This window comes from Stenotrophomonas sp. PS02289 (assembly GCF_029960115.1).
In the GTDB taxonomy this organism is placed as follows: Bacteria; Pseudomonadota; Gammaproteobacteria; order Xanthomonadales; family Xanthomonadaceae; genus Stenotrophomonas.
Genome location: NZ_JASCOZ010000004.1, coordinates 1 through 55173, shown reverse-complemented (window position 1 = coordinate 55173; position 55173 = coordinate 1). Strand labels below are relative to the sequence as shown.

General features: G+C 61.9%; 58 protein-coding genes and 3 pseudogenes (1 of these 61 only partly in view). 26 read left to right on the top strand and 35 right to left on the bottom strand.

The annotated features are described in order from the left end of the window. The 3 genes in view from pnp to nudE are tightly spaced (each overlapping or abutting the next) and all read left to right on the top strand, a layout consistent with a single transcriptional unit that may run on beyond the window. On the top strand, positions 1-894 hold the final stretch of the coding sequence (gene pnp, locus QMX83_RS01300) for a polyribonucleotide nucleotidyltransferase (protein WP_282294874.1). It extends 1302 nt beyond the left edge of the window; only the last 894 of its 2196 coding nucleotides appear in the window; the start codon falls outside the window, past its left edge; it ends in the stop codon at positions 892-894. Continuing rightward, positions 891-2498 (top strand): chaperonin GroEL, encoded by a 1608-nt coding sequence (gene groL / locus QMX83_RS01295; protein ID WP_282294869.1) that lies wholly within the window; start codon positions 891-893, stop codon positions 2496-2498. The genes pnp and groL overlap by 4 nt, the downstream gene beginning before the upstream one ends. After that, positions 2498-3064 carry an ADP compounds hydrolase NudE gene (gene nudE / locus QMX83_RS01290; protein WP_032966771.1) on the top strand — a complete coding sequence of 189 codons (567 nt, stop codon included), beginning with the start codon at positions 2498-2500 and terminating at the stop codon, positions 3062-3064. The genes groL and nudE overlap by 1 nt, the downstream gene beginning before the upstream one ends. A gap of 139 nt (positions 3065-3203) precedes the next feature. Here the strand turns inward: nudE and QMX83_RS01285 are convergent. After that, positions 3204-3339: pseudogene (locus QMX83_RS01285) on the bottom strand (ISL3 family transposase); the annotation flags it as partial. Between the two features lie 100 nt (positions 3340-3439). Then, positions 3440-5047, bottom strand: coding sequence for a peptide chain release factor 3 (locus QMX83_RS01280; protein WP_282294868.1), 1608 nt, complete (start codon positions 5045-5047; stop codon positions 3440-3442). Positions 5048-5467: 420 nt separating this feature from the next. Here QMX83_RS01280 and QMX83_RS21670 point away from each other — a divergent pair. After that, positions 5468-5650 (top strand): annotated as a pseudogene (locus QMX83_RS21670) (hypothetical protein); the annotation flags it as partial. Positions 5651-6226: 576 nt separating this feature from the next. Here the strand turns inward: QMX83_RS21670 and QMX83_RS01275 are convergent. Next, positions 6227-7003, bottom strand: a complete 777-nt coding sequence (locus QMX83_RS01275; RefSeq protein ID WP_032966761.1) for a hypothetical protein — start codon at positions 7001-7003, stop codon at positions 6227-6229. A 538-nt stretch (positions 7004-7541) separates the two neighbouring features. On the opposite strand from QMX83_RS01275, the gene QMX83_RS01270 reads away from it, so the two are divergent. Beyond that, positions 7542-7991 carry a hypothetical protein gene (locus QMX83_RS01270; RefSeq protein WP_282294867.1) on the top strand — a complete coding sequence of 150 codons (450 nt, stop codon included), beginning with the start codon at positions 7542-7544 and terminating at the stop codon, positions 7989-7991. Positions 7992-8887: 896 nt separating this feature from the next. Here the strand turns inward: QMX83_RS01270 and QMX83_RS01265 are convergent. After that, on the bottom strand, positions 8888-9259 hold the full coding sequence (locus QMX83_RS01265) for a hypothetical protein (protein ID WP_021201824.1): 372 nt from the start codon (positions 9257-9259) through the stop codon (positions 8888-8890). A gap of 197 nt (positions 9260-9456) precedes the next feature. Further along, a complete protein-coding gene (merR, locus tag QMX83_RS01260) occupies positions 9457-9891 on the bottom strand; it encodes an Hg(II)-responsive transcriptional regulator (RefSeq protein WP_005413387.1) in 435 nt (144 codons plus the stop codon). A gap of 71 nt (positions 9892-9962) precedes the next feature. Here merR (QMX83_RS01260) and merT (QMX83_RS01255) point away from each other — a divergent pair, with 71 nt between their 5' ends. From merT (QMX83_RS01255) to QMX83_RS01205, 10 genes are all read left to right on the top strand, one after another. Then, positions 9963-10313: a mercuric ion transporter MerT gene (gene merT, locus QMX83_RS01255; RefSeq protein ID WP_003131974.1), complete on the top strand. Its 351-nt coding sequence runs from the start codon at positions 9963-9965 to the stop codon at positions 10311-10313. Positions 10314-10325: 12 nt separating this feature from the next. Further along, positions 10326-10601, top strand: coding sequence for a mercury resistance system periplasmic binding protein MerP (gene merP / locus QMX83_RS01250; protein WP_003131987.1), 276 nt, complete (start codon positions 10326-10328; stop codon positions 10599-10601). A gap of 71 nt (positions 10602-10672) precedes the next feature. Beyond that, positions 10673-12358: a mercury(II) reductase gene (gene merA / locus QMX83_RS01245; RefSeq protein WP_003156770.1), complete on the top strand. Its 1686-nt coding sequence runs from the start codon at positions 10673-10675 to the stop codon at positions 12356-12358. A gap of 17 nt (positions 12359-12375) precedes the next feature. Then, positions 12376-12741: a mercury resistance co-regulator MerD gene (merD, locus tag QMX83_RS01240; RefSeq protein WP_000995360.1), complete on the top strand. Its 366-nt coding sequence runs from the start codon at positions 12376-12378 to the stop codon at positions 12739-12741. After that, positions 12738-12974: a broad-spectrum mercury transporter MerE gene (gene merE / locus QMX83_RS01235; protein ID WP_003132004.1), complete on the top strand. Its 237-nt coding sequence runs from the start codon at positions 12738-12740 to the stop codon at positions 12972-12974. The genes merD (QMX83_RS01240) and merE (QMX83_RS01235) overlap by 4 nt, the downstream gene beginning before the upstream one ends. Continuing rightward, positions 12971-13960: a DUF3330 domain-containing protein gene (locus QMX83_RS01230; RefSeq protein WP_003132006.1), complete on the top strand. Its 990-nt coding sequence runs from the start codon at positions 12971-12973 to the stop codon at positions 13958-13960. The genes merE (QMX83_RS01235) and QMX83_RS01230 overlap by 4 nt, the downstream gene beginning before the upstream one ends. Before the next feature lie 182 nt (positions 13961-14142). After that, on the top strand, positions 14143-15822 hold the full coding sequence (locus QMX83_RS01220; RefSeq protein ID WP_003830788.1) for a DDE-type integrase/transposase/recombinase: 1680 nt from the start codon (positions 14143-14145) through the stop codon (positions 15820-15822). Positions 15823-15824: 2 nt separating this feature from the next. Further along, a complete protein-coding gene (locus QMX83_RS01215) occupies positions 15825-16733 on the top strand; it encodes a TniB family NTP-binding protein (protein ID WP_003830789.1) in 909 nt (302 codons plus the stop codon). Next, entirely contained in the window at positions 16730-17947 is a 1218-nt protein-coding gene (locus QMX83_RS01210) for a TniQ family protein (RefSeq protein WP_282294866.1), read from the top strand. The genes QMX83_RS01215 and QMX83_RS01210 overlap by 4 nt, the downstream gene beginning before the upstream one ends. Positions 17948-18007: 60 nt before the next feature. Continuing rightward, positions 18008-18622 carry a recombinase family protein gene (locus QMX83_RS01205; protein WP_010981357.1) on the top strand — a complete coding sequence of 205 codons (615 nt, stop codon included), beginning with the start codon at positions 18008-18010 and terminating at the stop codon, positions 18620-18622. A 38-nt stretch (positions 18623-18660) separates the two neighbouring features. Here the strand turns inward: QMX83_RS01205 and QMX83_RS01200 are convergent. From QMX83_RS01200 to merT (QMX83_RS01160), 9 genes and pseudogenes are all read right to left on the bottom strand, one after another. Next, positions 18661-18942: pseudogene (locus tag QMX83_RS01200) on the bottom strand (DUF3330 domain-containing protein); the annotation flags it as partial. Between the two features lie 54 nt (positions 18943-18996). Beyond that, positions 18997-19233 carry a broad-spectrum mercury transporter MerE gene (merE, locus tag QMX83_RS01195; protein ID WP_005413392.1) on the bottom strand — a complete coding sequence of 79 codons (237 nt, stop codon included), beginning with the start codon at positions 19231-19233 and terminating at the stop codon, positions 18997-18999. Further along, positions 19230-19595: a mercury resistance co-regulator MerD gene (merD, locus tag QMX83_RS01190; protein WP_000995361.1), complete on the bottom strand. Its 366-nt coding sequence runs from the start codon at positions 19593-19595 to the stop codon at positions 19230-19232. Before merD (QMX83_RS01190) ends, merE (QMX83_RS01195) begins: the two co-directional genes overlap by 4 nt. Positions 19596-19706: 111 nt before the next feature. Next, entirely contained in the window at positions 19707-20345 is a 639-nt protein-coding gene (merB, locus tag QMX83_RS01185) for an organomercurial lyase MerB (RefSeq protein WP_000761850.1), read from the bottom strand. Between the two features lie 14 nt (positions 20346-20359). Next, positions 20360-22045, bottom strand: a complete 1686-nt coding sequence (merA, locus tag QMX83_RS01180) for a mercury(II) reductase (protein WP_005413393.1) — start codon at positions 22043-22045, stop codon at positions 20360-20362. Between the two features lie 38 nt (positions 22046-22083). Further along, the gene (gene merC, locus QMX83_RS01175) at positions 22084-22506 is read right to left on the bottom strand and encodes an organomercurial transporter MerC (RefSeq protein WP_005413394.1); all 423 of its coding nucleotides are present in this window, start codon (positions 22504-22506) and stop codon (positions 22084-22086) included. A gap of 8 nt (positions 22507-22514) precedes the next feature. After that, entirely contained in the window at positions 22515-23150 is a 636-nt protein-coding gene (locus QMX83_RS01170) for a tetratricopeptide repeat protein (protein WP_020833620.1), read from the bottom strand. A gap of 19 nt (positions 23151-23169) precedes the next feature. Next, positions 23170-23445 (bottom strand): mercury resistance system periplasmic binding protein MerP, encoded by a 276-nt coding sequence (gene merP / locus QMX83_RS01165; protein ID WP_005413396.1) that lies wholly within the window; start codon positions 23443-23445, stop codon positions 23170-23172. 15 nt (positions 23446-23460) lie between these two features. Then, positions 23461-23811, bottom strand: a complete 351-nt coding sequence (gene merT, locus QMX83_RS01160) for a mercuric ion transporter MerT (RefSeq protein WP_031623830.1) — start codon at positions 23809-23811, stop codon at positions 23461-23463. Positions 23812-23882: 71 nt separating this feature from the next. Between merT (QMX83_RS01160) and merR (QMX83_RS01155) the strand changes: the two genes are divergently transcribed. The 3 genes from merR (QMX83_RS01155) (at position 23883) to QMX83_RS01145 (ending at position 28085) form a co-directional block, all read left to right on the top strand. After that, positions 23883-24317, top strand: a complete 435-nt coding sequence (gene merR / locus QMX83_RS01155; RefSeq protein ID WP_005413398.1) for an Hg(II)-responsive transcriptional regulator — start codon at positions 23883-23885, stop codon at positions 24315-24317. Positions 24318-24554: 237 nt separating this feature from the next. Continuing rightward, on the top strand, positions 24555-25115 hold the full coding sequence (locus QMX83_RS01150; protein ID WP_282294865.1) for a recombinase family protein: 561 nt from the start codon (positions 24555-24557) through the stop codon (positions 25113-25115). 3 nt (positions 25116-25118) lie between these two features. Continuing rightward, positions 25119-28085 carry a Tn3-like element TnAs1 family transposase gene (locus QMX83_RS01145; RefSeq protein WP_282294864.1) on the top strand — a complete coding sequence of 989 codons (2967 nt, stop codon included), beginning with the start codon at positions 25119-25121 and terminating at the stop codon, positions 28083-28085. Here QMX83_RS01145 and QMX83_RS01140 read toward each other — a convergent pair. Further along, positions 28082-28282 (bottom strand): hypothetical protein, encoded by a 201-nt coding sequence (locus QMX83_RS01140; RefSeq protein WP_032966765.1) that lies wholly within the window; start codon positions 28280-28282, stop codon positions 28082-28084. The genes QMX83_RS01145 and QMX83_RS01140 overlap by 4 nt on opposite strands. Before the next feature lie 61 nt (positions 28283-28343). Between QMX83_RS01140 and QMX83_RS01135 the strand changes: the two genes are divergently transcribed. Then, positions 28344-28604 (top strand): hypothetical protein, encoded by a 261-nt coding sequence (locus QMX83_RS01135; protein ID WP_049401600.1) that lies wholly within the window; start codon positions 28344-28346, stop codon positions 28602-28604. A 1206-nt stretch (positions 28605-29810) separates the two neighbouring features. Beyond that, positions 29811-30485, top strand: a complete 675-nt coding sequence (locus QMX83_RS01130; RefSeq protein ID WP_005413401.1) for a helix-turn-helix transcriptional regulator — start codon at positions 29811-29813, stop codon at positions 30483-30485. A 314-nt stretch (positions 30486-30799) separates the two neighbouring features. Here the strand turns inward: QMX83_RS01130 and QMX83_RS01125 are convergent, their stop codons facing one another. The 5 genes from QMX83_RS01125 to QMX83_RS01105 form a co-directional block, all read right to left on the bottom strand. Further along, positions 30800-31258 (bottom strand): cyclin-dependent kinase inhibitor 3 family protein, encoded by a 459-nt coding sequence (locus tag QMX83_RS01125; protein ID WP_021201830.1) that lies wholly within the window; start codon positions 31256-31258, stop codon positions 30800-30802. Between the two features lie 1269 nt (positions 31259-32527). Next, entirely contained in the window at positions 32528-32959 is a 432-nt protein-coding gene (locus QMX83_RS01120) for an NIF family HAD-type phosphatase (RefSeq protein WP_282294863.1), read from the bottom strand. A gap of 88 nt (positions 32960-33047) precedes the next feature. Continuing rightward, a complete protein-coding gene (locus QMX83_RS01115; RefSeq protein ID WP_136191796.1) occupies positions 33048-33677 on the bottom strand; it encodes a hypothetical protein in 630 nt (209 codons plus the stop codon). A 175-nt stretch (positions 33678-33852) separates the two neighbouring features. After that, a complete protein-coding gene (locus tag QMX83_RS01110) occupies positions 33853-34794 on the bottom strand; it encodes an SseB family protein (protein ID WP_049401588.1) in 942 nt (313 codons plus the stop codon). A gap of 2 nt (positions 34795-34796) precedes the next feature. After that, on the bottom strand, positions 34797-35069 hold the full coding sequence (locus tag QMX83_RS01105) for a BPSL0761 family protein (protein ID WP_019184714.1): 273 nt from the start codon (positions 35067-35069) through the stop codon (positions 34797-34799). Positions 35070-35384: 315 nt separating this feature from the next. On the opposite strand from QMX83_RS01105, the gene QMX83_RS01100 reads away from it, so the two are divergent. The 5 genes from QMX83_RS01100 (at position 35385) to QMX83_RS01075 (ending at position 42207) form a co-directional block, all read left to right on the top strand. Beyond that, complete coding sequence (locus tag QMX83_RS01100; RefSeq protein WP_021201833.1) at positions 35385-35648, top strand: cation transporter; 264 nt, start codon at positions 35385-35387, stop codon at positions 35646-35648. A 137-nt stretch (positions 35649-35785) separates the two neighbouring features. Next, a complete protein-coding gene (locus QMX83_RS01095) occupies positions 35786-36181 on the top strand; it encodes a hypothetical protein (protein ID WP_005413404.1) in 396 nt (131 codons plus the stop codon). Positions 36182-36254: 73 nt separating this feature from the next. Then, positions 36255-37559 (top strand): TolC family protein, encoded by a 1305-nt coding sequence (locus QMX83_RS01090; RefSeq protein ID WP_170935783.1) that lies wholly within the window; start codon positions 36255-36257, stop codon positions 37557-37559. Next, positions 37556-39070: an efflux RND transporter periplasmic adaptor subunit gene (locus QMX83_RS01085; RefSeq protein WP_005413406.1), complete on the top strand. Its 1515-nt coding sequence runs from the start codon at positions 37556-37558 to the stop codon at positions 39068-39070. Before QMX83_RS01090 ends, QMX83_RS01085 begins: the two co-directional genes overlap by 4 nt. Beyond that, positions 39067-42207 (top strand): CusA/CzcA family heavy metal efflux RND transporter, encoded by a 3141-nt coding sequence (locus tag QMX83_RS01075; RefSeq protein WP_005413407.1) that lies wholly within the window; start codon positions 39067-39069, stop codon positions 42205-42207. Before QMX83_RS01085 ends, QMX83_RS01075 begins: the two co-directional genes overlap by 4 nt. A 104-nt stretch (positions 42208-42311) precedes the next feature. Here QMX83_RS01075 and QMX83_RS01070 read toward each other — a convergent pair whose 3' ends face one another. Both QMX83_RS01070 and QMX83_RS01065 read right to left on the bottom strand, forming a co-directional pair. Continuing rightward, complete coding sequence (locus tag QMX83_RS01070) at positions 42312-43142, bottom strand: DUF4198 domain-containing protein (protein ID WP_005413408.1); 831 nt, start codon at positions 43140-43142, stop codon at positions 42312-42314. A gap of 26 nt (positions 43143-43168) precedes the next feature. After that, the gene (locus QMX83_RS01065) at positions 43169-43456 is read right to left on the bottom strand and encodes a TonB-dependent receptor (protein ID WP_005413409.1); all 288 of its coding nucleotides are present in this window, start codon (positions 43454-43456) and stop codon (positions 43169-43171) included. An 88-nt stretch (positions 43457-43544) separates the two neighbouring features. Here QMX83_RS01065 and QMX83_RS01060 point away from each other — a divergent pair, with 88 nt between their 5' ends. After that, positions 43545-43733, top strand: a complete 189-nt coding sequence (locus QMX83_RS01060; protein WP_187756563.1) for an arginase family protein — start codon at positions 43545-43547, stop codon at positions 43731-43733. A 29-nt stretch (positions 43734-43762) separates the two neighbouring features. On the opposite strand, the gene QMX83_RS01055 is transcribed toward QMX83_RS01060, so the two are convergent. From QMX83_RS01055 to QMX83_RS00995, 13 genes are all read right to left on the bottom strand, one after another. After that, complete coding sequence (locus tag QMX83_RS01055) at positions 43763-44314, bottom strand: DUF305 domain-containing protein (RefSeq protein WP_282294862.1); 552 nt, start codon at positions 44312-44314, stop codon at positions 43763-43765. 74 nt (positions 44315-44388) lie between these two features. Continuing rightward, positions 44389-44664, bottom strand: coding sequence for an EF-hand domain-containing protein (locus QMX83_RS01050; protein ID WP_282294861.1), 276 nt, complete (start codon positions 44662-44664; stop codon positions 44389-44391). A gap of 28 nt (positions 44665-44692) precedes the next feature. Then, positions 44693-47014 carry a copper-translocating P-type ATPase gene (locus QMX83_RS01045; protein WP_219625521.1) on the bottom strand — a complete coding sequence of 774 codons (2322 nt, stop codon included), beginning with the start codon at positions 47012-47014 and terminating at the stop codon, positions 44693-44695. A 61-nt stretch (positions 47015-47075) separates the two neighbouring features. Next, positions 47076-48005, bottom strand: coding sequence for a copper homeostasis membrane protein CopD (gene copD, locus QMX83_RS01040; RefSeq protein ID WP_017354978.1), 930 nt, complete (start codon positions 48003-48005; stop codon positions 47076-47078). Between the two features lie 10 nt (positions 48006-48015). Continuing rightward, on the bottom strand, positions 48016-48399 hold the full coding sequence (gene copC / locus QMX83_RS01035; RefSeq protein WP_005413416.1) for a copper homeostasis periplasmic binding protein CopC: 384 nt from the start codon (positions 48397-48399) through the stop codon (positions 48016-48018). A 178-nt stretch (positions 48400-48577) separates the two neighbouring features. Further along, positions 48578-48928 carry a four-helix bundle copper-binding protein gene (locus QMX83_RS01030; protein ID WP_012480213.1) on the bottom strand — a complete coding sequence of 117 codons (351 nt, stop codon included), beginning with the start codon at positions 48926-48928 and terminating at the stop codon, positions 48578-48580. A 70-nt stretch (positions 48929-48998) separates the two neighbouring features. Next, positions 48999-49364, bottom strand: a complete 366-nt coding sequence (locus tag QMX83_RS01025) for a DUF411 domain-containing protein (RefSeq protein WP_019184727.1) — start codon at positions 49362-49364, stop codon at positions 48999-49001. Positions 49365-49537: 173 nt separating this feature from the next. Next, complete coding sequence (locus QMX83_RS01020) at positions 49538-50083, bottom strand: nuclear transport factor 2 family protein (protein WP_223224792.1); 546 nt, start codon at positions 50081-50083, stop codon at positions 49538-49540. After that, positions 50067-50837 (bottom strand): cytochrome c, encoded by a 771-nt coding sequence (locus QMX83_RS01015; protein WP_005413420.1) that lies wholly within the window; start codon positions 50835-50837, stop codon positions 50067-50069. Before QMX83_RS01015 ends, QMX83_RS01020 begins: the two co-directional genes overlap by 17 nt. Before the next feature lie 12 nt (positions 50838-50849). Next, entirely contained in the window at positions 50850-52118 is a 1269-nt protein-coding gene (locus tag QMX83_RS01010; protein ID WP_005413421.1) for a copper-binding protein CopB, read from the bottom strand. Continuing rightward, the gene (locus QMX83_RS01005; protein WP_012480217.1) at positions 52115-53983 is read right to left on the bottom strand and encodes a copper resistance system multicopper oxidase; all 1869 of its coding nucleotides are present in this window, start codon (positions 53981-53983) and stop codon (positions 52115-52117) included. The genes QMX83_RS01010 and QMX83_RS01005 overlap by 4 nt, the downstream gene beginning before the upstream one ends. A 113-nt stretch (positions 53984-54096) precedes the next feature. Continuing rightward, a complete protein-coding gene (gene copL, locus QMX83_RS01000; RefSeq protein ID WP_012480218.1) occupies positions 54097-54516 on the bottom strand; it encodes a transcriptional regulator CopL in 420 nt (139 codons plus the stop codon). Positions 54517-54690: 174 nt separating this feature from the next. Next, positions 54691-55041, bottom strand: a complete 351-nt coding sequence (locus QMX83_RS00995) for a helix-turn-helix transcriptional regulator (RefSeq protein ID WP_049432857.1) — start codon at positions 55039-55041, stop codon at positions 54691-54693. Positions 55042-55173 lie beyond the last annotated feature (132 nt).

Genomic DNA, 55173 nt, shown 5'->3' with positions numbered 1-55173 from the left:
ATAGTGTCGGAGATCACCGAGTCCAATGGTTCTTCCTCGATGGCTTCAGTGTGCGGCAGCTCGCTGGCCCTGATGGCTGCGGGCGTTCCGGTCAAGGGGCCTGTGGCAGGCATCGCCATGGGCCTGGTCAAGGAAGGCGATCGGTTCGCGGTGCTGTCCGACATCCTGGGTGACGAGGACCACCTGGGCGATATGGATTTCAAGGTCGCCGGCACTATCGACGGTATCTCGGCCCTGCAGATGGACATCAAGATCGACGGCGTGACCGCCGAGATCATGAAGGTGGCATTGGCGCAGGCGCGAGAAGGGCGACTGCACATCCTTCGGGAGATGGCCAAGGCCATCCAGGCCCCGCGCGAGCAGATGTCGGAGTTCGCACCGCGCCTGCTGACGATCAAGATCCATCCGGACAAGATCCGCGAGGTGATCGGCAAGGGCGGGGCCACCATCCAGGCGCTCACCAAGGAAACTGGCACGCAGATCGATATCCGGGACGACGGCACGATCGTGATCGCTTCGACCAGCGGCAGAGCCGCCGACACGGCGCGCAGGCGTATCGAACAGATCACGGCCGAAATCGAACCGGGTCGGGTCTACGAAGGTAAGGTGGCAAAGGTGCTTGACTTCGGCGCGTTCATCACCATCGCGCCGGGCAAGGACGGACTGGTGCACGTCTCGCAGATTTCTGACGAGCGAGTGGAAAACCCGAATTCCGTTCTGTCGGAAGGGGATGTGGTGAAGGTCAAGGTCCTGGAAGTGGACATGCAGGGTCGGGTTCGGCTTTCGATGAAGGCGGTGGACGGAACGAAAGTGTTGCTGCCTGAGTCGGCGTATGCCGGGGGTTCTGGCGGCTCCCCTCCGGCATGCGTTTTTATTGCGGAGGAACGGTCATGACGCACAGAGAGATCCTTTTCGATAATGATGCGCGGCTGCGCCTGCTGCGCGGCGTCAACATTCTCGCCAATGCCGTCAAGGCCACCCTGGGCCCGAAGGGCCGCAACGTCGTGCTCGAAAAGAGCTTCGGCGCGCCGACCATCACCAAGGATGGCGTCTCCGTCGCCAAGGAAATCGAACTGGCTGACAAGTTCGAGAACATGGGCGCGCAGATGGTGAAGGAAGTCGCGTCGCGCACCAACGACAACGCCGGCGACGGCACCACCACCGCCACCGTGCTGGCCCAGGCCCTGATCCGCGAAGGCGCCAAGGCCGTCGCGGCCGGCATGAACCCGATGGACCTCAAGCGCGGTATCGACAAGGCGGTCATCGCCGCCGTCGCCGAGCTGAAGAACATCTCCAAGCCGACCGCTGACGACAAGGCGATCGCCCAGGTCGGTACGATCTCGGCCAACTCGGACGAGTCGATCGGCAACATCATCGCCGAAGCGATGCGCCGCGTGACCAAGGAAGGCGTCATCACCGTTGAAGAAGGCTCGGGCCTGGACAACGAGCTGGACGTCGTCGAAGGCATGCAGTTCGACCGTGGCTACCTGTCCCCGTACTTCATCAACAACCAGCAGTCGCAGACCGCTGACCTGGACGATCCGTACGTGCTGCTGCACGACAAGAGGATCTCCAACGTGCGCGACCTGCTGCCCGTGCTGGAAGGCGTCGCCAAGGCCGGCAAGCCGCTGCTGATCATCGCTGAAGACATCGAAGGCGAAGCACTGGCGACCCTGGTGGTCAACACCATCCGTGGCATCGTGAAGGTCGTGGCCGTCAAGGCTCCGGGCTTCGGCGATCGTCGCAAGGCGATGCTGGAAGACATGGCCGTGCTGACCGGCGGGACCGTGATCTCCGAGGAAATCGGTCTGTCGCTGGAAAAGGCGACGATCAAGGACCTGGGCCGCGCCAAGAAGGTGCAGGTCTCCAAGGAAAACACCACGATCATCGATGGCGCCGGCGAGAAGGCCAACATCGAAGCGCGTGTCACCCAGATCAAGACCCAGATCGAGGACACCTCGTCGGATTACGACCGCGAGAAGCTGCAGGAGCGCGTTGCCAAGCTGGCCGGCGGCGTGGCGGTGATCAAGGTCGGTGCATCGACAGAGATCGAGATGAAGGCAAAGAAGGCCCGCGTCGAAGACGCCCTGCACGCCACGCGTGCGGCGGTGGAAGAAGGCATCGTCCCGGGCGGCGGCGTCGCGCTGCTGCGCGCCAAGGCCGCGATTGCAGGCCTGAAGGGCGCCAACGAAGACCAGAACCACGGCATCCAGATCGCCCTGCGCGCGATGGAAGCACCGCTGCGCGAGATCGTCGCCAACGCCGGTGAAGAGCCATCGGTCGTGGTCAACAAAGTCAAGGAAGGCAGCGGCAATTTCGGCTACAACGCCCAGACCGGCGAATACGGCGACATGGTCGCGTTCGGCATCCTCGATCCGACCAAGGTCACCCGCTTGGCCCTGGAGAATGCGGCCGCTGCTGCCCGCATGTTCCTCAGCAGCGGCGTCGCGATTGCCGAAGCAGAACCGCCGGGCGCGGTGCAATCGGAAGACGGCTGATGTCCCGCCTCAACACGATCCTGCGCCTACCGGTCATCCATCGGGCTGATGCGACCGAGCTCGGCCCGTATTGCCTGGAACAGGTGCATCTCGAATTCGCGAACGGGGAGCGACGGCTCTACGAGCGGCTCCACACCCGCTCACCTGGAAGCGTCATCATCGCCGCGATGCCCGATCCGCACACGGTACTTTTGATTCGCGAGTACGCGGTGGGCACCCATCGATACGAACTTGGCCTGCCCAAGGGACGTATGGACCCCGGCGAGTCGATTCTCGAGGCCGCCAATCGCGAGCTGAAGGAAGAGGTCGGAATGGGCGCCAAGGTGATGCGCTATCTGCGGCCACTGACCTTGGCCCCCACCTACATGAGCAACGCCATCCATCTGGTACTGGCGGAGGACCTGTACCCGGAGCGCTTGCCGGGGGACGAACCCGAAGAGCTCGAGGTGGTCCCTTGGCAGCTCGATCGCCTCCACGAATTGGCCCTGCGCGAGGACTGCTCTGAAGCGTGCTCGATCGCGTCGCTGTTCATCGTGCGCGAGGTGATGCGGGAGCGTGGGGGTTAGACGTCCGGCATCAATGCCTATCGAACACGCGGTCGACGTCCGAGCCGATCAATTGCCGATTCGACCGGAGGTGAGGGGTTCATGAACGTGATGGTTTCCCCTGCGCACTTGTCCGCGCGACCCACGGCTTGGGAGTGTCGCAGTGCTCGCAGTACATCGTCCGCGCCGATGGCTTGAGGTAGATCGTGACGGTCCGGCTGTCATCCTCAGGCCACGCGCTCTACCCGATAGCCTTCCCGGCCATCCAGCTTTTCGATCGTCTTCCGGTCCAGCATGGCTGCATCCTCGAACCTAGGAAATCAGGCCTCAAGGGCACCGTTGGTCAGCCGAGGCTCCACGGTAATCCGCGAAGAACCATTTTTACACGGACAACCCCTAGTCCGCGCGACCCACGGCTTGGGAGTGCTCGCGTGTGGCTGTGAAGCAAATCTTCGGTGCACGTTCCTGCGCCATCTGCAGGTTGACGCGACTGGGTGCCAGGTAGACCAGCGCTCCGGAAGCATCGAGCGCAAGATGGGTTGCCGCCTTCTCACGGAACTCTTCGAGATCGGAATCGCTCTCAGCCTGGATCCAGCGCGCAGTGTGGATCTGGACCGGTTCGAAACTCGCTTCCACGCCGTACTCGTCCTTTAACCGATAGGCCACCACCTCGAACTGCAGGGTTCCGATTGCCCCGAGGATCAGGTCGTTGGACAACAGTGGCCGGAAAAACTGCGTGGCTCCCTCTTCAGACAACTGGGTCAGACCCTTTTGCAAATGCTTGAGACGCAACGGGTCCCGCAGGCGGATGCGCCGGAACAGCTCGGGGGCAAAGCTAGGTATGCCGGTGAACTGCAACGGATCGCCGACGGTGAACGTGTCGGCGATGGCGATCGTGCCGTGGTTATGAATGCCAATGACGTCGCCCGGGTAGGCGTGCTCGGCCAACTCACGCTCGGACGCCATGAACGTCAAGGCATCGCCAAGCCGCATCTCCTTGCCCGTGCGGACATGGAGTGCCTTGATGCCGTGCTGATAGCTGCCGGAGCACACGCGCAGGAAGGCGACGCGGTCGCGATGCAATGGATCCATATTGGCCTGGATCTTGAACACGAAGCCACTGAAAGCCGGCTCCTCTGGCGAAACCTTCCTCAGGGATGCGTCCCGTGGCTTGGGTGCCGGCGCATGCGTGACGAAGAAGTCGAGCAGCAACTGGACACCAAAGTTGTTCACCGCCGAGCCGAAGAATACCGGAGTCTGCAGACCTGCCAAATACAGTTCGCGATCGAAGGGATGAGACGCGCCCTGAACCAGGGCCAGCTCCTCCCGGACCTCATCGAGGAGCTGCGCTCCGACGCGCTTGACCACCGCAGGATCCTCTATGGATGGGAAGATCGTCGAATCCTGTCGCGTGAAGTTCTTGCCAGTTTCGAACAGGTGGACCTCGCCGGTCATCAGATGGATCACCCCCTTGAGTCTCGATCCCATGCCGATCGGCCAGGTGATCGGTGCGCAGGGGATGTCGAGGACGCGCTCGACCTCGTCCAGCAGTTCGACCGGCGACTTGCCTTCGCGGTCGAGCTTATTGATGAAGGTCATGATCGGCGTGTACCGCAGCCGACAGACCTCCATCAGCTTGATCGTGCGCTCTTCCACGCCCTTGGCGCAGTCGATGACCATCAGCGCCGAATCGACCGCGGTCAGCACACGGTAGGTGTCCTCGGAGAAGTCGGCATGCCCCGGCGTATCGAGCAGGTTGACGATGCGGCCCTCGTAGGGGAACTGCATCACCGACGAGGTGACCGAAATGCCGCGTTCCTTCTCCAGCGTCATCCAGTCGGACGTGGCGTGCTTGGCTGACTTCCGGGACTTGACGCTACCGGCCTGGCGAATGGCGCCGCCAAACAACAGGAGCTTCTCGGTCAGGGTGGTTTTCCCGGCATCCGGGTGCGAAATGATGGCAAACGTGCGGCGGCGCGCGGCCTCCGCGGTATGGGTCGGCATAAGACTCCCTCAAGCGCTGTGCGCTGTAACCACGTCTTGACGATCTAGGCCCAGGCTGGGTCTAGGGCGGCATTGGTGTGGTCGTGGGAGAAGAATGGGCCATTCGCGCTCAATTTTAACCCAGCACGAGGCCCCTCTGGATGGCCTGGTCGATAGAGGTGCCATAGGCGTCTGCAGGAGGCGTCTCCTCTCGGACCGTTGACTGCCACAACGGAAACGCCCCAGATCCCACAGCTGTCCGCCCGTATTTCCCCACAAGGACGCCCGCGATTTCCAGATCTCCCCCAAAGATGCCCTTGATTCCTGGATCCGCACCTAAGACGCCCTCGATTTCTGGCTCCACATCCAGCTCGCCCTTGAGTTCCCAACTGCGCACCTGATCGGTCAGAGCTTGTCGCCTGCACTTCCCAGTTCCGCCAGTCGCGACATTGGTCGCAAGAACAATTAGACGAGATCTCGGGCCTGAACGTGCGAACAGTTCAGCGGGTTGAGCAGGACTACAACACCGCGACTTCCCTGGGTGACGCGCCACGCCCCGCTCCACCTGCTCAAGCGCGTCGCTCGCCCCCTGACCAAGCTTTGACCTTAACTGGGCGTCGGTGACTCCCTCCCGTTCTGGTCGGCATCTGGGCCTTGTAGCGGCTCAAGCGCTGAGCTATAACGCCTTAGCCAGTCGCTATAAAGCGCCGGTGTTGTGCCCGCATAGCCAATAGGCTCCGGGTGCCCGAGGTCCACCCAATGGGGGCACGGGAATCCTTCGATTCCGGAGCCATCCATGACCGCCAAACGCCGCAGATCCCTTCGCACTTCTGCCTTCTACGCCCAATCGGGCCGTTGCTTCTATTGCGGCCTGCCGATGTGGCTCACTGCACCCTCAGAGCTCGGGCTGAAGGCCAGTAAGGCCCGAGCCTTTCAATGCACCGCCGAGCACCTGGTGGCCCAACAGGACGGGGGCAGAGACGTGTCCGGGAACGTGGTGGCCGCGCATAGCCGGTGCAACCAGGGCAGGCACCAGCGGAAGGGACCAGCCCCTTCCGCTGAAGCGTTCCGGGCGCTGGTTCAGACGCGGCTGGCAATGGGGAGATGGTGGTCCCGACTGCCATCAGGGATTGCACGTGCTTCCGTATGGCCAATTGAATTGAATCTTTGCAAGGAATCGGCAGCTGCTTGCCTGATTCGCTAGTCCACACTAGTGGCGCCCGGTTGCGGTGCTAGAACGGCGAGTCTGCTGCGAAATGGTCGCGCATTGGGCCTAACAAGGTCTGCGACCCTGTCAACACGTCCGAGAATTCCACCTGTCGCCACCTTCTCGTTCCAATATCGTTCCATCCACTCGGCTTTATCCAGGATCTTACCCGGAGCGCCTAGCAGCCTCTTGGCGATGAAATGCCGGATGAGAGCGGCCTGGCTATCGAGAATCACGACGCCCGCCCTTGGATTAGAGTCATAAGCGCTGTACGAGATCAGATAGTGGACATAGTGGCGGTCTGGCTCTTCGTCATCCCACGTCAACAGGTTGCTTAACCCCGCAGCGCGAGCATCCGATCGCACCTCTTCGCTCACGAGCACCATGGGATTGCGTGCTTCCTTACATTCCATGCGATAGGCGTCCAGCATCGCCGGTCCGAAGATCATCTGAGAATCATGATGAATGCTTCCAACTGTGAGCCCTCCACGTATCAATATATCAACCACTAGCAGGTTCTCGGCCAACATTCTGATGCAGCTCAGGATGTCGGCAAGGCCAGCAGGAGAGCGGCTGCTTGATATGACGATGCAGTCGCTGAAGTAAGTGAACAAAAGTCCTGTTGCTGGGTTGCAGCACGCTGTGTTCTTTAGTCTGTCGATGGCCTCTGCTATTTCATCAAGCTTGCTCATGTCGGCTGCCGACTCTTGGACAAGTGCGGAGAACCCGAGCATGTCGATGAAGGCGACGTACTTATCTTGGTAGAGCATGAAGAACTCCTTAGATGGTCGTGCCCATGGTGCCGAGGGCGGTTCCATTTGACCAGCGGGTGCGGGGCACGTCATAGGCCATGGAGCAATGTCAGCGACCTGGCTCGCGCACTAGTCTCGCAGAGGCTTGTTACGGCGCATCTTCGCATCGGATAGAAGCGAGCGAACGAGAGAGTTGAAGTCCATCCTGGCCCTAAAAGTTTCCTTCACCCTTGGTTAAACGAATGTCCGCTTTCGGTCAGAAGCGGACCAAAGTAGCCGGTGCTCTTCGCAGCCCGTACGCGACTTGGAGTCATATCATCAATCTGTATCAGGGCTCAGACCTAAGTGCCTGATGGTCCAATTCAGCGACACTATCCAGCTTCGGCGTCATCGCACACTTCGGGATACAGCCAGCGCGATCCGCTTATGGAACCAAACCGCACTGTGCCTTACTCTTAAGGAACATTGCCAACGGCAACCTTCGGCAATTGAATTTAGAGAATCCGGGCGGTTCATCCCGCGCGGCCCGTTAATGTCTACAGCTGTGGAGTTGTGAATGGCAGAAGATCAAGGTGGTGAAGAGGTAATTAGGGAGATAGGGAAGGCGCTAGCCCTTGCGTCTGAGCTTGATCCACAAATTGTTAGATCGCTTCGCTCCGCGATTGTTCAGGCGATGTCTGATTACGAGGACGACACGAATGCACAAGCTGCAGCCGCACTTGCGGCGGTTCTCGATTTTAGACCTGTGACGACCCAAGACGCCCTCTCGCAAACCTTGGGTGAGATCGGGAAGCTGGTCCAAGGTCTCACCGGACTGGAGGACGTTCATTACACTGTTGAGACACCAGAAGGTCGCCGAGTTCGCTCAATCCGGTCACATCTACCAACTGTATCACCCCAGCGTTTGACGGATCACGAGCAGGCAGATCTTGAGGCCTATATCGCTCGATATCTGCCACCGGACGACCCTCGCGAGGAACACGCGCCACGAGGACCGCGACTGTGACGATCAGTAAGTTAGCAATCCTCAACGCTGTGAAAGCAGCCATTTCGCGTGCTAAGGCGAGCGGGTCTCCCTACGCGCAAGGAAAGGCTTACGAACTTCGGGTGCTGCTTAGGCTTCTGCGAATCATCGATAGTGCGGGCTACAAGCTCACGTGTACCCCCAAGATGGCAGGCGTCCTGACGTTTGGAGGATCTCCATGCAAAGCAAACCATCCGGATCACGATTACATCAGTGGATCTACGTCTACTGAGAAGCTCGAGATTAGGATTTCAGTGCAGGTCACCACACTAAGCCATAGCTGGAAAGGCACGACGGTGGTCAAAGCGGCTGACCGTCACGAGATTGACGTCGGTGTATATCGTCCGATTAAGACCCGTCGCTATCCCGCATTTACGGAGTTACTTCTTGGGGTCTCGTGCAAGACTGGCGGCTGGAACAAGGCGTACGTCCGCGAGGCGCTAGGTATGCGTAGGGAGCTAGGATTCCTCACATCACCTAGGACGAGCTTGACGAGCTCAGCTCCGTGGTTCATCGCAACAGTTCCCTGCGATCCTCCGGTTCCCTTTGCCTTGTACGCGACCAACGCTGGGTCCGCCGTGTATGCGTCGTTGGCAGCTTTGGGGCTCTACGTCGAGCACTACAAGGGGTAGCGGAAACAGGCTTTGGAGTACGGATCAACTCAGGTGTGTCGAGAACGATGCCCGCTTTGGGTCGAAGGCGGATGCCATCACCCGGCCGGTCGCCGCCCAATGTCCGCTTCCGGCCAGAAGCGGACATCCACCCTGCCCTCGATAAACATCCCAAATCCACGGACGACCTTGGTCTGCTTTGGCCTTCTGCCTTAGGGCCAGACCTGAACTTCGATTTCAGCCCCTAGCGTATTTGACTCCCGCGACCTAGATCTCTCCTAGATCCTTGAGCAGGGCTTGCCCCTTCTGCAGAAACCCAACTAGCAGTCGACCTCCTGCTACTTTCCGGCCCAGTTGCCCATTGAGGTAGCTGACCTGGAGACGCGCATGGGCCAGCAGATCCACCTGGGCCATGCTAGGGGTCGCGGCCTGGAGCGGTTCGCCCGGCGACGCCATCTGCCCCCCGATCGGCTGGACAACGCAAGGGCGCCGGCTGTCACTCTTCGCATACGCCGTGGCCATCATCCGGCCGTTCTTCAACGACCATCCACCAAGCACCAACTCGGTCCCGAGTTGCTCGATCGGCAATCCCGCTTCGCTAACCGCTTTCTCAAAGTTCGGCCAGAGTTGGTCCACCACCAGCCCTAGCTCGGCAGATAGCTGTTCTATTGTGAAATCTGCGCGGAAGCTGGCCTGCAGTGCAAGCTCGTAGATGCGGAGGAAGGGGGAACCGCAGAATTCGGAAAAAATCGTACGCTAAGCTAACGGTGTTCTCGTGACAGCTCTTTGACTAGGCTTTCTAAGGGGTCGTCTCAGAAAACGGAAAATAAAGCACGCTAAGGCATAGCCGAACCTGCCAAGCTTGCTCCACCCTGTAGTGACGCGATCAGCGGGCAGGAAACGTTCCCCCTTCGCGCATGGCAGGCGCGCACCAACTCAGACAGCACGGCCTCCATGCGCGCCAGGTCAGCCATTTTCTCGCGCACGTCCTTGAGCTTGTGCTCGGCCAGACTGCTGGCTTCCTCGCAATGGGTGCCATCCTCCAGCCGCAGCAGCTCGGCGATCTCATCCAGGCTGAAGCCCAGCCGCTGGGCTGATTTCACGAAGCGCACCCGCGTTACATTCGCCTCGCCATAGCGGCGGATGCTGCCATAGGGCTTGTCAGGCTCCAGCAACAAGCCCTTGCGCTGATAGAAACGGATGGTCTCCACATTGACCCCGGCCGCCTTGGCGAAAACGCCAATGGTCAGGTTCTCCAAATTGTTTTCCATATCGCTTGACTCCGTACATGAGTACGGAAGTAAGGTTACGCTATCCAATTTCAATTCGAAAGGACAAGCGCATGTCTGAACCAAAAACCGGGCGCGGCGCGCTCTTCACTGGAGGGCTTGCCGCCATCCTCGCCTCGGCTTGCTGCCTCGGGCCGTTGGTTCTGATCGCCTTGGGGTTCAGCGGCGCTTGGATCGGCAACTTGGCGGTGTTGGAACCCTATCGCCCCATCTTTATCGGCGTGGCGCTGGTGGCGTTGTTCTTCGCCTGGCGGCGCATCTACCGGCAGGCAGCGGCCTGCAAACCGGGTGAGGTCTGCGCGATTCCCCAAGTGCGAGCTACTTACAAGCTCATTTTCTGGATCGTGGCCGCGCTGGTTCTGGTCGCGCTCGGATTTCCCTACGTCATGCCATTTTTCTACTGATCGGAGTTCACCATGAAGAAACTGTTTGCCTCCCTCGCCCTCGCCGCCGTTGTTGCCCCCGTCTGGGCCGCCACCCAGACCGTCACGCTGTCCGTACCGGGCATGACCTGCTCCGCCTGCCCGATCACTGTCAAGAAGGCGATTTCCAAGGTCGAAGGCGTCAGCAAAGTTGACGTGACTTTCGAGACACGCCAAGCGGTCGTCACCTTCGACGATGCCAAGACCAGCGTGCAGAAGCTGACCAAGGCAACCGCAGACGCGGGCTATCCGTCCAGCGTCAAGCAGTGAGTCACTGAAAACGGCACCGCAGCACAACGGACGTCATTGTCTGGCGCCACAAACGATAAAGGATCTGTTGCATGACCCATCTAAAAATCACCGGCATGACTTGCGACTCGTGCGCGGCGCACGTCAAGGAAGCGCTGGAAAAAGTGCCAGGCGTGCAGTCGGCGCTGGTGTCCTATCCGAAGGGCACAGCGCAACTCGCCATCGTGCCGGGCACATCGCCGGACGCGCTGACTGCCGCCGTGGCCGGACTGGGCTACAAGGCAACGCTAGCCGATGCGCCACTGGCGGACAACCGCGTCGGACTGCTCGACAAGGTGCGGGGATGGATGGCCGCCGCCGAAAAGCACAGTGGCAACGAGCCCCCGGTGCAGGTAGCGGTCATTGGCAGCGGTGGAGCCGCGATGGCGGCGGCGCTGAAGGCCGTCGAGCAAGGCGCGCAGGTCACGCTGATCGAGCGCGGCACCATCGGCGGCACCTGCGTCAATGTCGGCTGTGTGCCGTCCAAGATCATGATCCGCGCCGCCCACATCGCCCATCTGCGCCGGGAAAGCCCGTTCGATGGCGGTATTGCGGCAACTGTGCCTACGATTGACCGCAGTAAGCTGCTGGCCCAGCAGCAGGCCCGCGTCGACGAACTGCGGCACGCCAAGTACGAAGGCATCCTGGGCGGTAATCCGGCCATCACCGTTGTGCACGGTGAGGCGCGCTTCAAGGACGACCAGAGCCTTACCGTCCGTTTGAACGAGGGTGGCGAGCGCGTCGTGATGTTCGACCGCTGCCTGGTCGCCACGGGTGCCAGCCCGGCGGTCCCGCCGATTCCGGGCTTGAAAGAGTCACCCTACTGGACTTCCACCGAGGCCCTGGCGAGCGACACCATTCCCGAACGCCTTGCCGTAATCGGCTCGTCGGTGGTGGCGCTGGAGCTGGCGCAAGCCTTTGCCCGGCTGGGCAGCAAGGTCACGGTCCTGGCGCGCAATACCTTGTTCTTCCGTGAAGACCCGGCCATCGGCGAGGCGGTGACAGCCGCTTTCCGTGCCGAGGGCATCGAGGTGCTGGAGCACACGCAAGCCAGCCAGGTCGCCCATATGGACGGTGAATTCGTGCTGACCACCACGCACGGTGAATTGCGCGCCGACAAACTGCTGGTTGCCACCGGTCGGACACCGAACACGCGCAGCCTCGCGCTGGACGCAGCGGGGGTCACTGTCAATGCGCAAGGTGCCATCGTCATCGACCAAGGCATGCGCACGAGCAACCCGAACATCTACGCGGCCGGCGACTGCACCGACCAGCCGCAGTTCGTCTATGTGGCGGCAGCGGCCGGCACCCGTGCCGCGATCAACATGACCGGCGGCGATGCGGCGCTCGACCTGACCGCAATGCCGGCCGTGGTGTTCACCGATCCGCAAGTGGCGACCGTGGGCTACAGCGAGGCGGAAGCCCACCACGACGGGATCGAGACCGACAGCCGCACCTTGACCTTGGACAACGTGCCGCGTGCGCTCGCCAACTTCGACACACGCGGCTTCATCAAGTTGGTTATCGAGGAAGGCAGCCATCGGCTGATCGGCGTACAGGCGGTCGCGCCGGAAGCGGGTGAACTGATCCAGACGGCGGCTCTGGCCATTCGCAACCGCATGACGGTGCAGGAACTGGCCGACCAGTTGTTCCCCTACCTGACGATGGTCGAGGGGTTGAAGCTCGCGGCGCAGACCTTCAACAAGGATGTGAAGCAGCTTTCCTGCTGCGCCGGGTGAGAAAAAGGAGGTGTTCAATGAACGCCTACACGGTGTCCCGGCTGGCTCTTGATGCCGGGGTGAGCGTGCATATCGTGCGCGACTACCTGCTGCGCGGATTGCTGCGCCCGGTGGCGTGCACACCAGGCGGCTACGGCTTGTTCGATGACGCCGCCTTGCAACGGCTGTGCTTCGTGCGGGCGGCCTTCGAGGCGGGCATCGGCCTCGACGCGCTGGCGCGGCTGTGCCGGGCGCTGGATGCGGCGGACGGCGACGAAGCGGCCGCGCAGCTTGCCCTGCTGCGTCAGTTCGTCGAGCGTCGGCGCGAAGCGTTGGCCGATCTGGAAGTGCAGTTGGCCACCCTGCCGACCGAGCCGGCACAGCACGCGGAGAGTCTGCCATGAACAACCCCGAGCGCTTGCCGTCCGAGACGCACAAACCGATCACCGGCTACCTGTGGGGCGGACTGGCTGTGCTGACTTGCCCCTGCCACCTGCCCATCCTCGCTGTCGTGCTGGCCGGCACAACCGCCGGTGCTTTCCTCGGCGAGCATTGGGTCATCGCGGCGCTCGGTTTGACCGGCCTGTTCCTTCTGTCCCTGTCGCGGGCGTTGCGGGCATTCAGGGAAAGAGAATGAGCGCTTTCCGGCCGGATGGATGGACGACGCCGGAACTGGCCCAAGCGGTCGAGCGCGGGCAGCTTGAACTGCACTACCAGCCCGTCGTCGATCTGCGCAGTGGTGGGATTGTCGGCGCGGAAGCCCTGTTGCGCTGGCGTCATCCGACGCTTGGACTATTGCCACCGGGCCAGTTCCTGCCCGTGGTCGAATCGTCCGGCCTGATGCCTGAAATCGGCGCTTGGGTGCTGGGTGAAGCCTGCCGCCAGATGCGTGACTGGCGAATGCTGGCATGGCGACCGTTCCGGCTGGCCGTCAATGTTTCGGCGAGCCAAGTGGGACCGGACTTCGACGGGTGGGTAAAGGGCGTGCTGGCTGATGCCGAGTTGCCCGCCGAGTATCTCGAAATCGAGCTGACCGAATCGGTCGCGTTTGGTGATCCGGCGATCTTCCCCGCCCTGGACGCCTTGCGGCAGATCGGTGTGCGCTTCGCCGCCGATGACTTCGGGACGGGGTATTCCTGTCTGCAACATCTGAAGTGCTGCCCAATCAGCACGCTCAAGATCGACCAATCGTTTGTCGCCGGGCTCGCCAACGACCGCCGCGACCAAACCATCGTGCACACCGTGATTCAGCTTGCGCACGGGCTGGGCATGGATGTGGTGGCTGAAGGCGTGGAAACATCGGCGAGTCTTGATCTATTGCGACAAGCGGACTGCGACACAGGACAAGGCTTCCTGTTCGCGAAGCCAATGCCGGCGGCGGCATTCGCCGTCTTCGTCAGTCAATGGAGGGGTGCCACCATGAATGCAAGTGACTCGACCACCACCAGTTGCTGCGTGTGCTGCAAGGAAATCCCGCTCGATGCCGCCTTCACCCCGGAAGGCGCGGAATACGTCGAGCACTTCTGCGGGTTGGAGTGTTATCAACGCTTCGAAGCGCGTGCCAAGACAGGGAACGAAACCGATGCCGATCCGAACGCCTGCGACTCGCTACCGTCAGATTGAGGCATACCCTAACTGGATGTCAGGCAGGGCCGCGCCGCTTGTCATTTTCAGAAGACGACTGCACCAATTGACGGGGCGTAACGCCAGGTGTGCAGTCGGCTCCTGACCACGCAATATCAGAAGTCATCTGCACCAATCTCGACTATGCTCAATACTCGTGTGCACCAAAGCGAGGTGTGAGCATGGCGTCAGACACATTACCAATTGCCGAGCAGGGCGTGGCCACCCTGCCCGATGCGGCATGGGCACAGGCCCGGCACCGGACCGAAATCATCGGGCCGCTGGCAGCGCTTGAAGTGGTTGGGCATGAAGCCGCCGATGCCGCTGCTCAAGCGCTGGGCCTATCCAGGCGACAGGTGTATGTCCTGATCCGGCGTGCCCGGCAAGGTGCTGGGTTTGTGACGGACCTGGTTCCCGGCCAGTCCGGCGGCGGAAAAGGCAAGGGACGCTTGCCGGAATCAGTTGAGCGCATCATCCGCGAGTTGCTGCAAAAGCGCTTCCTGACCAAGCAGAAGCGTAGCCTGGCGGCGTTCCACCGCGAGGTCGCGCAGGCTTGCAAAGCGCAAAAGCTACGGGTGCCGGCGCGCAACACTTTGGCCCTGCGGATCGCCGGCCTCGACCCGCTCAAGGCCACTCGCCGCCGGGAAGGTCAGGATGCGTCCCGCAGCCTGCAAGGTGTCGGTGGTGAGCCTCCCGCCGTGACCGCGCCACTGGAACAAGTGCAGATTGATCACACGGTCATCGACCTGATCGTGGTGGACGAGCGCGACCGGCAACCGATTGGCCGTCCGTATCTGACCATCGCCATCGACGTGTTTACCCGCTGCGTGCTCGGCATGGTCGTCACGCTGGAAGCGCCGTCATCTGTTTCGGTCGGCCTGTGCCTTGTGCATGTCGCCTGCGACAAGCGTCCCTGGCTGGAGGGTCTGAATATAGAAATGGATTGGCCGATGAGCGGCAAGCCCAGGCTGCTCTACTTGGACAACGCGGCCGAGTTCAAGAGCGAGGCGCTGCGCCGTGGCTGCGAGCAGCACGGCATCCGGTTGGACTATCGTCCGCCAGGGCAGCCGCACTACGGCGGCATCGTGGAACGGATCATCGGTACGGCGATGCAGATGATCCACGATGAATTGCCAGGGACGACCTTCTCCAACCCTGACCAGCGCGGGGACTACGATTCCGAAAACAAGGCCGCCCTGACATTGCGTGAGCTGGAGCGCTGGCTCACGTTGGCGGTGGGCACCTATCACGGCTCTGTGCACAACGGCCTGCTTCAGCCGCCGGCGGCGCGCTGGTCAGAAGCCGTGGCGCGTGTCGGTGTACCGGCTGTCGTCACCCGCGCCTTGGCTTTTTTGGTCGATTTCCTGCCCATCATTCGCCGTACTCTGACTCGCACCGGCTTTGTCATCGACCACATTCACTACTACGCCGATGCGCTCAAACCGTGGATCGCACGACGCGACCGCTTGCCCGCTTTCCTGATCCGGCGCGACCCGCGTGACATCAGCCGTATCTGGGTGCTGGAACCGGAGGGGCAGCATTACCTGGAAATCCCCTACCGTACCTTGTCGCACCCGGCTGTCACCCTCTGGGAACAACGGCAGGCGCTGACGAAATTGCGGCAGCAGGGACGCGAACAGGTGGATGAGTCGGCGCTGTTCCGCATGATCGGGCAGATGCGCGAGATCGTGACCACCGCACAGAAGGCCACGCGCAAGGCGCGGCGCGACGCGGATCGACGCCAGCACCTCAAGGCATCGCCTCCGCCGGACAAGCCGATTCCGCCGAAAACGGACGTTGCTGATCCGCAGGCAGACAACCTGCCTCCGGCCAAACCGTTCGACCAGATCGAGGAGTGGTAGCCGTGGACGAATATCCCATCATCGACTTGTCACACCTGCTGCCAGCGGCACAGGGGCTGGCTCGGCTGCCGGCGGACGAGCGCATCCAGCGCCTTCGCGCCGACCGCTGGATCGGCTACCCGCGCGCGGTCGAGGCGCTGAACCGGCTGGAAACCCTGTATGCGTGGCCAAACAAGCAACGCATGCCCAACCTGCTGCTGGTTGGCCCGACCAACAACGGCAAGTCGATGATCATCGAGAAATTCCGGCGCACGCATCCGGCCAGCTCCGACGCGGACCAGGAACACATGCCGGTGCTGGTCGTGCAGATGCCGTCCGAACCGTCGGTGATCCGCTTCTACGTCGCGCTACTTGCCGCGATGGGGGCACCATTGCGCCCGCGCCCACGGCTGCCGGAAATGGAGCAACTGGCGCTGGCACTGCTGCGCAAGGTCGGCGTGCGCATGCTGGTGATCGACGAGCTGCACAACGTCTTGGCCGGCAACAGCGTCAACCGGCGGGAATTTCTCAACCTGCTGCGCTTCCTCGGCAATGAGCTGCGCATCCCATTGGTCGGGGTCGGCACGCGCGACGCCTACCTGGCCATCCGCTCGGATGACCAATTGGAAAACCGCTTCGAGCCCATGATGCTGCCGGTGTGGGAGGCCAACGACGATTGCTGCTCACTGCTGGCCAGCTTCGCCGCTTCGCTTCCATTGCGGCGACCCTCGTCGATTGCCACGCTGGACATGGCCCGCTACCTGCTCACACGCAGCGAGGGCACCATCGGCGAACTGGCGCACTTGCTGATGGCGGCGGCCCTCGTCGCCGTGGAGAGCGGCGAGGAAGCGATCAACCACCGCACGCTCAGCATGGCCGATTACACCGGCCCAAGCGAGCGGCGTCGGCAATTCGAGCGGGAACTGATGTGAAGCCAGCGCCACGCTGGCCGCTGCATCCGGCTCCCAAGGAAGGCGAAGCCTTGTCTTCATGGCTCAACCGCGTGGCCCTTTGCTATCACATGGAGGTGTCCGACCTGCTGGAGCACGATCTTGGTCACGGCCAGGTTGATGACCTGGATACCGCGCCACCACTGTCGCTGCTGATGATGCTCTTCCAGCGGAGCGGTATCGAGCTGGATCGGCTGCGCTGCATGAGTTTCGCCGGCTGGGTGCCTTGGCTACTGGACAGCCTTGATGATCAGATTCCAGCCGCATTGGAAACCTATGCGTTCCAGCTCTCGGTACTGCTGCCGAGACTCCGCCGTAAGACGCGATCCATCACGAGCTGGCGTGCCTGGCTGCCCACCCAACCGATACACCGCGCCTGTCCGCTCTGCCTGAACGATCCGGAGAACCAAGCCGTACTGCTCGCGTGGAAGCTGCCCCTGATGCTGAGCTGCCCACTGCATGGCTGCTGGCTGGAATCCTATTGGGGCGTGCCAGGGCGGTTTGTCGGCTGGGAGAACGCCGACGCCGAACCGCGCACTGCCAGCGACGCGATTGCGGCGATGGACCAGCGTACCTGGCAGGCACTGACGACCGGCCACGTGGAGTTGCCGCGCCGACGCATCCACGCCGGATTGTGGTTTAGGCTGCTACGCACGCTGCTCGATGAGCTGAACACCCCGCTTTCGACGTGCGGCACCTACGCGGGGTATCTCCGCCAAATCTGGGAATGCTGCGGGCATCCGCTGCGTGCTGGGCAAAGTCTGTGGCGACCGTATGAAACCCTGAACCCGGCAGTACGGTTGCAGATGCTGGAGGCGGCGGCAACGGCAATCAGCTTGATTGAGGTGAGGGATATAAGCCCGCCAGGCGAGCACGCAAAGCTATTCTGGTCCGAGCCCCAAACCGGGTTCACCAGTGGCCTGCCGGCGAAAGCGCCGAAGCCCGAACCCGTCGATCACTGGCAGCGTGCAATCCAGGCCATTGATGAGGCCATCATTGAAGCACGACACAACCCCGAGACGGCACGCTCGCTGTTCGCGTTGGCTTCCTATGGTCGGCGCGACCCCGCTTCCTTGGAACAGTTGCGCGCCACCTTCGCGAAGGAAGGCATCCCCCCGGAATTTCTGTCACATTATGAGCCTAGCCTACCCTTTGCATGCCTTAGGCAGAATGACGGGTTAAGTGACAAATTTTGACGTGCAGAGCTTCCCGATGCAAACTGTCACATAATAGAACGTATATGTGACAGGTACAAGATGCTGATTGGCTACATGCGAGTATCGAAGGCGGATGGCTCCCAGGCGACGGACTTGCAGCGCGATGCGCTGGTCGCGGCCGGTGTTGATCCGGCGCATCTCTATGAAGACCAAGCGTCCGGAAAACGCGAGGATCGTCCCGGTCTGGCGAGCTGTCTGAAGGCACTACGGCCAGGCGACACGTTGGTCGTTTGGAAACTGGATCGGCTCGGGCGCGACCTGCGCCATCTGATCAATACCGTCCATGACCTGACCGGACGCGGCATCGGCCTCAAGGTGCTGACCGGGCACGGCGCGGCCATTGACACCACGACCGCCGCCGGCAAGCTGGTCTTCGGTATCTTCGCCGCGCTGGCCGAGTTCGAGCGCGAGTTGATCGCCGAGCGCACCGTGGCGGGCCTGGCCTCAGCACGGGCACGCGGCCGGAAAGGCGGCCGGCCGTTCAAGATGACCGCCGCCAAGCTGCGGCTGGCGATGGCGGCAATGGGGCAGTCAGAGACCAAGGTCGGCGACCTGTGCCAGGAACTTGGCATCACGCGGCAGACCCTGTATCGGCATATTTCACCCAAGGGCGAGCTACGTCCAGATGGCGAGAAGCTACTCAGCCGAATTTGATGCCGACATGAGGCGACGTAGCGAAAGCGTGGTTTGTCTCAATTTGACGGCGGCGAACCGCAAGCGTTCGGTTCGCCGCTCGTTTCGGTCGCAGTGCTGGCCCGCGCCTGGAAACGTTGATAACACTCCAGCCCGCAGAAGTGCTCGACGTACTCCGCGCCTTCCGGTGTGAAGGCGGCATCGAGCGGAATTTCCTTGCAGCACACGCAGCAACTGGTGGCGGTCGGATCATTTGCATTCATGGTGGCACCCCTCCATTGACTGACGAAGACGGCGAATGCCGCCGCCGGCATCGGCTTTGCGAACAGAAAGCCTTGCCCGCGCTCGAACGCTTGGGCCCTCCGCCGTAGTCCATCCATCCGGCCGGGAAGCGCTCATGATCTTTCCCTGAATGCCCGCAACGCCCGCGCCAGTGACAGAAGAAACAGGCCGGTCAAACCGAGCGCCGTGATGACCCAATACTCGACAAGGAATGCACCGGCGGTTGTGCCGGCCAGCACGGCAGCGAGGATGGACAGGTGGCAGGGGCAAGTCAGCACGGCCAGCGTGCCCCACAGGTAGCCGGTGAACGGTTTGTGCGTCTCGGCCGGCATGCGCTCGGGGCTGTTCATGGCAAACTCTCCGCATGCTGTGCCGGCGCGGTCGGCATGGCGGCCAACTGCACTTCCAGATTGGCCAACGCTTCGCGCCGGCGTTCGACGAACTGACGCAGCACAGCAAGCTGCGCGGCAGTTTCATCGCAGTTCGCCGCATCCAGCGCCCGGCACAGCCGCGCCAATGCGCCGAGGCCGATGCCCGCCTCGAAGGCGGCCCGCACGAAGCACAGTCGCTGCAAGGCGGCGTCATCGAACAGGCCGTAGCCACCCGTGGTGCAGGCGACTGGCCGCAGCAATCCGCGCAGCAGGTAGTCGCGCACGATATGCACGCTCACCCCGGCATCAAGGGCCAGCCGGGACACCGTGTAGGCGTTCATCGAACACCTCCTTTTGGTCGGTTCACGGCAATGCATATACCGTTTCGCCGAGTTCAATCCGCGCGCTGCGAATCCGATGCCGGTGCCGTAGAACATTGGGTCGATATCCGATCACGGTGTCCTAGATGACATGGTCTGCAACAGATGTCGATTAAACTCCTGGCCCAAGCCGAAAGCCTCGTGGACACTGACGATCGCCAATCCTTCCAATCCTTGATGCTTGGAGGCCCAGTCTTCCGCCGTCGGGACAGATGCAAAGAAATGTACATGGCAACAGAAGGACTGACGAACGTCGGCTGCTTCCTGCGGCAATACCAAGGACACCGCCATGCCGGCAGGTTCGACAGCCTGTATCTCGCTGGGTGAAACCGTGAGTGAAACGGGTGCTCCGGTTGCAGCGCAATGCGATGAGACGCGAGCTGTACGGCCGATCAGCGCCGGAAATATCAAGGTGTCCAGCGCGCACCAGGCATACAGACGGCGGTCGTCAATTTCAAAGACATACGAAGTCTCGCGCAAGGTGAGGCCGTAGCCGATGATGTTCCCATCTTTGTCATATTCGGTACTGGTGGCCTGTTCGAGTACGGCGGCCACTCGCTCAGCGGGCCAGTCGAGAATCCCGGCAAGTGTCGTTCGTGAAACCGGACGCCCCTTGGCGAGTTCCCGCAGTAGCGGGACCAAGAGATCCGCAGTACCATTGGTACGATTGACCGAAGTGAGACGTTCTAAAATATATGGGGCGAGCTTCATGGTTCCATCTCCTTTCATCCTGCGCAGCAGGACAATTGTTTGACATCCTTGGTGAAGGTCTGCGCCGCGAGCTTCAGCCCCTCGACCATCGTCAGGTAGGGGAACAACTGGTCAGCCAGTTCCTGTACGGTCATGCGGTTACGGATCGCGAGCACCGCCGTCTGGATCAGCTCGCCCGCTTCCGGGGCCACTGCCTGTACCCCAATGAGTCGTCCGCTACCTTCCTCGATTACCAGCTTGATAAAGCCGCGTGTGTCGAAGTTGGCGAGCGCACGCGGCACGTTATCCAGTGTTAGCAGGCGGCTGTCGGTCTCGATCCCGTCGTGGTGCGCTTCCGCCTCGCTGTAGCCCACAGTGGCGACCTGCGGATCGGTGAACACCACCGCCGGCATCGCGGTCAGATTGAGCGTAGCGTCTCCGCCGGTCATGTTGATGGCCGCACGGGTGCCGGCGGCCGCTGCCACATAGACGAATTGCGGCTGGTCAGTGCAGTCTCCTGCGGCATAAATGTGTGGCGTACTGGTGCGCATGCCCTTGTCAATGACGATGGCTCCCTGCGCATTGACGGCGACACCCGCCGCTTCCAGCGCCAAGCTGCGCGTGTTCGGCGTGCGGCCGGTAGCGACCAGCAACTTGTCGGCGCGCACTTCGCCGTGCCCTGTGGTCAGCACGAATTCGCCGTCCGCATAGGCGACCTGGCTGGCTTGCGTGTGTTCCAGAACCTTGATTCCTTCGGCACGAAAGGCGGCTGTGACGGCCTCACCGATGGCCGGGTCTTCGCGGAAGAACAGTGTGCTGCGCGCCAGGATCGTGACCTGGCTGCCCAGCCGGGCGAAGGCTTGCGCCAGTTCCAGCGCCACCACCGACGATCCGATCACGGCTAGGCGTTCGGGAATGGTGTCACTCACTAGGGCCTCGGTAGATGTCCAGTACGGCGTGCCTTTCAAACCAGTGATGGGCGGAATGGCCGGACTGGCACCAGTGGCGACCAGGCAGCGATCGAACACCACGACGCGCTCGCCGCCATCGTTCAAACGGACGGTAAGGCTTTGGTCATCCTTGAAACGCGCTTCACCATGCAGAACGGTGATGGCCGGGTTGCCATCCAGGATGCCTTCATACTTGGCGTGGCGCAGCTCATCGACGCGCGCCTGCTGCTGGGCCAGTAGTTTGCTGCGGTTAATCGCCGGCACAGTAGCCGCGATGCCATCGTCGAACGGACTTTCACGGCGCAGATGCGCAATGTGGGCGGCACGGATCATGATCTTGGACGGTACGCAGCCGATGTTGACGCAGGTGCCGCCGATAGTACCGCGCTCGATCAGCGTGACTTTCGCGCCTTGCTCGACGGCCTTCAGCGCCGCCGCCATTGCAGCGCCGCCGCTACCGATCACGGCGACCTGCAACTGGCGTTCACCGTCGCTGCCCTTGTCGGCGGTCCCCATCCAGCCGCGTACCTTGTCGAGTAGCCCGGCGCGGTTGTCCGTCGATAAGGTATCAGCGAACGTTGCCTTGTAGCCGAGTCCGGCCACGGCGGCAGTCAGTGCGTCCGATGCGGTGCCGGGGTCAAGGTCGAGTTGGGCCGCGCCCTTGGCGTAGGACACGACGGCCGACTGTACGCCGGGCACTTTCTCCAAGGCTTCCTTGACGTGCGTAGCGCACGAATCGCAGGTCATGCCGGTGATCTTAAGGGTGGTCATGTTTGTTCCTTCTCTGTTGTCGGCGACGGTCGTTTCCGTCAGCCATGTTGTGGTGGCAGTTCGCAGCCGTCCGGGCCGCAGCGGCGATGTGCCGGCGAGACGAAATCCCAGATCGACACCCCGACCATCAAGGCCAGACCGACGTACATCAGGTTCGCCGTCCACCAGTTGCCGAGAAGCCAAACCGTGGCCGCGAATACGATGGCCGGCCTGATCATGCCGAGCAGGCTGCGGTGCCATTGACGATGACTCAGCCAGCCCAGCGCGTTTGCTAACAGGGCGATGGCGGCAAACAGCGGCAATAGCCTGGAGATAAACAGGCCCTCGTATTCACTCAGGAAGCCCAGCCCTATGGCCGCGCCGAAACTGGCGATGGCTGGGAAACAAGCCGCGCAGCCCATCGCGGAAACGACGCTGCCGAGCGCTCCGGTTTTATCGGCGATGCGTGTAATCAAGCCCATGATGTCGCTCACTGCTTAACACTGGAACTTCTTGTCCATTCCATAGCCTGAGCATCGCCGTCCGCGATCTGCTCACGTGTCAATCTGGCCGCAAGCTCGGCGCGCAGCTTGACCGCGGTCTCGTCGCCGCGGGCGGCGGCGATGCCGAACCACTTGTACGCCTGGACCAGATCGGACGCGGCCGGAGCGACGCCCTTCGCGTACAGCTGTGCCAGCTTAACTTGCGCCTGTGTGTGGTTCTGCTCAGCGGAGCGGCGGTACCAATTCACGGCCTCGCTGTCGTCAGCGGGCACAGGCCGTGCGTGGCGACGATAGAAGGTGTCGTTGGCATGCCCTTCGTAGATGCGCGCGAGGTTGAACTGGGCGTCCGCCTCGCCCTGCTCTGCCGCTGAGCGGAACCACTTCCACGAGACTGCCTGATCCTGCGCGACGCCGATGCCGTACTTGTACGCCATGCCGGTGACGTTCTGCGCAATGGGTTCACCCGCTGTGGCCTTGCGCTCCCATTCGCTTTGCGTGGTAGGCGAGAGCGACTCGATGGCCGCCTCCATCCTTTTGAAGTCATAGGCCAACGCACCGACGCTCATGAGCATCAGAAGGCCGCTTACGACGGACGAACGTCCGTATCTAAACAAGTTACTCATCATCGCTTTCCGGGTAGATTTACTGCTTGACGCTGGACGGAAAGCCCGCGTCTCCGGTTGCCTTGATCAGCTTCTGCACGCTGGTCTTGGCATCATCGAACGTGACAACCGCTTCGCGTGTCTCGAAGGTCACGTCAATTTTGCTGACGCCTTCGACCTTGGAAATCGCCTTCTTGACGATGATCGGGCAGGTGGAGCAGGTCATGCCCGGTACGGACAGCGTGACGGTCTGGGTGGCGGCCCACACGGGGGCAACAACGGCAGCGAGGGCGAGGGCGGCAAACAGTTTTTTCATGATGAACTCCTGTGATTAATAGAAAAATGGCATGACGTAGGGAAATCCGAGCGAGACCAGGACCAGCGCGGCCACGATCCAGAAAATGAGCTTGTAAGTAGCTCGCACTTGGGGAATCGCGCAGACCTCACCCGGTTTGCAGGCTTGCGCCGGGCGGTAGATGCGCCGCCAGGCGAAAAACAGCGCGACCAGCGCTGCGCCGATGAAGATCGGGCGATAGGGTTCCAGCACCGTCAGGTTGCCGATCCATGCCCCGCTGAACCCCAAGGCGATCAAAACCAGCGGCCCCAGGCAGCAGGCCGACGCAAGAATGGCGGCCAGCCCACCGGCGAAGAGCGCGCCGCGCCCGTTTTGTGGTTCAGACATACGCTTGTCCTTTCAAATTTGGTTTGGATAGCTTAAGCTTACTTCCGTAGTTATGTACGGAGTCAAGCGATATGCAAATTAATTTTGAGAATCTGACCATTGGCGTTTTTGCCAAGGCGGCCGGGGTCAATGTGGAGACCATCCGGTTCTATCAGCGCAAGGGCTTGTTGCCCGAGCCGGACAAGCCCTATGGCAGCATTCGCCGCTATGGCGCGGCGGACGTGACACGGGTGCGATTCGTGAAATCGGCCCAGCGGTTGGGCTTCAGCCTGGATGAAATCGCCGAGTTGCTGCGGCTCGACGATGGCACCCACTGCGAGGAGGCCAGCAGCCTGGCCGAGCACAAGCTCCAAGACGTGCGCGAGAAGATGGCCGATTTGGCGCGCATGGAGGCTGTGCTGTCTGACCTGGTGTGCGCCTGCCATTCGCGGCAGGGGAATGTTTCGTGTCCGCTGATTGCGTCGTTGCAAGGTGGAACGAGCTTGGCAGGGGCTTCCACAGCTTAGCGTGCTTTATTTTCCGTTTTCTGAGACGACCACAGATCAGAAAAGACTGTGCAGCCGACTCTTGATATTCCGTGCAGTCACCTTCTGAAAATGACACCGCTTAGTCAGAATAGAGTCATCTTTCGCATTTTTTGACACATGCCTGCGAAGGGCATAGATTTCAGCCTGACAGAAACGGGGTTTGAGGCACAACGGAACAGAAGGAGCACTTAAGCCGCCTTCAACCAAGGAGACATCGTGCAGGGGCACCGCATCGGCTACGTCCGGGTCAGCAGCTTCGACCAGAACCCGGAACGCCAGCTGGAACAGACACAGGTGAGCAAGGTGTTCACCGACAAGGCATCGGGCAAGGACACCCAGCGCCCCCAGCTCGAAGCGCTGCTGAGCTTCGTCCGCGAAGGCGATTCAGTGGTGGTGCACAGCATGGACCGGCTGGCCCGCAACCTCGATGACCTGCGTCGCTTGGTACAGAAGCTGACTCAACGCGGCGTGCGCATCGAGTTCCTGAAGGAGGGCCTGGTGTTCACTGGCGAGGACTCGCCGATGGCCAACCTGATGCTGTCGGTGATGGGGGCCTTCGCTGAGTTCGAGCGCGCCCTGATCCGCGAGCGGCAGCGTGAGGGCATCACCTTGGCCAAGCAGCGTGGCGCGTACCGGGGCCGCAAGAAAGCCCTGTCCGATGAGCAGGCTGCTACCCTGCGGCAGCGAGCGACGGCCGGCGAGCCCAAGGCGCAGCTTGCCCGCGAGTTCAACATCAGCCGGGAAACCCTCTACCAGTACCTCCGCACGGACGACTGACACATGCCGCGTCGCTTGATCCTCTCGGCCACGGAGCGGGGCACCCTGCTCGCGTTGCCAGAAAGCCAGGATGACCTGATCCGCTACTACACCTTCAACGACTCCGACCTGTCGCTGATCCGTCAGCGGCGCGGCGACGCCAACCGCCTCGGCTTCGCCGTGCAACTCTGCCTGCTGCGCTACCCCGGCTATGCGTTGGGCACTGACAGCGAGCTGCCCGAACCGGTCATCCTGTGGGTGGCCAAGCAAGTCCAGACCGATCCGGCGAGTTGGACGAAGTACGGCGAGCGCGATGTGACCCGTCGCGAGCACGCCCAGGAACTGCGCACCTACCTTCAACTGGCCCCGTTCGGCCTGTCCGACTTCCGCGCCCTGGTGCGCGAGCTGACCGAACTGGCCCAGCAGACCGACAAGGGCTTGCTGCTGGCCGGCCAGGCGCTGGAGAGCCTGCGGCAGAAGCGACGCATCCTGCCGGCGTTGAGCGTGATCGACCGGGCTTGCTCGGAGGCCATTGCACGGGCCAATCGGCGGGTCTACCGCGCCCTGGTTGAACCGCTCACGGACTCGCATCGGGCCAAGCTGGACGAGCTGTTGAAGCTCAAGGCCGGCAGCAGCATCACCTGGTTGACCTGGCTGCGCCAGGCACCGCTGAAACCCAACTCTCGGCATATGCTTGAGCACATCGAGCGGCTGAAGACATTTCAGCTGGTGGACTTGCCCGAAGTCCTGGGCCGGCACATCCACCAGAACCGCCTGCTCAAGCTGGCCCGCGAGGGTGGGCAGATGACGCCCAAAGACCTCGGCAAGTTCGAGCCGCAGCGGCGCTATGCGACCCTGGCCGCCGTGGTGCTGGAGAGCACTGCAACCGTGATTGATGAGCTGGTGGATCTGCACGACCGCATCCTAGTCAAGCTGTTCAGCGGCGCGAAGCACAAGCATCAGCAGCAGTTCCAGAAGCAGGGCAAGGCGATCAACGACAAGGTGCGCCTGTACTCCAAGATCGGCCAGGCGCTGCTGGAGGCCAAGGAAGCCGGCAGCGACCCCTATGCCGCCATCGAGGCGGTGATCCCCTGGGACGAGTTCACCGAGAGCGTCAGCGAAGCCGAGCTGCTGGCCCGGCCGGAGGGCTTCGACCACCTGCACCTGGTCGGCGAGAACTTCGCCACCCTGCGCCGCTACACGCCGGCTCTGCTGGAGGTATTGGAGCTGCGCGCCGCCCCGGCCGCGCAGGGCGTGCTGGCAGCCGTGCAGACGCTGCGCGAGATGAACGCCGACAACCTGCGCAAGGTGCCGGCCGATGCTCCCACCGCCTTCATCAAGCCGCGCTGGAAGCCACTGGTGATCACCCCGGAAGGCCTCGACCGGCGCTTCTACGAAATCTGCGCCCTGTCCGAGCTGAAGAACGCCCTGCGCTCCGGCGACATCTGGGTCAAGGGCTCGCGGCAGTTCCGCGACTTCGACGACTACCTGCTGCCGGCCGAGAAGTTCGCCGCGCTCAAGCGGGAACAGGCCCTGCCGCTGGCGATCAACCCGAACAGCGACCAGTATCTGGAAGAGCGCTTGCAGCTGCTGGACGAGCAGTTGGCCACTGTCGCCCGCCTGGCCAAGGACAACGAGCTGCCCGATGCCATCCTCACCGAGTCCGGGTTGAAGATCACCCCGCTGGATGCGGCGGTGCCGGATTGGGCGCAGGCGCTGATCGACCAGACCAGTCAGTTACTGCCGCGCATCAAGATCACCGAACTGCTGATGGACGTGGACGACTGGACGGGCTTCAGCCGCCACTTCACCCACCTGAAGGACGGGGCCGAGGCCAAAGACCGGACGTTGCTGCTGTCCGCGATCCTCGGTGATGCGATCAACCTCGGGCTGACCAAGATGGCCGAGTCGAGCCCCGGTCTGACCTACGCCAAGCTGTCCTGGCTGCAAGCCTGGCACATCCGCGACGAGACCTATTCGGCGGCCCTGGCCGAGCTGGTCAACCACCAGTACCAGCATGCCTTCGCCGCCCACTGGGGCGACGGCACCACCTCATCCTCCGATGGCCAGCGTTTCCGGGCTGGCGGCCGGGGCGAGAGCACCAGACACGTCAACCCGAAGTACGGCAGTGAGCCGGGACGGCTGTTCTACACCCATATCTCCGACCAGTACGCGCCGTTCAGCACCCGCGTGGTGAATGTCGGCGTGCGCGATTCCACCTATGTGCTCGACGGCCTGCTGTACCACGAGTCCGACCTGCGGATCGAGGAGCACTACACCGACACGGCCGGCTTCACCGATCACGTCTTCGCCCTGATGCACCTGCTGGGCTTCCGTTTCGCGCCGCGCATCCGCGACCTCGGCGAAACCAAGCTGTACGTGCCGCAGGGCGTGCAGACCTACCCGACGCTGCGGCCGCTGATCGGCGGCACCCTGAACATCAAGCACGTCCGCGCCCATTGGGACGACATCCTGCGCCTGGCCAGCTCGATCAAACAGGGCACCGTCACTGCCTCGCTGATGCTGCGCAAGCTCGGCAGCTATCCGCGCCAGAACGGCCTGGCCGTGGCCCTGCGCGAGCTGGGCCGGATCGAACGCACGCTGTTCATCCTAGACTGGCTGCAAAGTGTTGAGCTGCGCCGCCGCGTGCATGCCGGCCTGAACAAAGGTGAGGCGCGCAACTCGCTGGCCAGGGCGGTGTTCTTCAACCGCCTTGGGGAAATCAGGGATCGGAGCTTCGAGCAGCAGCGCTACCGGGCCAGCGGCCTCAACCTGGTGACGGCGGCTATCGTGCTGTGGAACACGGTGTACCTGGAGCGCGCCACCCAGGGGTTGGTCGAGGCCGGCAAGCCGGTGGACGGCGAGCTGCTGCAATTCCTGTCGCCGCTGGGCTGGGAGCACATCAACCTCACCGGCGATTACGTCTGGCGGCAGAGCCGCAGACTGGAAGACGGGAAGTTTCGGCCCCTACGGATGCCCGGAAAACCTTAGCGTACGATTTTTTCCGAATTCTGCGAGCCCCCCAGGAAGAATTGCGTAGACCCGCGCGCAGCAAGCACTACGTTGTGCTGAGGGATCAGCAGCAGCTTTGCCCCCGCGGAATACGCCCCTGTGAGAGCATCCTCTGCCAGGGTATCCGCTGCGACGACGAGGTGGTCACGAGTGAGGAGAACGTTGAGGATGCTCATTGCGGGATCGTCTAGACGTTTGCAGACTATCGCCTTCCCCTCCCCTCCTGTCCAGACTGCTATGGCCTCCGCGATCACACAAATTCTTGGTCGCCCCAATGCTTGCGAGAACGCACTTGAGATACGCCGCGGCTACCTCAAGGCGATGGAAGATGCGCTGCGGGTTTCGCTTCTGATCCACCAAGATCCAAGGCTTCTGTTCGACACGTGGGCCAGACTGCTCCCCTTGATCGCTCAAAGCCACGAGAGTGACGGCAGCCAGCCATTTGCGACCGGGATCGTCCGCTCGCGCGATCATGGATCCCGGCGGTTGGCTGGCTGAGCGTATGGTTGCAATATAGGAAGCAATCGCGCGCGGACCAGAACGCTGTTCATCGCAGACATTCTTAGGGTGCCATTGCAGAGATTTCAGCTTTTGAGGAATAAAATTTCAGTGCAAGACGGTCCATTGCAGAAAAATTTGACTTGCGACTGACGCAACGCAGAAATTGCTGATGCACGGATGATGCAATGCAGAGATTACCGGCTAACAGATGCTGCAGCCCAGCCGGCCAACTGAGGGCTTTGCCCGATGGACGAGCCGTTACTCTTGCCTGCAGATCACGATTCTAGGATGACTTGTGCCTCAATCGGCTGACCAGGATCGGGCGTCTGTGCTGGAGGGCTCCTTAGAGCTCTTGGGTGAAATTCGAGCCGCTTGGATGGAGATAGAGCATGGACGTGACCGAAGATCGACGGCGGTGGCGGCACTTTGCCAGATGTCCCTTGATCACGCCGTGGCAGTACAGTCCCTGATCGCTACTCTGCCCCAGTCAGCAATCTCGCTGGTCCGGCCCCAGTATGAGGCCCTCGTGCGTGCAACCTGGGCATGTTATGCAGCTACCGACACCGACATCGAGAAGCTTCTTGCGCCCCTGACTCTGGAGAGTCAGCAAGCGGCAAAGAGGCTCCCTGGCGTTCAGGACATGCTCGTAAAGCTTGAGTCCTCTGGGCCCCGAGGAGCATCACAGTTGTTGGGCAGAGCCAGACAATGCCTTTATGTCGGCTTGAACTCCTATCTCCATGCCGGGATTCACCCCTTGGCAAGGCAGTTAAATGGCTACCCGGGCGCGCTTCTGGCGGGGGTGGCCATGAACAGCAATGCGCTTGCCATGCTAACCCTTCTGAATCTGGCGCACCTGTGGCCAGGCGAACCAGTTCTGGCATGGATGAATGCACTGCATCATCAATTTGGGGGTGTTTTGCCAGAGTTGGAGCCATTGACCCCCCATCAGCCCTCGCCATAGAGCTGTCCCGGATCGCCTGCGCGTCTAGGGTGGGGTCTGTGGTGAGTGACTAGGCAGTTGGGCCTCGCCCCCCTCTGGGGGCACGGGGAGAACATCACGGGCGCATAAGCAGTTGCCCCGGATTTCTCGTTGGGGCAAGTCCTGGCAGTTGATCTGTGTCGGGGGCCTGTCGGGCGACTGTCATGTTTCCAAGTTCGGCACCCTCCTAATCTGGGCTCCCTACCCCTCCGGAGTTATCTTCTATGACCACCAAGACCCCGCCTCGCCTGCTTACCGCTGCTGAGGTTGGCGCCTGCATTCGCCAGTTCCGCCAGTTGCGTCATTGGTCGCAAGAACAATTGGCCGAGATCTCGGGCCTGAACGTGCGAACAGTTCAGCGGGTTGAGCAGGGTGACTCGGCCAGTTTCGACACCCGTCGCGCACTGGCGCGCGCCTTCGATTTCAATGACATCGATGCACTCAACAAGCCTTTCTCGCTGCCGACAGACGAGGAACTGCAGGCGGCGCAAGCGCAGTTTGAGCGCGACTACATCACCCTGGCGGTGTCCCCGCTTGCTGCTGGGCGCGAGCTGGCCAGCCTGATCGTTTCGTGCGACATGGATCTGTCCGAACCGGCTTTCGAGCTGTCGCGCGAGGCGGCGAGCGAGTTTGCTGCACTGGTCGACTACTACCGTGAGTATCGCGACTGCCAAGACCTGTATTCAGAAGTCGACAAGCTAGACATCTACGACGGGCTGCAGCAGCGCATTGAGGTCCTGCGGGAACTGGGAGTATCACTGTCGCACGGTCAGCGTAAGGTCGTCATTCGGATGGGCTCAGGTATGCCGATGGATGCCACGGTCCTGTACGTCGTGGCGTTTCGCCTCGGCCACGAGTGCAGTCAGATCGTAACTCCTAAGGCAGCACGCATCGGCTGAGTCAGCATTCATTAGATCGATAGTGGTGGCGATACATCTGACAGATGTCTATTGATCGCGCCGTCGCAGTACAGTCCCTGGAGGTTGCCCTGCCTTAGTCAGCGATAGCGCTGGTCCGGCCCCAGCACAAGACCCTGATTCGTGCGACAGCAAGGTTCTTAGCTTTCGAGGCAGCGAATTTTTGATGTGCCCTGAACCCTCGCGAAGATCCACTATGGAGACGCCGTCGATTTCTGGATCCAGACCTAAGAAGCCCTCGAGTTCTGGATCCACAGGCAACTCGTCCTTGAGTTCCTGACTGCGCACCTGAGTGGTCAAGCTCCGCCCGGGTGAAGGCTCTGCGCCCAGTACTCTAGGAACTCCTCTTGAGCAATCGTTTCGATTGCGCCTGGCCTGGCATGCCGCACCATGTGGATGGCATCCGATGCCCGCTTGGCCTCGCCAGACTGCAGCAAAAGCATGGCAGCGACCGTTCCCGCGCGTCCCAACCCCCCCTTGCAGTGGACCACGATCCTTTGACCGCTCAGCATGTCAGCGACGAGCTCAGCACTTAGCTGTAGCCAATCTTTGAGGAGTCTGTCGTCTGGTGCGGCTCCATCAGTGATTGGCAGTCCATGCCAAGAGATGCCCTTCCCCGCCACTATCGCCGGTAAGCTCTCGATTCGAAGGTCCTTGAGCTCCCAAGGCTCAAGCAAGGTGACTAGGTGAGTGGCACCCCAGTCCTGAATAGCCGAGACGTCCACATCTAGGTCTCTCGCCCATGCTCCAGTCATGGCGACTTCCTGGTACTTGCCTGGCGCAAATGTCACCCCTATGCCGCCTCCATGGGCTCCAACAGGCAACTCTGCAATCAGTAACGGGTGGCTAGCGCTGGTGCGCATCATTTCGGCTCTCCCAACATGCGGTAACGTTCTGCGTCGTGCGCCGGGGCGCTCCCCGCTCATTCGCTGCACGGCTAGGATATCGGATGTTCAGATATCGTTGAACTGGAGAGAACACCTAAGGGTCAATATCGGAAAGTCAGATAGACAGTCTGTGGGCAGGTTGATATCCTGACAACTGGTATCGCGATTTGAGGGCTGTGTGGCCTATGTCGTTAGCCAACCGACCCTCATCGCGCCCTGGCCAGAACTGGACAATTTCGTTCGTTCAATAGGTCCCTTTCTTGCGTGCGCGTGGTGCGCGCTAGAGCGCTCAAGAACGGCTAGTTCGCCGGTAGCTGCTGAGGGGTTGGCCTCGCAGGCACTTGACACGCTTGCGACGCTGCGCGTCCTCCATCGCGAACCAGTCGAATGTTCTCGGCTTGCCGCAAGATCTCTGTATGAGCCCCTGGCTTGGTCCTACAAATCTCCGTGGTCTCGCAGTGACTTGAACCTTGAGTCGGCATTGACCCGGTCGCTCACCCAGTGGGCGGCTGAGTGCACGCCCAGTGCGAGGCGGAATCTCGGAATTTCACTGGCATCCACCGAAGCTCGAGCGTACTTGGCAAACCTTCTGCGGAAGCATCGGTTGGACCCGAAGCTAGGCGACGGGCTTCAGTCGATTGGATCGCCTGAATGGAATGCGCTCAGCTTGGGGCGTAAGCGCTACGTGCTGTGGGCGAGCATGCGAAATTCTGCCTCGGAGTTCATACAAAGCGGTTTGGATGAGCATGCCGCGAGGCGAGCACTTGATCGCGAGATAAAACGCAGATGCATCTGGTTAGCTGGACGCGAGCAAGCTGGAACCCTCGCCCGGAAGGATTTTTGCTTCTTGCCTGGTCAGGGTTGGCGTCAGCCGTTGATCCTGGACGTTGCAATGGAGACTTTCCTGCCGCTGGGCATGGCGTACTGGCTGGAACCTAGCGGCAGTTGGCAGCTTTAGCTTCTAGTCTGAGTAGACCGACCAGCTGCCACGGGTCCATGAGATGGTTTGAGGGGGCTCAGGACTCTATCGCGGTAAACGCCCCCCCAGGTCTATATCGACGGTTCTCCAACGAAGCGCTGGACCTTGGTTGACCGGCGAGCCTGTGGCCCATTGGACGCTGGCCAAGAGATGGCCCTCTAGTACTCGTTAAGTCGCTTACGGATTGCCTCGATGGCATCGTCCAGTCCCGCGTCGTCCTCGGGGTAAGGAGAACAAAACAGTTGAACCGGGACCCAGCAATGTTCCTGTCCCGGTTGTACATAGGGGGCGTAATCATCTAGTAGCCATGCAGAGCCGATGGGCTGGGAAACGTTGGCAAGATCCTTCGTCGGCCCAGTCCAGTCCATGTATGGCAAGCGGGCAAACCAACCCGGGGCCGCTCCTTCGCAAGCCAATAGGTCGGCAATCTCGCGAAATCTAGGCTCCGGAACTGTGGTGAAGATGACTAGACCCTCAAAGAGCGACTTTGCCGACTCCAGAAATTCGTAGAGGCCCGGGCGCGGGATCTGGCTTACAGCGTTGGAAATCAGCGTTCCTTCTAAGTCCAAGGCGAGGATGGACGGGCGCATTGTGTAATGGTCCTCTTTGGCGGGGGTGAACGTCGGTACCGCTACCAAGCCCCGCCGGAGGGTGATCCGCCGGCGGGGCTTGGTAGCATCAGACATCTTCGAACTCGCTCGCTTGCTTGAGTTGGTTCTCAAGGAAATCAATGCGCTTCTGAAGATCGGCACTTAGATAGGCTTTGTCCGTAAAGTCCATTGCTGTCTCAGGGATCATCTCCAGCTCGACGCGTGTGGATGTAGCTTGACGAATCGCCAAGGTGGTCCAGGCCTTATCGCCCTTGACGAATCCGACAGTGAATCGAGCCGTAACATGGTGTTCGGGCTTGAGGCCTTCGATGGAACGGAAATCGCTGCGCACCTTCGACGTGGCTACAGGCTGTACATCGCCATTGATGTACAGCGCCGCATTCCAGCTCGCTTCGCTCAATGGCAGTGTTGAGCGGTTGATGATGCGGGCGGTGATGACTGGCTTGGGCCCAAAGAAGCTGTTTTCCATCCGGAACTCTGGATCAACCGCACTGACCCTCTTTAGCTCGGCGATAGTAGGAAGTTGATCGTTGGCCTCCTGTCGTAGCGCTTCTATCTCCTTGGGATTGCTATCCCTGATGTGCTTAACCTGCCCTCTCACCACCTGCCTTACGGAAGCGTTTGGGTAGGTCTGGTTCAGTTTTTCAAGAAGGTCGGCAGGGATTCGTGAGAAAAACAGCCGAATCGTCTCTAACACCATGATTCAACGAGGAAACACCCCTCGACGTCAGGCAGTTCGTGGATTACAGACCTAGGCTTGATTGAACCAGAAGCCGCGTGACACAGGCATTCCTGGAGTACTGCTCAGGCACGCGTGCCCTTCTTGAATATTGGATTCAAGAGTTTCCACGCTCCTGACCCAACGGAAACCTTCAAGAAGGCTCTGACCGTCGCCTGATCCATTGCAGTAGTTCCTCGTGCGGGATCGTACGTCCAGCGTCGACGTCGGCCATACCCTCGCGGGTCCGCCGTTCCTTCTCTTCCTCGGTCAATCCCGGAAGGAGTGCTAGTAGCTTATCTTCAGGGCTCATAGGCCGATGAGCTGTGCTCAAGTTGGCTTGATTCTCGTGAAAAAATATGGGCAGGATCTGGGGATCATCCAAGCCCGCCGGCAAAGGCAGCGATACGTCGTGGACCGCCAAGTCGATGATGACGTCCAAATCTGAGCATAAGGGCTGTATGGCGGTGGTCACCAGACGAGCCGCCCGCTCGGCGAAAGCCAGGTCCACCACCAGCCAGATCAACAGACCGGGAGGCTGTTCGACGCCCCCTGACGAGTGAGTTTCCAGGAGATAGGCCGACGAGACGAAGTCGGCGTGCTCAAGGCTGCCGCTGATGGCCGGAGCGAGCCAAGCCGGCGCGGCCTGGGCAGGTCTCACCGCGAACTCCGCCGGCGCCAGACGTTCCACCCTGGCCAGAAAGCCCGTATCCAACAATGTCGCAACCTCTTCCGGGTACAGGACAACGCCGCCGTAGTTGGGATTGAGCATCAACGTCGCGCCGCGAGTACCGGTTAGCAGCTCACGGCCTGAAACTCCCAGAATTCTGACAGCAGACGAGCTGGCCGCCTGCGCCTTGTCGAGCGAGGTAAAGAAAGGGATCGCATCGAAACCGTCAGGATGGCGGAACTGGACCAGCCGCAGTGTCTGCGCGTCGTCCGAGATGGGCGCATGCACGTACACGATCGCATCCATCAGTCGCTTGAAGAATGCGCGTTCCTCGGCCGCACTGTCGCGGGCCCGTTCAAAGGAAGCCTCCAGCGCTGTCTCCGCAGACGTAGTCCCTCTTCCACGCGGCCTGCTCGGTTGCTTCATGGTCAGATGCGATGAGGGCCGAGCGGGTACCCGGAGAACCAATCCGCCTCGATCTCGCTGCTCAGGTAGGGTCGTACGAAGGCCGACTGGGTCAGCGCTCGCAGCCGCTCTTCGTGCTCAGCAATCGCCTCGATGTCGCTGACGGTTGGATAGTGCCGCAGCAGTCGATATGCCTCTTGCCGCACCTCTTTAGGCACGGCTTGGCTGGCCGCTAGCTGCCTGAGGAACGCGCCCGCCTGCAGCACATTGCGGGTGCGCTCAGATGGCATCGTCATGACATCAAGAATGACTAGCACTAAGGAATGCTTAGCTTATCGCGTTTGTGGCCGGCCAGGGCACGGTGCAACTACAGACCTTGCGATTCCTGTATTAATGTAATATAATCAATAACTTAATTCGCATAAGTGAGCGTTATGTCCATGGAGTGAGGGCCAATAGGAACGAGCAGGTAGCCTGAGCCTTCCCATGATGGGAAGGTCAACAACGCGGGACGGATTACCACTCAACTTGCCTGTCGTTTGACCTTCCCACCGTGGGAAGGCTCATCGTCACGCCGTCGGCAAACCGCCGATGCTTTTGGAGGGTTGTCCATGAATCTCGTTGTTGAAGGTATGACCTGTGGTCACTGTGTCCGAACGGTCACCCAAGCCATTCAGGCCCTTGACCCCCACGCCCAGGTGGACGTCGATCTGGGCAGTGGCGTGGTCAAGATCGAGGGCCTGCTTGCCGTAGAACAGGCGGTTGAGGCTATCCAGCGGCAAGGCTATGTGATCGCTGCGGTGCTCCCTTCTGAGGCTGGTACGCCGGCCGCCCCGGCCGTCGCATCCTCCTGCTGCGGCGGATGCCACCGCTGAGTCCGCGCGAGGGCTTGATCCTGATCAATGACAGTCGGCCCCAAGAGGGCTAGACTGGCCATCATGAGAGCTCGCACGTCCCCTGCCCTGATCTGCCCAGCGTCCGCAGGCGCTGCTTCGGGCGTGCGGGAGCTGTCATGGTGAGGCTGCTGAGGCGATGGCGGCGACCCCGTTCTCGTGCCCGACTGGCATGGCTGGGACTGTGGGCGCTGCTGCTGCAGCAACTCGCGCTGGTGGCTTACGCCTGTCCGCTGGAATCGGTGGAAGCTGGACAAGCGACCCTGATGGTCGGTTGCGAAGAGATGTCCACGCCGGATCCCGATGCTCCGGCGTTGTGCGACCAGCATTGCCAGCGCGATCACATCGCCACGGCCGATGCGAAGGCCCCTCAAGTGCCTTACCAGCCCGCGCTGGCCGCCTTCGCGCTGGTGCAGGCTCTGTTGCCACCGGTACACGCGCAGTTGTATCGGGATGTTCCGGTGTGCGTGTCCGATCCGCCTCCCCTGCAGCGCTTTTGTAGCCTGCTGATTTAAGCCCCCTCCTGGATTGACCCGTGCTCGTGCTGCATGCGTTGCAGCGCGCTCGTTGTCGTTTCCCGGAGGTCTTATGGAGATGTCTTTCTTCTTGCGTGCAAGGCGCAAGATGGCGTGTGGGTTCGTGTTTGCCCTGGCGCTCAGTGGTCCTGTGCTGGCGGCATCGCCCGCTATCCCGATCAGCTACACAGAAGCCCTACAACGGGCGCTTGCTAACGCCCCAACCCTGCAGGTGCGCCGATCGCAGATCGATGCCAGTACCGAAGAAGCCGCGCGTGCTGGCGCGCTTCCCGACCCACGTTTGATCGTGGGGCTGGCGAACTGGCCCGTCAGCGGACCCGATGCCTTCAGCTTGCGGGCCGATGAGATGACCACCCAGCAAATCGGTCTGATGCAGGAGTTTCCTGCGCGTGCGAAACGACGTGCCGAGCACGCCTTGGCGCAAGCGACGCTGGCGCAAGCGCGCTCACTGTCGATGGCCGAACAGCAGATGGTGGCCCAAGCGGCCGCGCTGGCCTGGATCGAGCTGTGGAGTACGCAGCAAGCCGTAGATGCGTTGGAAGGTCTGCGCGAGCCGGCCCGTATAGCCGAGCGTGCGGCGCGTGCTCGCTTGGCAGGCGGCACGGCCGGGGCCAGTGATGTGCTTGCCGCCCAGGCCGCCCTACTGCAGTTGGACAATCGCCTGGAGCAGGTACATGCGGAGCACGCCGCCGCGCAGGCCGGCCTGGCGCGGTGGTTGGGTATTGCACCAGAGGCGATCTTGGCCAGTGGTGCGGCACCGGATTTTTCGCAGTTGCCATTGGAGCCCACCCAACTGCTGGCCAAACTGGACCAACACACGCCACTACTGGGCTGGGAGGCACGCGAGAGCTTAGCCCAGGCCCAGGTGGATGCGGCCGTGGCCGAAACCCGCCCGGATTGGAGTGTGGAGCTCACCTACGGACGTCGCGAGCGCGCACCCGACGGCATGGCGCGCAGCGACATGCTCATGGTGGAAGTGGGTGTGGGCCTGCCGCTGTTCCAGAAGAACCGCCAAGCACGAGGCATCGCGGCACGGCGGGCCGAGCTGGAGGCGGTGTCCGCAGAGCGCGATGAGGCCCGGCGCATCCAAGCCGAGTCGGTGCAACGCGCGATAGCGCGATGGCGCGGGTTAACCGGCCAGTTGGAGCGCCAGAACACGCAGAGCCTGCCTTTGGCGCGCGATCGTGCACGCACGGCGTTGGCCGCCTACGGCGCCGGTGCCGACCTGCAGCCGTGGCTGGAAGCGCGGCGCGATGAGATCGAATTGCACCTGGAGAACGCCCGTCTGCTGGGCGAACAGGGCCGTGCCTGGGCGGCACTGGCCTATCTGCTACCCCATGAGGAGAACACGCCATGAGCCCGACCAAGACGCGTCTCACACAGCTCGCCGTGGCCCTCGGGTTGCTGGCGCTCGGCTTTGCCGGCGGCTACGCCTGGATGACTCGAACCTCTGATACCACCCCGCCCCCCGGCACGAGCGTCGCAGATCAAGCACGCAAGGTGCTGTACTGGTACGACCCCATGGCGCCGGAGCAGCGATTCGACAAGCCGGGCAAATCTCCGTTCATGGATATGGAGTTGCTGCCCAAATACGCAGATGAGGCCATAGGGGGCGGAACGCAGATCGATCCGCGCCTGCAGCAGAACGTGGGCATACGCACTCAGGAAGTGACGGTAGAGTTACTAGGGACTGCCGTACGCGTGCCGGGCACACTGACGTGGGATCTGACCCAGGAAAGCGTGATCAGTGCGCGCATGGAAGGCTTGATCACCCACGTGCAGGTAAAGGCGCCGTTTACCGAGGTTCGTCGTGGTCAAACGCTGGCCACCGTGCAGGCCCCGGCATGGAACGCGGCCATCGCCGAAGCACATGCCCTGAGCCAAGCTCAGTCCGCGGGCGCGCGTGAGCTGCAGGGTGCGGCGCAACAACGGTTGCGTTCGTTGGGTGTTCCTTCTGGCGCCTCGGCCAGAAGTGGCGTCGTGCTTAGCGCAGACCACAGTGGTGTCGTGACCGAGATCCTGGCACGCGAGGGACAGACGGTGATGCCCGGTACGCCACTGTTCAAGATCAATGGGCTGGACACGTTGTGGCTGGAGGCCTCGGTACCCCAGGCAGCGCTGGGCACCTTGCGGCCGGGGACCTCAGTGCAGGCCACGGTCAGTGCCTGGCCGGCAGAGCGCTTTGCCGGACAGATCCAGGCGTTGCTTCCCCAGGTCGACATGGCTAGTCGCACGCAGCGGGCGCGAATTGTGCTGCGCAACCCGCAGCGTCGGCTGGTGCCGGGCATGTTCGCCGAGGTTCTGGTGCAGCCCGACGCCGAGCAGGCCCTGCCAGTCGTTCCCACGGAGGCGCTGATCGCCACCGGGCGGGACAGCCGGGTCATCGTGCAGGATCCGGACGGGAGCTTCCGGCCAGTGCGGGTGAGTGTGGGACGTAGCGTGCAAGGGCGCACGCAGATCGTGGCAGGCTTGGCCGGTGGTGAACGCGTGGTCGTCTCGGGTCAGTTCTTGCTCGACTCCGAAGCCAGTCTCTCCGGTGCGTTGGAGCGCCTGGGTGCTGCACAACCGACACGCCCTGCCAGCGCATCAGGTGTGCACGAGCGCCATGACGCCGGGCACGAACCACGCACTGTCGTGCCGTCACCGTCCAGACAGCCGGCGCCTGTCGCGCCAGACACCTCCACCTCTACGCCGCCGCGCTGCCCGGTGCAGTACTGGTATGACCCGATGGTGCCGGAGAAGCATTTCGACAAGCCGGGCAAGTCACCGTTCATGGATATGCAGTTGGTACCCAAGTTCGGCCCCGCCGCAGCCGCTGATTGCCAGGCAAGCGAGGTCATGTCCGAAGCGATGGAGGGCACACCATGATCGCGCGCCTGATCCATGCTTGCATCGCCAATCGCGTGCTGGTGCTGGTTGCCGCCGCGCTGCTGGCGGTGGTCGGTATCTGGTCGGTAAAGAACACGCCGCTGGATGCGCTGCCGGACCTGTCCGATACCCAGGTCATCATCCGCACGCAATGGGCGGGGCAAACCCCGCGCATCATCGAAGACCAGGTCACCTACCCGTTGGCCACCACGATGTTGTCCGTGCCGGGCGTGAAGGCGGTACGCGGCTTCTCCTTCTTCGGTGATTCATTCGTCTACATCCTGTTTGACGATGCCACTGATCTTTACTGGGCGCGCTCTCGAGTGCTCGAGTACTTGAGCCAGGTACGCGATCGACTTCCGCCGAATGTGAATCCGGCGCTGGGTCCTGATGCGACAGGACTGGGCTGGATCTACCAGTACGCCTTGGTGGATCGGACAGGTCAACGTGATGTGGGGCAGCTGCGTGCGTTGCAGGACTGGTTTCTTCGTTATGAGCTAAAAACCGTGCCGGACGTGGCTGAAGTAGCCAGTGTGGGCGGTGCGGTGCGCGCCTGGCAGATCCAGCCCGATCCGCAGGCGTTGGCGGCCCGTGGACTGACGGTGGCCGAGCTCATCGAGGCGGTGGATGCGGCCAACGGCGCTACCGGGGGCTCGGTGATCGAACAAGGCGAAGCCGAACTGATGGTGCGCAGCGAAGGCTACCTGCGCACACAGGAGGCGTTCGAACAGGTGCCGGTAACCGGCAACGACGGCATCCCCGTCCTGCTCGGCGAGGTGGCCACGATCAGTCGCGGGCCGGTCTTCCGTCGTGGTATCGCAGAGTTGGATGGTCAAGGTGAGGTGGCCGGCGGCGTGATCGTCCTGCGGACCGGCAAGGATGCCTTGGGGGCCATTCGGAACGTCAAAGCGCGACTGCAGGCGTTGCAATCCAGCTTGCCCGAGGGCGTGGAAGTGGTGCCGGTGTACGACCGCTCCGAGCTGATCCAGGATGCGGTACGCAACCTCACCCACAAGCTTGGCGAAGAGTTTCTGGTCGTAGCGCTGGTATGCCTGCTGTTCCTGTGGCACCTACGCTCGGCGTTGGTGGCCGTCATCACCCTGCCTTTGGGTATCCTGGCGGCCTTCATCGTGATGCACGCCCAGGGGATCTCCGCCAACTTGCTGTCATTAGGCGGCATCGCCATCGCCATTGGTGCGATGGTCGATGCAGCGGTGGTGATGATCGAAAATGCACACAAGCATCTGGAGCACTGGCGGGAGGCGCACGGCCGGGAACCTCAGGGTGAGGAGCGCTGGCAGCTGATGGCCCGCTCGGCGGCCGAGGTCGGACCGGCCCTGTTCGCCAGCTTGCTGGTCATCACCCTGTCTTTCGTGCCGGTTTTTGCCCTGCAGGCGCAGGAAGGGCGATTGTTCTCGCCTCTGGCCTACACCAAGACCTACGCGATGGCCGCCGCAGCAGGGTTGTCGGTGACCTTGATCCCCGTCTTGATGGGCTACCTGATCCGCGGCCGCATCCGCCCGGAACAGCAGAACCCCATCAATCGCATCCTGATCGCTGGCTATCGGCCCATCCTGCTGTGGGTCCTCAAACATCCCGGTGTCACCTTGCTGCTCAGCGGCCTGCTGCTAGTGCTCACCTTGATCCCCTTTAGCCGGTTGGGCAGTGAGTTCATGCCGCCCTTGGAAGAAGGCAGCCTGTTGTACATGCCCACGGCCCTGCCCGGCCTGTCCGCCGACAAGGCCCGTCAGTTGCTCCAGCTCTCGGGCCGGATGATCAAGACCGTACCGGAGGTTGAGCACGTGTTCGGCAAGGCGGGCCGTGCCGAAAGTGCGACCGATCCGGCACCGATCGAAATGTTTGAGACCACCGTGACCTTCAAGCCGCGGGATCAATGGCGCCCGGGCATGACCCCCCAGAAGCTACGCCAGGAGTTGGACGCAGCGGTCAAGATTCCCGGTCTGACCAACCTATGGGTCCCGCCCATTCGCAATCGCATCGATATGTTGGCCACCGGCATCAAGAGCCCGATTGGGATCAAGGTCTCCGGACCCGATGTGGAGCAGATCGAGCGCCTGAGCCAGCAGATCGAGCAGGTGGCCAAGACTGTGCCCGGCGTGAGTTCGGCACTGGCCGAACGCGTCACGGGTGGGCGCTATGTCGATGTACAGGTGCGCCCGGAAATCGCTGCACGTTACGGATTCACTCAAGGCCAACTCCAGCAACTGATTGCCACGGTCGTTGGCGGTGATCCAATCGGGGAAACGATCGAGGGGCGCGAACGCTATCCCATCGTCTTGCGCTACCCCCGTGGCCAGCGTGACTCGTTGCAGGCCTTGCAGGATCTGCCGCTGATCGCGCCAGGCGGTGTGCAACTGACCTTGAGCCAGGTGGCGGAGCTGTCAATCAGCCCAGGCCCGCCGATGCTCAAGAGCGATAACGGCCGGTTGGTGGGCTACATCTACGTGGATGTGGCCGATCGCGACTTGGGATCGGTGGTCCAGGACCTGCAAGCCGCGGTGCAGACCCAGGTGAGTTTGCCTGCCGGCTATGGTCTGGCGTGGTCGGGGCAGTACGAGTATCTGCAACGGGCTTTGGCACGCCTGCAATGGGTGGTGCCCGCGGCGTTGGCGATCATCTTCCTGGTCATCTGGATGGTGTTTCGCCGGCTTAGCGATGTATCCATCATCCTGCTCAGCTTGCCCTTGGCGTTGGTGGGCGGTTTCTGGTTGATCTGGGGGCTGGGCCATGCGATTTCGGTGGCCAGCATGATCGGATTCATCGCCCTGGGCGGCGTTGCGGCTGAGTTCGGCGTCATCATGCTGCTGTACCTGCGTCATGCCTGGGAGCAGCGCTTGGCCAGCGGTGCGCCGGAAGATGTGTCTACCCTGCAAGAGGCTATCTACGAAGGCGCCGTGCAACGGGTGCGCCCGAAGGCGATGACGGTAGCCGTCATCCTAGCCGGGTTGTTTCCGCTTTTCGTCGGTGCCGGTGCCGGCTCGGAGGTCATGCAACGTATCGCCGCGCCGATGCTGGGTGGCATGCTCACCGCACCGGTGCTCTCTATGGTGGTGATTCCCGCAGCGTTCTATCTAGTGCGGCGACGTGGATTGCGCGCGGCGCGGGGCGACCAATGAGAGACAGACTGAGCACTTGAGGTAAGTCCCCACAAAAAGACGCCAGTCATGGAAGAAGTCATGACTGGCGTCAAAGGGGAGAGTACCGCCTACATGCTTACTTATCAGTGCCCGGCGTGCGGGGAAATCTCAAAGCTCAGCGACGCCCGATCCGACACAAAATCCAAACCCTTTTGTGTAGAGGGCACAATGTGATTGGTGTGGATGTACCAGGTCTTGGCGGTGGTCACCTGGAAACTGGCTTGGCCTTGGGCATCGGTGCGCAGGAGCGTAGCGCTACCGTGCCCACCCTTGACCGGTGCGTCAGCACGATGACCGACGTACACGCGTAGGTTGGGCACTGGCGTGCCCTGCTGCAGCACCTGGAACGACAGCTGTTCGCCGACCTTCACGCTTCCAGGATTGCGGGCCAAGCGGATCTCCAGCGGATAGCCCAGCGAGGCAGCGAAATCGTCGGTCAGTTTTGTGCCCACCTGTCCAATGGTACGAGCATGCTTGGTATAGCTATAGGTGACCCCTTTGGGAAACTTGCTCGCATCATAGGTGGCCAGGGTATCGGGCAAGTCTTCCAACTCCAGGTACTTGCCGAACTCGCTGGCCGTACGCGTGCTGGTGGAGGCCATCGTCGAGACCCCCAGCAGATAGGTGCCCTCGCCCGCCGGATGCACGGTGAGCTGGCTCTGCTTGCCGACCTCTTTCCAACTGGCCAAGTCCGGTGCAGCCTTAGCGCCGCCCTGACTCAGCGAAACGTCCTGTAGACGCGCTCGGGTGACTGCACCTGCACTTTCATCGAAGGTGCCATTGTTCACCAACGCTGTGTTCGCCTCGCCCGCTGCGGTGCCAGGCTTGGAGAAAGCGACAAACAGGTCGTGCGCACCGGCACTGCCGGCCACAGCGAACAGCAGTAGTGTGGCGGATAGTTGCGTGTTTCTCATGATGTGTAGCTCCTCGTGATCGTGGCTTACCAGTGGTAACCAAAGCGGACATTCCAGCGACGACCCAGCAAGTCGTACGTCATGGTGTCGGTGTCGGTGTTGGGGTTGTTCTTCACGAACGGCGCCTTCTTATCGAGCACTTTTTCAACGCCGGCGGAGATATCCCACTTCTTCTTGATGCCGTAGCTCAGTTGCAGGCTGTGGTACACCACGCTGGACACATGCGAGCCGATCGTGTCGGGCACGGCGATGATGTCGTCCGCGCTGCCGATGTACTGCGCCGAATAGACGCCGGTCCAACGGTTCTTGCCCATACGCAGTGAGCCCAAGCCACGCCACTGGGTGTAGCTACCCAAGCCGCTGGTGATCTTGCCGGCGTACTCAATGGTGGTGGCCCCGGGCGTGAGCGCCCCCAACCCACGCGGGGTGAGTCTGGAGGTCCTGGAAGCCCTGCTGGATCTGGTCATGGCCTCGGGCAAGGTACGTGTGGTCGACGTGGCGGAACTGTGTCCGCCCCTGGATCCGGATCAAGCCACCGCACGTGTGGCCGCGCGTTTGATCCACCGAATGGTCAGTGCGCAGGCTCAGTGAAGTGATATCGGCTGGCAAAAGGCAGTGAGCTAATGGGAACGCTCAGCCAGCAACTGCTTCATTTGCGCGATCTCCTGTGTCTGCGAGGTAATAATGTCCTGGCAGAGCTTCACCAACTCAGGATCCTTCAGACGATTCTCCTCACACATCAGGATGGCGCCAGCGTGGTGGGGAATCATCGAACGGATGAACTGTTTGTCAGTGACCGCTGCTTGAGTGCGAATGCCCCACCAGCAGAACAGCATGAGCGCCACCGTCAGACCAGCCAGAATCAGATTGCGTCGGCGATCGGGGTACATGCTGGACATTAGCCACAGCTCGATCAGCAGCATGGGAGCGGCCATCAGGCCCGCCATGTAGAACTGGTTCACGTTGTTATAGACGTTAGCCCACTGATCGACCATTGCGTACATCAATGCGTACATGGCCACGAAAGACAGGCCCATCATCAACAACAGGCGGCCGTAATGGCCTTGATGCCCTTGTTGTGCCTGGTGGGCAGGTTGGTGTGAGGCGTGCGGTTTTGCGTGCTGGGACTGCGGGTCTTGCGCGTTTTCGTGCGTACCGTGCGAAGAGGACATAACAATCTCCGTGGGAATGGCAGAACGGCGGAAGAACCCGCGAACTGTTGGAACAGCTCCCGGGCTGAGAACACTTACATACCCTTGCCGGCAGCGAATTCCTGCGGGCTCAGCTTGCCATCTTTGTTGCTATCGAGCATGCCAAAGTGCGGCGCCAGCTTGTGCTTGGCCAGTTCTTCCTTGGACAGCGAGCCGTCCTTGTTGGCATCGAGCTTGGTGAAATCGGCATCGGCCGCCGCCGGCTTGTGCTGACCGTGGTTGGTGGTGGGCGTGGTGGTCTGGCCGCCGGCGAAGGCCGCGCCCGCCATCAGGAATAAGGCCATCATCGAGAGGGAGGCATAACGCTTCATTGCAGTACTCCTTGTGGGATATGAGCCATCAGTGACAGGAATGGCCGCGCGCAGGCTCATCGGCGCGGTCAGGGTGGGGGGTGGCAACAACGGTGGAGCCGGACAAACGCAGGGCATTGGTGACCACCGAAACCGAGCTCAGGCTCATGGCCAGGGCCGCCATCATCGGACTGAGCAAAAGGCCGAAGCTGGGATACAGCAAGCCGGCGGCGATAGGCACGCCGATGGCGTTGTAGACGAAGGCGAAGCCCAGGTTCTGCTTCATATTGGCCACCGTCAAAGACGAGATGGCACGGGCTTGCACGATGCGCCTCAAATCACCCTTGACCAGGGTGAGCTGGGCGCTGGACATGGCCACATCCGTGCCCGTCCCCATCGCGATGCCCACATCGGCTGCCGCCAGGGCCGGCGCATCGTTGATGCCATCGCCAGCCATGGCCACGCGACGACCCTGGGCTTTGAGTTGCTGGACCAGGTCGGCCTTGTCCTGCGGCTTGACGCCACCACGCACATCCTCGATGCCCAGCGTGCGCCCCACGGCCTCGGCCGTCGCCTGTGCGTCACCGGAGGCCATCACCACGTGCAGGCCATCGGCACGTAGCAGGTTCAAGGCAGGCAAGGTCGTGGCTTTGATGGGATCAGCCACCGCAATGGCGCCGGCCAACCGACCATTGACCGCCAGGAACATCACGCTAGCGCCTTCTTTCCGAAGACGCTCGGCGCTGCTTTGCAAAGGTGCTACATCGGCGCCAACCGACGCCATCAGGCTTTGGTTGCCGAGCACGACATCCTGATCGGACACGCGCCCGCGGACGCCTTGGCCGGTGAGCGAATCAAAATCTTGGGCGGCCACCAGGTTCAAGCCACGTCGCTGGGCTTCAGCCACGATGGCCTCGGCCAAGGGGTGCTCACTGCCCTGCTCCAAGCTGCCGGCCAAACAAAGGATCTGATCGGCGTCGAAGCCGGCGTTGGAGAGCGTGTCGCGAAAGGCTGGACGCCCCTCGGTCAACGTACCGGTCTTGTCCACGATCAACGTGTCGATCAGACGTAGCTGCTCGATCGCCTGAGCATCGCGGAACAGGACCCCGACCTGCGCAGCGCGGCCAGTGGCGACCATGATCGACATGGGGGTAGCCAAACCCAAGGCACACGGGCAAGCAATGATCAGAACCGATACGGCATTGAGGACGGCAAAGGTCCAGGACGGTTCGGGTCCAAACAGACCCCATCCGAAGAACGTGAGCACCGCCGTGGCCAGCACGGCCAGGACAAACCAGTACGCCACCTTGTCCGCCATACGCTGCATCGGCGCGCGGGAGCGCTGGGCTTGGGCTACCAACTGCACAATCTGCGCCAGTACCGTCCCGGATCCGACTTTGTCCGCCCGGATGACTAAGGCGCCCGTCCCGTTGAGCGTGGCGCCTATAACGTGATCACCGACAGCCTTCTCCACCGGAATGGGTTCACCGGTCAGCATCGACTCATCGACACTGGCGCGGCCTTCGATGACTTCCCCATCGACCGGCACCTTCTCGCCCGGTCGTACGCGAAGCAGATCACCCACGTGCACGTGATCCAGCGCAACGTCCTCTTCGCCCCCATCGGGTTTGACGCGGCGAGCCGTCTTGGGCGCCAATCCCAGCAGGGACTTGATGGCCGCCGAGGTTTTGGAACGCGCCCGCAGTTCCAGCAGCTGTCCGAGCAGGGTGAGCGAGACGATGACCGCTGCCGCCTCGAAGTAGACCCCTACCCGTCCATGCTCGCGGAAAGAGTCCGGAAACAGGTCCGGTGCCACGGTGGCCACCACGCTGTAGCCAAACGCGGCGGCCACGCCGATGCCGATCAGCGTCCACATGTTGGGGCTGCGATTGCCGATGGACTGTAGGCAGCGCTCAAAGAAAGGCCACCCCGCCCAGAGCACCACCGGGGCGCTCAGCACGAGCTCAATCCAGGTGCGCGCCTGCGTGGACAAGCCGGGCAGACGGTGTCCCAGCATGGCCAAGACCAGGACGATCAACGTCAAAGGCAACGTCCACCAGAACCTTCGGGTGAAATCGCGTAACTCTGGATTGTCGTCCTCCTCCAGCGAGGGCATCTCCGGCTCCAGCGCCATGCCGCAGATCGGACAGGTGCCGGGACCTGGCTGACGAATCTGCGGATGCATCGGGCAGGTGTAGACCGTGGCGTGGGTACCGCTGGGTTGGGCCACCGCTGCTGGGGCGGTCACTTCAACTTGCTGGGGAGCATCGTCCGTATAGCGGACGGGATTGGTGATGACCCGTCCATCCGCAGCCTCGACAGGGGCTGCGCCTGCAGAATGGTGATGGTCATGGGACGACGGTGAGTTCATGCCGATGCTCGCTTTAGTGGGGATGGACTGCCAAGGCAGTGTGCCATTGCGGGTTACACAGCTATTCGGGGCTGAGCGTCCCGAGCACTGAAACAACAATCAGGATCAAGATGGCCAGCGCGGCCTCAGCCGTAACACTCTGCCGCAAAGCCCGCACCTCCTGCGCGGGATCTCCGCTGGTCAGCGCTCGTTCCAAGCGCGGCACCAGCGTCCATCGGTGCAGCGCTCCCAAACCCAGCATTCCAGCGAACAGGGCCAGTTTGAAAAGCAGCAACTTCCCGTAGGTGCTCTGGAACAGGGCCGAAAACGACCACGCGGTGAGATCCCCGTAGTGCGCGATGCCGGACACGATGAGCGCACCAACGAAGATCGTTCCCAGCGTCGAAAAACCATGCAGAAAGTCATGCGTTGATCGCAGACGCCCGCTGCCGTTCGTCTCTTTGCCGCGCAGCAGCATGGCAAGGAACATCAGGACCGCTGCGATCCAGCCGCCTGCCGCGAGAAGATGGACGATGCCTGCAGCAAGCCGGACCGCGCCTGCCAAGCCCTCGCCAGCGGCGGCGTGGCCGTTCCATGCCAGCGAAGCGAGTGCGCCGCCCGCCAGCATCGCCCCCAGCGGGAAGGCGGTCTCCACCTTCCCGCGGCGACGATGCCATCCGAGCACGAACATCAGGGCGACCAGCAGCGCGCCTCTCGCCATGGCTGCCCGGCCCGCGGACGTCTCGAGCAGATACCAGCCAAGCGATGCGCGATCAACCTCGGCAAGCGGCATTCCCATGATGCCCGCGGTCTTGAAGACGACATCGAGCCCGGTGAGCACGAGACCGGCTACGGCACCCGCCAATAGAACGCCCATGAGTGACCACCCGGCCAAGGCGTCGGCGAGTGCCGATCGACGCGACCCGTACCAACCGAAGAGTGGAACCCCGAAAAGAACCATGATGACAAGGTATTCCAAGAATCTCAGTGCATAAGCCGACAGGTCGAACATTCGCGACTCCTCAGCGCACCGTGAAGCTGAAGCTGCCCGGCATGGGGTGGTTGTCACCACCGACGGCGCGGTATTCCACGGTATAGACGCCCGGAGCCAGCGGTCCAGGCAACTTGGCACGCAGGGTCTTGCCGTTGTTGACGATCTCGGTCGTGAAATTCTCGATCGGCATGGTGGAACTGCCGTGCTTCATGAGCAACTTGAGACGCGACGCCCGCGGAATCAATGTCTCGTTGAACACGAGATCGATCTGGCCTGGCGAGGCCACCACCGCATTTGCCGCCGGTGTGGACTGCTGCAGCGCGGCGTGGGCGTGCGCGACCTGCAGCGAAAACTGCCCGGCCGCGATTGCGAGGACGAGCGCGAAGGAGCGAATGACGTTGGACGACTTCATATGGATAAATCCTCATTGGAATGTGATGCAAAGCCCGTTCGGGAGGGGCCGCGCTGTGTTCGATGCGACAAGCGTTAGATGTCGGACTGTCACTGAAACCACGATTTGTCGGATTTTCTTGATACTTCCGCTTTCGCGAGACGAGGATCCCACCGGCTCAGGCGGGATCCTCGACGCATTACGCTGCCATGGCGCTGCAGCTTTCCGCGCAGCGGCGACAAACTTCGGCGCAGCGCGTCATCTCAGGGTCGTTCATGGCGTCGCATGCATCGGCGCACTGGCGGCAGATCTCCGCGCAGGCACCGCAAACCACGTCGTGAACGCTGGCACCGCGCAGCATCGCGTCGGCACTGGTTGCGCAGGTATCGGCACACGTCGCCAACAGGGCGATGTGCTCCGGGGCCGCGTGAACACCTCCTTTGGTCAGGCAGTAGTTGATGGTCTCCAGGCAGATCGCATGGCATTGCGTGCAGTTGTCGATGCACTCGTTCATGGCCTGGGGCCGGTGTGCTGCGGAATGGTGAGTCATGTAGTTCTCCTTCTTCCTCGCGGGCGAGAATCGGCGCGCCCGCAACACCGTCCCCTGTTGCTGCGACGGATCAGTGCTGTGCGAACGGTTCAGTGGTTCCGTCGCGATGTATCAGCTCGACCGTGAACGGCTGCTGGCGTCCCTCCGGGACCTCCATGCCCGGAGAACCAAGCGGCATCCCTGGGAGGACCAGGCCGCGTGCGTTCGGCTTTTCTTCGAGGAGACGCTTGATGTCCGCGGCCGGAACGTGGCCTTCGATGACGTATCCGCCGATCTCGGCCGTGTGGCAGGAGCCCTTTGCATAGGGGACACCCAACCGCTCCTTGACCAGACCCAGGTCATCCATGTCGTGCACATCCACGGTGAATCCCGCCTTCTGCACGTGGTCGATCCAGACACCGCAGCACCCGCAGGTCGGGGTCTTGTGGACGGTCATGCGTGGCAGGGCTGCTGGAGTCGCGTCGGCTGATTGGACGACAACCTGTGCGGAGGGCGAGGTTGTGGGTTGCGCGGATGAAGCATCCTGGGTGCAAGCACCCAGACCAGCCACGGCAAGGACCACAAAAGTCAGACGGTGCAATGTGAGCGTAGTCATTTCAATCTCTCGACTCAGCGCTTGGTCCGCGAGGACCAGTGGATGTGGACGATCCGCCAGCCGTCCGCGGTCTCCTTCAGCACCATCGTCTCGTCGCTCTGGACGGTCAGTGGCTGGCCGTCCTTCTGGGCATGCAACTCGCTTTCGGTTCCGACCCACGCGAACTCGCCAGCGGCTCGTGCGCGCTGACGGAGCAGCTGGCGATGGGCGCCCTTGAGGAACGCCGCATCGCTGACTGCGTGATGGCCCATGTATTCCTCGCGGCTGCGTTCGGCGCCCCCGGACTCGAGGATGAGAACGTCGGCAGCGAGCAGGGCTTCGACCGTGGCCAGATCGCCGCTAGACAGGGCCCTGTTGAAACGCTCCGCTACGGCGACCGCGGCCTCTGCAGTGACTGGGACGTCGACGTCCGCAGATGCCGCGGCAGCGGGGTGATGTGCGTGCGGCTGTGTCGCCTGCGCCATTGCGGGGGACACGACGGCCAGTGCCAGTGCGAGGGTGAACGAGATTGCTGTTGCGTTCATTGCGTGGGCTCCAAGAAGATCAATGGGGGTGCGCATGGCCGTCATCGGCCACGGGCGTGTGTGGTGCAGGGTGCGACTCCACCTTGCCGTCGGGATGGCCGTGGCTCACCAACCCGACTTCCGTGTCGCTGGGTGTCGGGCCGTGGTGATCGTCGTCCACGCCCGGCGGGTGCGCATGCGGCATGGAGTTGTTGCCCGGCTCGAATAAGGCAGGGTGATCCTCGGCCTTTTCGTCGTCATGGTGGCCTTGCGTCTCGCCGCCGCCATGCGAATGGCCCTCGCTGCTGTCGACAAGTTCCTTGTACGCAGTCGCGTCCAGCGTGGGCAACTTCTGCAGGAAGGCCGACATGTTCCATATGAACTCATCGTCCATGCTGCCGCCCCAAGCGGGCATGCCGCTGGCCTTGATGCCGTGCTTGATCACCCAGAACGCCTCAGCTGGAGCGACCGGCTGTTTGCTTAGGTTCGGTGGCGCGGGGTACAGGCCCTTGCTCATCTCGGTGGCCGCCGCGTCTGGTGAAAGATGGCAGGTCACGCACATGGCGTTGTAGTTGCCCGCACCCTGGCGGATACGCTCAGGATCATCAAGGTTCGTGGGTAGCTGAAGCTTGGCGGCGCGCACCTCAATGGAACGCTCGCGCGCCGTTTCAAGTAGCGCATACACCGGGCGACTATGCGGATCGTCGGCGGCCACGTTGTACACGCCCAGAGAGAGCGTGGCGGTTGCGACCACCGCAACCAATGCCACGCCGGCACCGAGCCATACCCACATCTTTTTGTTGGATTTCATTGTCAGTTCCCCTTAGAACCAGGTACGAAGGCCGATGACCAAGCGCGTGTCTTCAAAGGACTCGCCATGCTCGCGTCGCATGTCTGCGGTATTGCCAAACGCGCGCTCGTACACCACGCCGATGTAGGGAGCGAACTTTCGGGTGAACTCATAGCGAAGTCGTAGCCCCGCCTCAGCGGCACTCAGACCCGAACCTATCCCGCGCAATGGATCGTTCTTGCCATAGGCGGTGACTTCCACCAGCGGCTGCAAGATCAGCCGGTTGGTTAGCAGCAATTCGTACTCGGCCTCGACATTGGCGGCAGTCTGGCCCCCTTCGCCGAGATAGGCTGTGGCGGACACTTCGAACTTCATCGGCGCCAAGCCCTGTACACCGATAGCGGCGAAGTTCTGCGATGCCCCAGGCTTGAAGTCATGACGCACACCGGCCACCACATCCCACCACGTGGAGATACTGCGGCCGTAAAGCACTTCCAGATCAGCCGACTCGGTCTGACCATCCGTGCGTTCGCCTTCACTGCGGAGCCAGACGCGATTGAGGTCCGTACCGATCCAGCCCTGGCCCTCCCAGCCCAGCCCGGTGCCCGGATCGGCATCCCAGGTTTCCAGGCGATTGAGCAGCACGTAGCTCTTGATCGAGTTGTCATGCACCGGATGCGCGTGTTCCGGCGCGATGGCCGCCTTGCGATCCGCGTCCGTCACCGCGGGAATCGGGGTGCGCGGCTGCGTTGGCGCTGCAGGCCCGTGTCCCATCTGACTGTGGTCCATGCCCTCCATCGATTGCATTCCCGCTTCTGGTGTAGCGGGCGCGGGCGAATCATGGCCCATCTGCGAATGGTCCATCCCCTGCATCGCAGGCGTGGCCGTGCCGGAGGTGTCGGCTGCAGCGGGCTGTGCCATCTGACTGTGATCCATGCCCTGCATCGACTGCGCCTGCGCTGTGGGCGCCGCAGGTGTGCTCGCGGGCGAGCCGTGCCCCATCTGCGAATGGTCCATGCCCTGCATGGCAGGCTCGGCTGCGTTAGCCTGCGGCTCGGCGTGGCCCATCGCCGCATGATCGATCGTCGCTTCGCTCGTCTTGGCCGGTGTTGCAGGCTTTTGGGCTGGCGCAGGTTTTGATGTCGGTGCCTGATGTGCAGAGTGATCCTGAGTCTGGGTCTGCGCGCCCTGCTCCATCTGCATGGAGCCGTGCTGCATAGATTGGGCGCTGGCCGCATTGGCCAGGGCCAGCGAGATAGCCGTCAGCGCAGTCAGGGTGGTATCGCGTCTATTGATGTTCATTCGTCGACCCTCACCGTGCGCATCATTCCGGCTTCCATGTGATAAAGCAGGTGGCAATGGAACGCCCAGCTGCCCAACGCATCGGCACGCACGCGATACGTGCGTCGGCTACCTGGCGGCATATCCACCGTGTGCTTGCGCACCATGAAGTTGCCGTTGTCGTCCTCCACGTCACTCCACATGCCGTGCAAATGGATGGGATGGGTCATCATCGTGTCGTTAACCAATACGATGCGCATACGCTCGCCGTAGTTCAGCCGCAGCGGCTCGACATCGGAAAACTTCTGACCGTTGAAGCCCCAGGAGAATTTCTCCATGTGTCCGGTCAGATGCAGCTCGATCTCGCGACCGGGGTCGCGTCCGTCAGGGTCTTCAAAGGTGCTCTTGAGCATGGAATACGTCAGCACATGACGGCCGTTATCGCGCAGGCCATTGCCCGGATCATCCAAGCGCGAACTCACACTCATGGCTTGGTTGTCCAACAGGGGATTGTTGGTCTCGCTAGCAGGGTGTGATTGCATGCCCCCGTGCTGCATGCCTGCCATGGCACCATCGCCGGCGGCGGGCATCGCATGGCCTGCATGGGCCGAGGTCGCGTTACCGCTGACAGGTGGGGTCATGCCAGGCATGCCCATGGCCGCACCACAGCCGCCTTCCATGCCCTTGCTGCCGCCAGACATATCCATCGACCCATGATCCATGCCCATGTCTGCCATCGTCAGCAGCGGCCGGGGATCCACAGACGGAACGGGCGCGCGTAATCCTTCGCGCACAGCGAGCGTGCCGCTGATGTAGCCGGTGCGACCGGAGTCTTGGGCAAAGATGGTGAATGCGTCCTGCCCGGAGGGCTCCACGATCACATCGAAGGTTTCTGCTACCGCGATGCGGAACTCGTCGACGGAAACCGGATGGACATACAAGCCATCTGCCGCCACCACGGTCATCTTCAGCCCCGGAATACGCACATCGAAGTACGTCATGGCAGAGCCATTGATGAAACGCAGGCGCACCTTCTCGCCACTGCGGAACAAACCGGTCCAGTTGCCCAGTGAGGTCGTGCCGTTCATCAGGTAGGTGTAGGTGTTGGCGTTGACGTCGGACAGGTCCGTGGGCGTCATCCGCATCACGCCCCACATCTTGCGATCTTCCAACGTGGCCGACAGGCCGTTGCGCTTCACATCGCGCGCAAAATCGCCGACCGTGCGCTTGTAGTAATTGTCATGGCCCGGCATCTTCTTCAAACGATCGAACAGGGCCGTCGGGTCCAGGTCTGTCCAATCGCTCAGCATCACGACGTAGTCGCGATCGAAACTGAAGGGCTCCGGCTCCAATGGGTCGATGACGATCGGGCCATAGAGCCCGGCTTGTTCCTGGAACCCTGAGTGGCTGTGGTACCAGTAGGTTCCGCCCTGATGCAGGGTGAACCGGTAGTGGTAGGTCTCACCACGTCCGATACCGTCAAAGCTCAGACCCGGCACGCCGTCCATGTTGGCCGGCAAAATGATGCCGTGCCAATGGATGGAGGTGTCCGCGCCATGGATGGAGTTAGCGGGCAATGCATTAGAGACGCGCAAGTTGACCGTGGTGCCTTCCCGCCACCGCAGCAACGGCGCCGGAACGGACCCGTTGACCGTGATCGCGGTGCGGGTCTTGCCGGTGAAGTTCATCGGCGTCTCGCCAATGGTCAGGTCAAACTCAGTGCCCGATAGTACGTTGGGTTGTCCCGGCCCCTTGAGCGCCCAACTGGCTTTGGGCCAGAAACCTAATCCTGCGACTGCGCCTCCCAAGGCCAAGCCTTGGACAAATCGCCGCCGCGAAGGCAGCAGCGGTCCACCGCGTGGACCACGAAAATCATCATGCGACATGAAAATGCTCCAAGCGTCGTGTTGCCACCGGCGGGCGGTGGTACAGAGCGGGCGGCTGGCCTAAACAGGCATGCAAGCCACACCAACGGCGCCATTGCGGCGCCTAGGGACGCTTAGCCGATCGGTGGTCGGATCAGATGAGGCAAGGCAGGTGCCGCATGCCCTAGGGGCAGCGGCATGACATCCAGGCCCAAGGCCAGTTGCACCGAAACATGCAGGCGCGCAGGAAGTGCGCTCGCGCAAGCGTGTACGCAGGCGCACCGGCACGCAGAAGACTTGCAACAGTCGGGACCGGCATGGTCGCCATGCCCAGTGCCAGCCTTTTCAATCGATGTGGCATCGGGATGATGCTCAGCACTGTGATGGGCGAAGCAGTCTTCGTCGACTTGCACCGCGGCAGCCACTTCGCTGGCCTGCTCTTCCATGACCGGGTTCATACTGACGGACGCAAACGCCGACCACGCGCCGTTAAGCACGAGCATGGCGATCAGGAACAGTCGCAGTAGAAGTGAGGAGGCTGACACGGGCGACATGGTATATCACTTTAGACAAGGCGCGTGTGTATCGGTCGTGAACAAAATCTCAAGTAAGCCTGAGATGTCGCGACTTGTCAGTCGCACTAGCCGCGGACACTGCAGCTCCCTCCAGAAGCGCCCAAAGGGCGGGTTGAGGCGAAGAGTTGCCCATAGGGCGAGCGCTTGTTCGGTTTACTTCTCGGGCGTGGCCTCGATCAGCTTCACCAACTCGCGCTTCTGCTGCTTGCTTAGCGAGCCCCAGCGCAGGAGCAACTTGGCCAGCAGATCATCGTCGGTGTAAAGGAAGGCGGCGGGGATCCCCAACGCTTGGGCCAACCACTCAGCAATCTCCAGCATGGGCTCGTGCTTGCCACGCTCGTACTGGTTGATTCGGGGGCTGGCCACGTGAGGATCCAGACCGGCCCGGATGCCCAACTCCTTCTGCGACAAACCCGTGTGCAGGCGGGCTTGTTTGAGGCGTCGAGCGAAGGTCGGTGTTGAGTCGACGGACAAAGTCACGCGCGCACCCCATGGAGACCCCATAAGGATGGCGGATGTACCCAGCCTTGCATACTAAGATATTCTTAGCTTTGAGGCAACCGGCGACACCGGTAGCGCCGCCCCCCCCCCCCGGGGGCCGGGGGGCCGCGGGGGCCCGGGCTCCGCGGGGGCGCG

Excerpts from the sequence above, each read along its gene's own strand:
- groL (WP_282294869.1), top strand. The coding sequence starts at position 891 with ATGACGCACAGAGAGATCCTTTTCGATAATGATGCGCGGCTGCGCCTG.
- nudE (WP_032966771.1), top strand. The coding sequence starts at position 2,498 with ATGTCCCGCCTCAACACGATCCTGCGCCTACCGGTCATCCATCGGGCT.
- QMX83_RS01280 (WP_282294868.1), bottom strand. The coding sequence starts at position 5,047 with ATGCCGACCCATACCGCGGAGGCCGCGCGCCGCCGCACGTTTGCCATC.
- QMX83_RS01275 (WP_032966761.1), bottom strand. The coding sequence starts at position 7,003 with ATGCTCTACCAAGATAAGTACGTCGCCTTCATCGACATGCTCGGGTTC.
- QMX83_RS01270 (WP_282294867.1), top strand. The coding sequence starts at position 7,542 with ATGGCAGAAGATCAAGGTGGTGAAGAGGTAATTAGGGAGATAGGGAAG.
- merR (WP_005413387.1), bottom strand. The coding sequence starts at position 9,891 with ATGGAAAACAATTTGGAGAACCTGACCATTGGCGTTTTCGCCAAGGCG.
- merT (WP_003131974.1), top strand. The coding sequence starts at position 9,963 with ATGTCTGAACCAAAAACCGGGCGCGGCGCGCTCTTCACTGGAGGGCTT.
- merP (WP_003131987.1), top strand. The coding sequence starts at position 10,326 with ATGAAGAAACTGTTTGCCTCCCTCGCCCTCGCCGCCGTTGTTGCCCCC.
- merA (WP_003156770.1), top strand. The coding sequence starts at position 10,673 with ATGACCCATCTAAAAATCACCGGCATGACTTGCGACTCGTGCGCGGCG.
- merD (WP_000995360.1), top strand. The coding sequence starts at position 12,376 with ATGAACGCCTACACGGTGTCCCGGCTGGCTCTTGATGCCGGGGTGAGC.
- merE (WP_003132004.1), top strand. The coding sequence starts at position 12,738 with ATGAACAACCCCGAGCGCTTGCCGTCCGAGACGCACAAACCGATCACC.
- QMX83_RS01230 (WP_003132006.1), top strand. The coding sequence starts at position 12,971 with ATGAGCGCTTTCCGGCCGGATGGATGGACGACGCCGGAACTGGCCCAA.
- QMX83_RS01220 (WP_003830788.1), top strand. The coding sequence starts at position 14,143 with ATGGCGTCAGACACATTACCAATTGCCGAGCAGGGCGTGGCCACCCTG.
- QMX83_RS01205 (WP_010981357.1), top strand. The coding sequence starts at position 18,008 with ATGCTGATTGGCTACATGCGAGTATCGAAGGCGGATGGCTCCCAGGCG.
- merE (WP_005413392.1), bottom strand. The coding sequence starts at position 19,233 with ATGAACAGCCCCGAGCGCATGCCGGCCGAGACGCACAAACCGTTCACC.
- merD (WP_000995361.1), bottom strand. The coding sequence starts at position 19,595 with ATGAACGCCTACACGGTGTCCCGGCTGGCCCTTGATGCCGGGGTGAGC.
- merB (WP_000761850.1), bottom strand. The coding sequence starts at position 20,345 with ATGAAGCTCGCCCCATATATTTTAGAACGTCTCACTTCGGTCAATCGT.
- merA (WP_005413393.1), bottom strand. The coding sequence starts at position 22,045 with ATGACCACCCTTAAGATCACCGGCATGACCTGCGATTCGTGCGCTACG.
- merC (WP_005413394.1), bottom strand. The coding sequence starts at position 22,506 with ATGGGCTTGATTACACGCATCGCCGATAAAACCGGAGCGCTCGGCAGC.
- QMX83_RS01170 (WP_020833620.1), bottom strand. The coding sequence starts at position 23,150 with ATGAGTAACTTGTTTAGATACGGACGTTCGTCCGTCGTAAGCGGCCTT.
- merP (WP_005413396.1), bottom strand. The coding sequence starts at position 23,445 with ATGAAAAAACTGTTTGCCGCCCTCGCCCTCGCTGCCGTTGTTGCCCCC.
- merT (WP_031623830.1), bottom strand. The coding sequence starts at position 23,811 with ATGTCTGAACCACAAAACGGGCGCGGCGCGCTCTTCGCCGGTGGGCTG.
- merR (WP_005413398.1), top strand. The coding sequence starts at position 23,883 with ATGCAAATTAATTTTGAGAATCTGACCATTGGCGTTTTTGCCAAGGCG.
- QMX83_RS01145 (WP_282294864.1), top strand. The coding sequence starts at position 25,119 with ATGCCGCGTCGCTTGATCCTCTCGGCCACGGAGCGGGGCACCCTGCTC.
- QMX83_RS01140 (WP_032966765.1), bottom strand. The coding sequence starts at position 28,282 with ATGAGCATCCTCAACGTTCTCCTCACTCGTGACCACCTCGTCGTCGCA.
- QMX83_RS01135 (WP_049401600.1), top strand. The coding sequence starts at position 28,344 with ATGGCCTCCGCGATCACACAAATTCTTGGTCGCCCCAATGCTTGCGAG.
- QMX83_RS01130 (WP_005413401.1), top strand. The coding sequence starts at position 29,811 with ATGACCACCAAGACCCCGCCTCGCCTGCTTACCGCTGCTGAGGTTGGC.
- QMX83_RS01125 (WP_021201830.1), bottom strand. The coding sequence starts at position 31,258 with ATGACTGGAGCATGGGCGAGAGACCTAGATGTGGACGTCTCGGCTATT.
- QMX83_RS01120 (WP_282294863.1), bottom strand. The coding sequence starts at position 32,959 with ATGCGCCCGTCCATCCTCGCCTTGGACTTAGAAGGAACGCTGATTTCC.
- QMX83_RS01110 (WP_049401588.1), bottom strand. The coding sequence starts at position 34,794 with ATGAAGCAACCGAGCAGGCCGCGTGGAAGAGGGACTACGTCTGCGGAG.
- QMX83_RS01105 (WP_019184714.1), bottom strand. The coding sequence starts at position 35,069 with ATGACGATGCCATCTGAGCGCACCCGCAATGTGCTGCAGGCGGGCGCG.
- QMX83_RS01100 (WP_021201833.1), top strand. The coding sequence starts at position 35,385 with ATGAATCTCGTTGTTGAAGGTATGACCTGTGGTCACTGTGTCCGAACG.
- QMX83_RS01095 (WP_005413404.1), top strand. The coding sequence starts at position 35,786 with ATGGTGAGGCTGCTGAGGCGATGGCGGCGACCCCGTTCTCGTGCCCGA.
- QMX83_RS01090 (WP_170935783.1), top strand. The coding sequence starts at position 36,255 with ATGGAGATGTCTTTCTTCTTGCGTGCAAGGCGCAAGATGGCGTGTGGG.
- QMX83_RS01085 (WP_005413406.1), top strand. The coding sequence starts at position 37,556 with ATGAGCCCGACCAAGACGCGTCTCACACAGCTCGCCGTGGCCCTCGGG.
- QMX83_RS01075 (WP_005413407.1), top strand. The coding sequence starts at position 39,067 with ATGATCGCGCGCCTGATCCATGCTTGCATCGCCAATCGCGTGCTGGTG.
- QMX83_RS01070 (WP_005413408.1), bottom strand. The coding sequence starts at position 43,142 with ATGAGAAACACGCAACTATCCGCCACACTACTGCTGTTCGCTGTGGCC.
- QMX83_RS01065 (WP_005413409.1), bottom strand. The coding sequence starts at position 43,456 with ATGGGCAAGAACCGTTGGACCGGCGTCTATTCGGCGCAGTACATCGGC.
- QMX83_RS01055 (WP_282294862.1), bottom strand. The coding sequence starts at position 44,314 with ATGTCCTCTTCGCACGGTACGCACGAAAACGCGCAAGACCCGCAGTCC.
- QMX83_RS01050 (WP_282294861.1), bottom strand. The coding sequence starts at position 44,664 with ATGAAGCGTTATGCCTCCCTCTCGATGATGGCCTTATTCCTGATGGCG.
- QMX83_RS01045 (WP_219625521.1), bottom strand. The coding sequence starts at position 47,014 with ATGAACTCACCGTCGTCCCATGACCATCACCATTCTGCAGGCGCAGCC.
- copD (WP_017354978.1), bottom strand. The coding sequence starts at position 48,005 with ATGTTCGACCTGTCGGCTTATGCACTGAGATTCTTGGAATACCTTGTC.
- copC (WP_005413416.1), bottom strand. The coding sequence starts at position 48,399 with ATGAAGTCGTCCAACGTCATTCGCTCCTTCGCGCTCGTCCTCGCAATC.
- QMX83_RS01030 (WP_012480213.1), bottom strand. The coding sequence starts at position 48,928 with ATGACTCACCATTCCGCAGCACACCGGCCCCAGGCCATGAACGAGTGC.
- QMX83_RS01025 (WP_019184727.1), bottom strand. The coding sequence starts at position 49,364 with ATGACCGTCCACAAGACCCCGACCTGCGGGTGCTGCGGTGTCTGGATC.
- QMX83_RS01020 (WP_223224792.1), bottom strand. The coding sequence starts at position 50,083 with ATGCGCACCCCCATTGATCTTCTTGGAGCCCACGCAATGAACGCAACA.
- QMX83_RS01015 (WP_005413420.1), bottom strand. The coding sequence starts at position 50,837 with ATGAAATCCAACAAAAAGATGTGGGTATGGCTCGGTGCCGGCGTGGCA.
- QMX83_RS01010 (WP_005413421.1), bottom strand. The coding sequence starts at position 52,118 with ATGAACATCAATAGACGCGATACCACCCTGACTGCGCTGACGGCTATC.
- QMX83_RS01005 (WP_012480217.1), bottom strand. The coding sequence starts at position 53,983 with ATGTCGCATGATGATTTTCGTGGTCCACGCGGTGGACCGCTGCTGCCT.
- copL (WP_012480218.1), bottom strand. The coding sequence starts at position 54,516 with ATGTCGCCCGTGTCAGCCTCCTCACTTCTACTGCGACTGTTCCTGATC.
- QMX83_RS00995 (WP_049432857.1), bottom strand. The coding sequence starts at position 55,041 with ATGGGGTCTCCATGGGGTGCGCGCGTGACTTTGTCCGTCGACTCAACA.